Below are 57,671 nucleotides of genomic sequence, written 5' to 3'. Positions count from 1 at the left end.
GTGGGGACGTGATGTAATCTATGATTATATCGGGGATGTGCAGTTTGCCATCTCGGCACGTTCGTTCTATCAGGTGAATCCGGTGCAGACGGAAGTACTTTATGGGAAGACGGTGGAGTACGCAGGCTTGAGTGGTAAAGAGACGGTAATTGATGCCTACTGCGGCATCGGTACGATCTCTCTTTTCCTGGCGCAACATGCGGATCAGGTGTACGGGGTGGAGATTGTACCTGAAGCGATTGAAGATGCTCGCAGCAATGCGATGTTGAACGAGATGAAGAACGTCAAGTTCGAAGTTGGTGCTTCAGAGGACGTTATTCCACGCTGGAAAGAGCAAGGCATCGAAGCCGACGTCATCGTCGTCGATCCGCCGCGGAAGGGTTGCGATCCGCGTTTGCTGGATACGATTCTGGAAATGAAACCGGAGCGTGTGGTGTATGTGAGCTGTAATCCGAGTACGTTGGCACGTGATTTGAGAGTGCTGGAAGATGGCGGGTATAGAACGGTTGAGGTAACGCCGGTGGATATGTTCCCACATACGGTGCATGTAGAATCGGTAGCTTTGCTGGTGAGGGATGGTACAGATCATTGAGATTGCAGTAGTGGAGTGGATTATGGGAGTAGTACAGATGGGGTTGAAGTGTGAAACAGAGGCTTGAAAATAGTAGAGTTGACTGATTGTTGACGAAATAAATAGATTAATTGGGAGATGCCTGATTCTTGAATCGAGTAATTTCTATTATTAGGACAGGGTTCAAATCCCCTCGCCCCCACCAAATGGAAGCCCCGTCCTCGTCTGTGTTGACCACTGAGGATGGGGCTTTGTTTTGTTCGTAAATGTAGACAGCTTGTAGACAAAGGTTATGAATGGCTTGCATTATCTTGTCTTCCTGTAGATAAAATGTCTACAACAGATAACGGTTATTTATGCAGCTTGTTATAAATCTCAGCCGGAACTTGTGACAGGGGTGAAAAGTGCAGTCTGTCAACTTTACACAATGTCCGTTTCCTTTCGTTCCTCCCGGAGCGCAGCTTTATGAGGTTACCATGAGAAAGTCCATTATTGACGAAGTATTTCCCACGGAGCTGCTAAAGCCGGTGAATGAGTACCCACCGCCAATGGGAATCGTTCGTCCTGGCAGCTGCCAAACTTTAATGGGTAGGTCGCCTTTAGCCTATTTTACCTTACGGAAACATGCGTCACTAAAATTGATAAGGGCATTGTTCTAATTTCTTGGGCATGACTTGTCCCACTATAGTCATAATCGTATGTTCAGTAAGTATTTTGACCGATTTTTTCCTTAGCGTAGTCACACAGGTTATCGAAGTGAAGTATTTCAATACCATTAGTGCTTCTTAATTGCCTCTTATGCCAACGTGTAGTGTCGTTAAAATCGTCACGTCTACCCGCAACGACTGCGAAATGAAGACGGTATGGTTCGTAGGTCTTAAACTCGTTAGGCAGTTCCATGGTAGAATTTTTGTATTTATTGAATGTTTCTTCTAGCGTGGTGAAGTTGGCCGAAAGGTAACGTTTCCAATCGTTTACTTGTTTAATTCCTTTATTAAATGTCGCGCCCAAGTCTCCCGTTTGAACCGTTATATTTTTATACGGATTTTCTAACTCAACGAAAATAAACTCGTATCCGCCCGAGTTTTTGCCAATTATTAAATAGTCGACACGGGTATGTATTGCCTAACCAGAATTCGGGAATTACGTATACGTCATGGTGACCGAAGTCGTAACTTTTAAGTATATAAGCGATAATAAAATGCGCTTCATTATTCTTAATGTTAGCCATTAGCGTTGTTTCTGTCGCATTTGTAGCGTCTAGGTCAGCAATAAACTTTGCCAATAAATCGTTAAGCCGCGGTTCGTCTTTTAAGTCCACGGTGTCTAGATAGTGGTTAGGAAAGAAGCTTAGATAATGCCTAACCGCTTTTGGGTAGGTCAAGTAGTTAACTGCTTTTCTTAACTTGCTAGTGTTTCTCAGCTTTTCGGCGGCATCCATTTCGTCCCATGCTTTTCTTTCATCGTCAGTTAGTACGTTATAATCTCGTTGGTACAATGTCGCAGTCATGTTTATTAACTCTCACATTAGGTATTGATTCGTAATACTTCGATAAAAATGCCTTTTCCCTTCATTTCCCAACAAGTATAATGAAAAATATAGTACTTTCGTTGGGGGCGTAATATGTACGAAATTCAAATAGAGGTTGAGACGTTAAAGAACATTATGCTTTCTAAAGCGACTGGTGGAGTTGTAGATGGTAGAGAGTACCGTAGCTTAAGGGATAAGCTCGTTAAAAACGATAAGGTAAAGTCATTACTCCCTAAGTGTGTCGTTACCTGCCGTACGATTGACGAGTTTTGGGGGCATATGAAAGAGGTTGCAGGCTCTTACCAAGGTCGACGTGATTATTTACGCGACGAGTTCAACTCAATATTAGAATACCTCGAAAGCATGGCGGAAACACCGTCTGACAATATCATTCTAACTGCGTTGGACGGTAAGAACGGGGCTACATTTATTCAAGACGCATGGAGTAAAGCTCTAGAACGTCGGGATTCTGACCCCGAAGGGGCAATAACTTCCGCAAGGACGCTATTGGAATCGGTCTGTAAATTCATATTGGACGAAACAGGAGGATCATATGACGATAAAACCGACATGCCCCAGCTCTATAAAGGCGTTCATAAGGCGTTAAAACTTGCCCCCGACGACCATACGGAGGAAATATTCAAGCAAATCCTAGAGGCTTGTTCGTCAGTCGTGGGCGGGTTAGGCTCACTACGTAACAAGCTAAGTGACGCACAAGGGCGTGGCTCAAAAGCCTTAAATGTCTCAGGAACGTCCTTATAATGTAAAAAGAGACGCCCTATGTCGACGTCTCTTTACGGTTCTAACCGCTCTTATCACCGTTGATTTACGTATACCCGTTAGCGATTCTACTTGCGTGTATGAATTGGTAGCTAACAGTACTATAGCGTGGTCAATCTGTTTCTTGCCGAAACTTCTTAGGACGCCCTCAGAGTAATCATCACGCTGCCTAACGATAACCCTACGTACGTTCTACAAACATATCCCGCTCAAATTCAGCGAAGGGAAGCATTATTTTGAATAAGGCAACCTGTAGACGTATCCTCGACAAGTTCCATAAGACTTGGAACCTCCCTAGCCCCAGACCAAAGGGGGGAGAGAGGTATCAGCCGTGCGCCAAAGTGTTACAATTTGCATATATTTTTCCGTAATCTCGAAGGGGACGTTGGGAGGCAACCGAGCATGGGATGCGCTATCTCCAGATCCGTTTCTGAATCCTATGAAATACGATTTTCAGTGGCTGACAAGAGTGTTTGAATCGGTGAAACCTACTGATTGAAGAGGTGGGTTGATATGGGCTTCACTCGGGGCGAAGACGTTGGAATTGGTTCATGAGAATCTGCAAGTGGGAGAAGTACATGATGAATGGAAATTCTTACGATGGAGGCAGATTTAATCGAGAATTTATTCAAAACAAAAGGACTTGAGAAAGACAACGATCAAAGTTGAAATTGATTTGGTCGCGAAAATTCGCAAGCACAGTAATGATGTTAAATTCGTAAAGTTAGGAGAAAAACTTGAAAATCTCCGTGAGAGACACGAACAGGGGTTAATTACCAGCATTGAGTTTCTAAAGCTGTTACTAGAGCTTGCGCGGGAAGCTGCAGAAGCTGAAAAAGAAGTAGTGCCTGAGGAAGAAGTGGACAAAGGCAAAGCAGCATTGACAGAGCTCTTTGACGGGGTAAGGAATTCAAAGACACCAATTATCGTCGAGCGAATTGTTAACGATATAGATGATATCGTTAAGATTGTACGTTTCGATGGTTGGCAGGGTACGACTGCAGGAGAACAGGAAGTAAAGAAAGCTCTTCGGAGTGTTGTCTGGGTCAAGTACAAAATTAAAGACAAAGAGGTCTTTGATAAAGCTTATCTGTACATCGAGCAGTATTACTAATTCGAAGATAGAGTGTTGTTTAGCTATGACCAACCATTGTTAGGAGGTTAGAAAATTGGCAAATGGAGAAATGACAATACGAGAGCTGAAAGGTTACAATTTTTTCGTGCCTTCATATCAAAGGGGATACCGTTGGACCGAGGGTGAAGTAACAGCGCTACTTGATGATGTGTCCGAATTTTCTAACGAAGGCGATAAGATGTACTGTATTCAGCCACTTATAGTAAAGAGACGGGATGATGGTTCATTCGAAGTAGTAGACGGACAGCAACGCCTTACCACTATTTATATTTTTATGAAAATCGCTGCACAAGAAATTCGCTCTGCCGTGCCACCGTTTGAATTGAGTTACGAAACGCGTGAAAACAGCACTTCATTCTTAAAGAATTTATCGGACGACAACTACTCTGATAATTCAAACATAGACTTCTACCATATGGGACTTGCCTATAAAAATATGAATACATGGCTTGAATCTCAACCTGATAAGTCGGTTGCAATTCAAGAACTTAATACCAAAATCAGAAAGAGCGTTTTTTTTATATGGTATGAACTCCCTCAAGACAGTGACCCTATTACTATGTTCACAAAAGTGAATCTGGGTAAAATTTCACTCACTAATGGGGAGCTTATTAAAGCCTTACTCCTAAACAAAGATAACTTCGACACATCTGCAAATAAGCGCCAAACTGAGATTTCCTTAGCGTGGGACAGGATAGAGCAAGGATTACGCGATGATTCCTTTTGGTATTTCCTAAATGAAAAAGAGCAAAGCGGCACTCGTATTGATATGCTATTTGATTTGCTTGCAAAAGATTATAACAATAACACAAAAAATCCGATATCAACTAGCCAAAACTACTTTCCGTTTCTAGTATTCTCAGCAGCTTTGAAAAACGCTAAGGGAAGCGAAACTGATTTTGTCAATTACCTATGGAGTGATGTTGAAAAGTTATATGCAGAATTTCGCGATTGGTATAATGACTTAAATAAATATCATATAATCGGCTATCTAATAGCTACAGGCACAACGATTACAGAGATTTTTTCACTTACTCGCGGCAAACGAAAAAGCGAGGTTGCCACAGCTTTGCTCGCAAAGGCTAACATTAAGTATGATGACTTAGCCATACTAGCTCTTGATACAACTGCCCATAAGAGAAGAATTCGCCAGCTACTCTTGCTTTTCAACCTTGCAACACTTGTATGTAAAAGTGAAAAACAATATCGGTTCCCGTTTGATATTTATAAACGTGAAAAATGGGATATTGAGCATATCCATGCAACTGCAGATGAAACAGATGATGCAGATGACAGTTTCGGTAACCTTGCCTTGCTCGACTGTCACACAAATCGCAGTTATAAAGAAGCGCCATTCGTTGACAAACGCAAAATAATTATTGAACGTGAATCCAAGGGTCTTTTTGTGCCGCTATGTACAAAAAACGTCTTCTTGAAGGTGTATTCAAAAAATCTTGATGAAATGGATATATGGAACGAAAAAGACAAAGCGGATTATGTTTACGCTGTAACCCAAACGCTGAACTCATTCTTCAACGGGGGGGCAGGGCAGTGAGCGAAAAGACAATTCAAACCTTCTTAGAACTGCTTGATAAATATCAGGTTGAAGTTCCAATTATACAGCGAGATTACGCCCAAGGGCGACAAGATACCCATGTAAAAACCGTACGTTCAACTTTGCTCAATGACATGAGGGCTGCAATTCTGGGAGAAACACCGCCACTAGATCTTAACTTCGTGTATGGAAAAGTCGAAGGCGAAAAATTCATACCGATTGATGGGCAACAGCGGTTGACAACGCTCTTTTTGTTATACTTATTTGCTTTCCGCAATGACAGTACTAAAACACCGGTTTTAAATAAATTCAGATATGAAACCCGAATAACATCTCGAGAATTTTTGAAAGCATTGACTAATAACCGTGCTGCAATTTTTGAACCTAAAGCAAAACCATCCTCAGAGATAGAGGATTCTGAGTGGTTTGTTTCAGGTTGGATACACGACCCAACTATCCAATCTGTTCTTGTTATGCTCGACGAAATACAGGTAACATTCGGAAATGTAGAACACCTTGCTGAGAAACTATTAGATGTAGAAGTTAAACCTCTTACATTTAAATTTTTTGACATGCAGAAACTTGGCATGGAGGACAGCTTGTATATAAAACTAAATGCACGAGGAAAACCTCTGACAGAATTCGAGAATTTCAAAGCACGGTTAATCGGAAGGATGAAGAAGTTAGAACTACCATATATCAATAAGTTCGAACTTTATTTTGACACCGACTGGACGGACCTTTTTTGGGCAGAACACAAAGTTGATTTCGACCAGACGTATTATGCTTTCTTTGGTGTTTTGTTGATGAACAAAGGTATAATTCAAGACGATAAAAATTGGGCGAACAACCTGAACTATAGTAAGATTGATGCAGAAGTATATAAAAGGGCATATTATACTCTTAATTTTTTATGTAAATACCCTGACTATAAAGAAGTAAGTAATCTGATATTTAAAGCTTTGACCGAAGGGCGTACTTATTCTAATCGTGTATTGTTCCACGCTGTTACAACGTATTTGTTTAAGGCAAAGGGTATATATAACGGTTCATTGAATCAGTGGCTGAGGATAATAAAAAATCTAACGCTTAACAGCAGATTGGACGAAATCAATTTATACCGCAATGCGATCGAAAGTATTAACGCTCTCGCCGAAAATTGGAATAACTTACTTGTGTATTTTTCGGAAAATGGGAAGGTTTACGGTTTTAATCAACAACAAATAGCGGAGGAAAGAATAAAGGCACAGTTGATTATCGCCGATATGAGTTTTGCGAAAGAAATATATAAGGCAGAAGAACACCCATATTTCAGTGGACAGATTCGTTCAGCCCTATATCTTGCAAAGAATTCAGATAAAAAGTTTGAAAAAGAAAAATTCACAGAATACTGGAAGATAATGTCCGCCATGTTTGACAGTAATAAACCAAAGCATGGGCATTTATTACGCCGTGCATTACTTGCAATAGGGGATTACACACTCCCTGTAAGCCAATTTAAAACTCTGTGCGTTGATGACCCGAATGAAGCTGCAAGTACGCCCAGTTTGAAAACATTGTTCTCGAATTGTGGTAAAGTTGTTGGGCAACTGCTCGATGCACTTGATTCAAATTCCGATATTCAAGTACAATTGCGAGGAATAATTACAAAATCGGTAGTGTCTAAAAAAGATTGGCGCTACTGTTTAATTCGCTATCCAGAATTGTTTAATTGGATGAGTGTGTCTCACCTGCGATTGCGTGTGCTCCAAAACGAGATGCATCTCATACAAAACAAATGGTCAAATGGATACAACTATGCACTCTTCCTTTCGGCATTGTATGAGGAGTTGAAAAGCCGTAAGATAAAATCACAATTTGACGCTGAATTGGGGATTTATGTACAGCACTACCTATACGTTAAAGGATATACCGTAAGCTTTAGCAATGGGAAATTCACTGTTACAAACGGAACTAATAAGGTTGTGTATGAATCACAGACAGATGACCCGATTCTCGAAACGGCGGAATTTATCTCCAGGTGATTATACACTCCCTATCGACAATATACCTCGGATTAAGTGTTATCCTTAAGTTACAATAAAACTTGAGGAGGACATATAAAAAAACTCCACGACAGGTATATCTTTGTGGGTGAAGATATTATTATTTTTAGGAACATCAATTAACTCCTTTAGAGACAAAGCCACAACATTAGTACCTATTTACAAGCCTAAAAAAATGAGGTGCTTTCATCTTGCAATAACATTAAGCAGTAAGGTAGCTCTTTATGTAGCACGAGTACTAAAAGCGAGGTCATTTTATGATATTAGATAATAAATTAAAAAAACTTGAAGACTCTATTGATACGCATGTTATTGATGTTTCAAAATATGATTATTCAGAGGTTCCAGTTGTTTTAGCCTTTTATGAGCTGGAGGGATATCTGAAACTTATCATTGAATTGAATCGTGAAAGAAACGCATGCAAGTCTTATGAGGAAAAAGAACTATTTCTTAATAAGTATAAAAAAGTTTACTTATCAGAAAGATTGATGTACCGACGTATTCTAAAGAATTTGATTAATGGAACAGTTAAGATACGTTATTCAGAAACTCTTAGGGGTCAAGAAGAATATCTATTTGGAGCGCTGAACCGTTTCAAAAAGTTTGATAGACAGAAATCATTAAATGAAAATTTAAGTGAATATATGAAAGCAAAACTGAGACAAAAAATTCTTGATGTTAATCAGGAATTGTACAAGCTGCAAAATTATCCTGCTGACTATATTAATACTTTTAGCAAATTTATTGGTCCAAACCCAATCTCAAAATATCGGAAGGATATAATTGTTTATAAAGATGTGAGCATTGCAGAAACTGAATCGAATAGTTATTCTGTCTTTTATAATGAAAACACTACTGAAAATACCAAGAATGCTTTGTTAAACATACTGGCATATTTCAACGGTAGTCCCTTTTTTTATTATACTGAGAACTACAATTTCAATAGAAAACTTTTAGAACTCTATGAACAGTTTGATTTATTAGATATGCTGAGGCTTAGAGAAAAAAACTTCTTTGACAGAAATAGGAAAGAGCCGTTCTATCTTGAACTTCCGATTTTAAAACAAAAGAATGATTACAATATCGTAACCATTCAAGATTCAGAACACGAAATGATTTTTGAATTATACCATGCATCACTGAAACAATTCGAGTCACTTCCAAGATGTGTATTTCTTTACAGGGTGATTGAGTATGGTATTGTTAAGCATTATCAACCATTAATGAGACCCTCAGACTTTTCTCATGAAGAAGCCATAGAGTATTACGCTGATGAAATAATGGTTCATAGATTTAATCCTTTATTTTATGTCGATTTTGGAACGTATGAAAATGAAAATGGAACAGCGTTTGTTAGAAAAAGGAGAGCGAAATACGTTAATTTAACTACAAAATTAAAAGAAGAAATCAAAAAAATTAAGTTAGAGTGGAGCAACCATTCGTTTCTTAAAAATAAAAGTATCGGAAGTATTATCTATGGAACTGGGAGAAATGCAGTAGCCCATGGTGGGGGTGGTAGAGGGAATGCAAGGTATGACTATTCAATGAATTACAAACATATAAACGACGTGAATATATTTCTTGAACTAATAGCTAGGTATATTATTGAAAAGTTAAATCCACAATTAATGAATATGGTTGAAAGAAGAACGAATTATTACATTCAGCATAATCAATATGGAGATATTTTTGCTCAAGAGAAAGATTAAGTTGATGAATTGAAAGAAATGTGGTTGGATCTGCCCCGCCTTTTGTTTACAATGGCTCGCCTGTGCTGCTACCAGCAAGCAAGCGATCGGACGTTCCCGAGGCGGATTAACCACGAAAATTCATGTTGTAGTTGATGCCTTGGGCAATCCGATCCGCTTTGAGTTGACACCCGGACAAGCACGCGGTTCGGTAATGGGTTACGAGATGCTTTCGAAGCTGGATATAGAGAACCGAGAAATTTTAGCGGATCGGGCACATGATGCCGATGCAATTCTGGCCTTAGCAGAGGAACAAAACGCAACCACCGTCAATCCGAGCAAACGCAACCGGCGAAAGAAGCGGGCTTATGATAAGAATACGTATAAAGAACGGCATTTAATTGAATGCTTTTTTAATCGAGTAAAAAAGTATCGGCGCTTGGCAACCCGCTATGACAAGACAGCGAGCATGTTCAAGGCCTCTTTGGTGTTGATTTCGATAAGGATGTGGCTCAAATAGGTTTGCGTACAGACCCTAAAACATTACGTGTATTTTAAACGGACTTCCTGTCAGGTTTTTATTAGACGCACATAGACGGGAGCTTAAATACCAAGGTAATTTTAGGTAGCGAGAGATAGGAAGATGACTGTTCAAAATCCTTATAGTTTAATGTTTTTCGGATTTGATAACACGAATTAATTTTAGGGGATAGCAGTTCGACTCCTATCAGAGTATCCAATATTTGTTGACACCTTGTTGACGAACATCGTCAACAAACAGCCAAACCTAAACAAAATGAACAATGCGGTATGGTTAAAACCCTTATATATCAAGGGTTTTAGCCAACTAACACAGATCCCATCCAACTCCCACATGTTCCCGCATACGGTGCATGTGGAGTGCTGTGCGTTAATAGTTAGGGTGTAGTGTTTTGAAGCCACATTTACATGTTTTAATAAATAGCTACTTGCCCGAAGCTTCTAAAGCTCGGGCTATATTTGTTATAACCACAGTAATTAATTCATCGCAGCGCAAGATGAGGCTTCCGTTCGTCGGATGATGGTTTATATAATCATAGTAGAGTTGATGTTAGTCTGAAATATCCAGTTTTCCTGTTTATCCGTTTTTAATAGCTGTGTGTTGTTCATTGTTTTCTAATGCCGAGGTAAGACGTGGCAAAGGTATACCTAACTTTTGGGCTTCTCTCACAACTTCAAGTACAGCAAAACCCGCTTTACTATTGTTGTATTCAATGAAAAGTCGTGGTAAGCTGCCCTTTGCAAAAATAACTTTGTTAAACAGCGTGCCGAGAAGTGCTGGTGGAATCTTGGTCAACAATAGAGTAATCGCGTCCATCTTTGCGCCTCTTGCTTTAAGTACAGGGGTCATTTCCCGCATACTCTTACCGACATTTGCGAATGAGTCACTATGATTCAAGACTGCTGGGAAACTTCCCCGTTTTAACACCTCGGTCTCCATCGCCGCATTCATGGCATAGTGATTCCATAACCAGCTTTGCATATCCTTGATCCAATTGATTTTAAAATTGGCGCTTTCAAATAGTTCTTTGACCTTGTTGTTTATCTGTTCCGTGCCTACCCGTGGTTTTTCCAGAAATATCATTTTCAGAAAGCCGCCCTTAAGCTTATTGTCCTCAATGCCGCCTCCTGCTCCTGGGAACCCAAAGACAACATTGTTCATAGACAGGGGCAAGATTGATGATTTTAAATCCTGCCAAATATTATTGAATATTAGGATCGGGTTGTTACCAGCAGTAGTCGAAAGTATTCTTGCTGCTTCGGGAAGTTGCTCCGTATTGACACTCGCAATAATGAGATCGTAATTTGGGCTTATCTCCTCATGCAGCTTGATTTTCCAGCTTTCTTGGATGAACTGTTTTCCTCTTCGTGCTTCCCACATTTCAAGCGCGATATGACTTCCGAACGTTTCTTTTCTCCCTTTTCTAACGTAAAACTCAACGGTATGCCCTGCCTTCTCTAAAGCCCAAGCGTATTGGGTCGATATTACACCTCTACCGAAAAATAAAATTCTCATCTTAGCCTCCTAATATCCATATTCATCTTTGTTGATGATCCAACAACGTGTTGTATAATGTTATTGTATAGATTCACTATTTGGTCATCAACCATCAGATTTTTAATATCTGTCGTATAATCAATTCAACAGAAAATGGAGGTTAACAATGAATAAGCAACCTGAAATTACGGAAAAAACAAGGCAGACATTTATAAATGTATTCTGTGATTTATATTGCCGAAAACCAATCGAAAAGATATCCATTCAAGAGATTGCTAACCAATCAGGATATAATCGGAGTACATTTTATCAATACTTTACAGATATCTATGAGTTGTTGGACTGCGTTGAAGAGCGTATGTTGAAATCGATCAAGGAGGAAATGGCAGGCAGAGAGTTTTCTACACATACTATCCAAGATGCACTTCAATGCTTGGAAAATGCAGAGGAAATTACAGTTCTTAAAGCTGTATTGGGCGACTATGGTTCTGTTCATTTTGTGGAACGCTTGAAAAGGGAAATTCCCTTTGAGCGATTGATTATGGATTTTTCAACAGATGATGTCTTGGCACCATACATCATTGAGTTTTACATATCAACATTAATATCTATGTTTCGTCTTTGGATACACAGAGACAAAGATCTATCGTCGGAGGAATTGATCAAGCTGATCGATAGTCTATTTTCAAAGGGGATAACACCGTATCATATCTTTGGCACGGTCAATTCGCAACGCTCTGGAGTGTAGCGATGATGGTTAGTAAAGCTAAACATAAACAAAAGGGGTTCGAGAATGTATACATAATTCTCGAACCCCTTTTTGTCTTTGTTTCAATACCATCCCTTAATTTGTGAGTAATTCTAGAGTGAGTTCATTAATTATAGTAGTCTAAAAATCCCCATCATCCCACGAGATAATCAATATACGTGCACACCCGTACCAAGCACAGATTTGTTTTGTATGGAATTACCGGATAGATATACCTTTTGCAGATTAGGCAGCTGGCTTAGGGTCTCGATATTGGAAATGGCATTATTCTCAAGATAAAGCTCTTCTATGGCCTGCCAGTTACTCATAAATTCGAGAGAAGCCAAATTGCTGTCTTGCAGAGTGAAGGAACGCAGAGCGGACATGTTGGCAAAGTAAGGCATCATTTGGTCAACTTCATTTACAGAGGTGTTGTTTATGCTGAAATACGGCTGCTCTAAGGTTAAATGTTCAAGCACGCTGTTCTCCGCGGCGGCCGTTTGTTCAAAGTTCAGCCTGCACTCGGAGCACATCAGAGATTTGACCTGCTTCAAACGAAATAAAGCATCGCTCTCCTTATATAGTGACGAGTCGTAAATGCTTAGGGCCTCTAGGCTGGACAAGCCGTCCAGGGCGCCAAGGCCCGTTACTTCACTGACCTCCGAGAGGGAGAGTTGCTTAAGTTTCGGGAATTTTCCAAGCGCCGCCAAATTTAACTCTCCACTTCCGCCACGGAGCGTCAGGCTGGTTGCGGCGGGCGCTTTCAGCCCAGTGAGAAAGGAGCTCGGAATTTCTACTCGTTCTACTTTAGGCAGTGTCAGGGCTTCTTGCTTCTCGTAATAACCGGACAGCGTTAAATCTCGCAGCGAGGAGAGGCTGTTGATGGGTTTTACCGAGCTGAGCTGGCTTAAGGAAGCCAGACGTAATTTCGTGATGGAGGCCTTGCCAGTCAAGCGCTCCAGGCTGGAGAAGTTTACATTTTCAATATCTAGCGTTTGTAGAGCAGGCATGTTTTGCACAAAGTCGATGGACTTTACATTCGTTAAAAAGGACAAATGAAGCTCCTGAAGCTGAGTTAAGGCGTACAGCGGCTGCAGATCTGTGGCTTCACTGTAATTGATGGACAGGGAGGTCAGCCCGGTCATAGACGACAACCATCCCAGTTCATTGATATAGGTGAGCGACAGGGACTTGAGCGGCAGTTTGTTCAACAAAGAAAGATCCGTTACCGATTCATCCACATAGGTAATGGATAACGAGTTCAGATTAGGAAATTCCAGCAGCATGGCCAATTCCTGATTGCTGCGAAGCTGAGTGGAAAGCTCCGTAATTTTAGTCTTGTCGCCAAAGTAGCCCGAAAATGTACTAAAGGATTCGTTAAAAGCGCCTCCATAACTTTTTAATCCGGACATATGGGCCAAAGTGGTTTGGTCCGTCTGGGAGATTTCATAGGTATTCGTCAGGTCCAATGCCGTCAGTCCCTTAAAAGCTTCAAAATCGCGCTGATCGATCTCCTGGCTATTCAGTTTCTTGTCCTGAGTAATATAAGTGATCTTCTCGGCCTGTTCATCGCTGAATGGATCGGATAGGCTATATGTAAACATCCACTGATCATTCTCCGAATACGCTACAGTTAAATAGCGAAGACGAGCCAATTCCTCCTCTGTTGGCAGGGCAGATCCTTTATCGAAGACATCTCGCAAAAAGGAGAGCAGAACCTCGCTTTCGGGCATCTTTCGCACAGGCAGATTGGCTTCTGTTTTTGAATAGGTGGAGCTGTTGCTATAATAAAAATAAGTACCGATCGCGCCAGTTAGGACTAACATCAGTATCAGCATTAGCTTTACGGAGACAGTCTGCTTCCGCTGTGCTTTAGGGGGCGTTCCATGGTAGTGATTAATGGTCTGGTCCACATAGTAGACGTGATTTTGCTTCAATAAAAGCTCTGTTTCACAATAGGGACACTTTAAAATCTCACCCTCTTTGTATTCAATTCTTCCGTTGCAATTGGGACAGTTTAACGGGATAAACGCCACGAATGTCCCCTCCTTCATTATGATGGTCATAAGATCATGCTGAACGGTCATCTGACTTCATTATACCTTGTGAATTTACGTTTGATGAGAGAAAGAAGTTTCACATAGCGAAGGAGCAGGGGAATCCTGCTCCTTCTTGATCTTTTTAAGTATGGCTGGTGGTAGGCATTATTGGGAATAAATCATTAAGCGATCGAAGTAATCGGATGTTTAACGTGCACAGGGTAGAGATGTTCACCATGGGTTCTTACAAATAAACCTTCATTGGTGATTGTACTTTTTAGAACGATATGTTCTGTTGCATCTGGCGTGAAATGAAAGGTTACTTTCTCCGTATCTTCATCTGCAATCTTATCCAAGATATCTTTCATATTCATTTCGTTTAAGCTAACAACGTCGAAGAGCTCAATATGATTGTCTTCTTTCTGATAAATAACGATGACGTTTTCATTTTCCAAGTAATAAATATCATCACTAAAAACATTCAGGCAGTAAAACATGAATATGCCCTGGACATGATCAGTTGCAAAATGCTGCGAAACAGGTAGTCTTTCGGATGCAAATTTATGGATAAGGCGCAAATCCTCCGCGTTAGTAACATCGAGTTTCTGAAAGTTGGCAGGCTCCGATGATTTTTTTGCCGTAAAATCCATTGAAAATAGATGTTCTTCCACAGGCTTAAACCCAAACTTGGGGTAAAAATCAAGCACAGATTCATTGGCAAAAAGGTACATGTAATCGACCTTGTTCTCGTATTCCTCTAAAACCATGTTCATTAAACTCGCAGATAATCCTCTTCCTCGATAATCGGGATGTGTCATCACCGTGCCGATTTGAATCGCTTTTTTCTTCTCCCCGTGAATGATGAGCTCAAGGATGTTAACAGAAGCGTTGGCAATAACCTGGTCTCCATCTACAAATGAAAAAGGTATGTATCGTTCTCCCCAACACCCTTGTTGATACCAATTTTCAAATTTTATATCAAAAGTGTTAGCAGCAAGTTCGAAAAAACTTGTTCGAAGTGCTTCATTGTTTCTATAATCCTTCTTAAATATAAATTCCTGCAAGGTCTTTCCCCCTCAGTCCTCAAAAGTAACTATTTGTATATTAATGGGTATTATCCTTTACTTCAACTGGTTTAACAAGCATCGAATTCACGGAAACGCCGTATACCTGACACCTTTTCAATAGGCCAAGTGGTGTTAATTAAATGTGGTTTTTATGTATTTGATAGAGATTTATCATGATATTTGAACATAACAATTTCGTGACGAGTAATGAACACCGTTTCAACTTATATAGCTTCTCGATTCTATCTGCCGTGGCCTGATGAGCGGAACGAAGAGGATGTCCGTACCCGTAACAGAATTGGTATTGTTCTGTAAAAAACTAAGATTCCCCTTTAATTTGGAGTAAGATTTCTCTTCCATGAAGTGGTATTATCTGGGGTGAAAGGAGGCTGGTCACAACAATTATGTAAGCGCTTTATGTGTTTTTTTAAAAATTTGGTGTGGGGGAATGCTTCGAATGAGGAAATCATTTAAGCAGGTCGTTTCCGGGTTACTCGCAGCGGCTCTGCTTCTTCCGGGCGGCTTGATAGCTCCGACAGTTAACGCTGCAGATCTAGTGGCAACTAATTCACAAATTGTGTATCAGGAAACATTCCAGAATGGTCAAGGCAAGGCAACTCAATCAGGCGGTGCCCAGCTGGACGCTGTAACAGGTAAGCCGTTTGAAGGCAATGATGATGGAGCGGCTCTACATGTTAGCAATCGATCTAATAACTGGGATGGCGTGGACCTCGCTTTTGATGACCTTGGTTTGTCAGTTGGCAAAGAGTATTCTGTAACCGCTTCCGTATATGTCGATACTGATGCTAACCCATCTGCAGACGGGAAAGCCGTTCTGGAAATTGTAAGCAATAAGGGCGTTGATGGATCTGAGGCATACACTGGAATTAGCTCTGCTGACTTTAAAGCAGGACAAGGCATTACACTATCCGCCGATCTCTCCGTTAACAGTGTGGAGAATACGGCTCTGCGAATCAAGTCTGATGAAGCAGGTAAGGGTGTCTCTTTCTATATCGGGAATATCACGATCACCCAGACAGTAACACCTGTCGAACCCACGGTAGTCCTTAACCAAAGCTTTGAAGACGGGAATACCGGTGGATGGAGCAAACTGGGTTGGGGATCGAATGGGGACACAACGGTCGTTAACGACGTAGCCTCCGAAGGCACGAGATCTCTGAAGTTCTTCAACCGGGCCGATGAGAAGGCCGTCCCTGCCCTCGTACTTACAGGCAAGATGAAATCCGACCATAAGTATGATATTTCCCTCAAGGTTAAAATCAGTTCAGGTGAAGGCCAGTTCCATCTGGCTTCCAAGATAGATTCTGAAATATTGTCGGGAGACCAGAAGTATCCATGGCTTATAGGGAACAAACTTGTAACCGCTTCCGAATGGACACTATTTGAAACCAAAGGCTATGAAGTTCCTTCTAAAACGAATGAGGTCATCATCTACGTTGAACCATCAAACAATACGTTAACCTCCGATATCTACATTGATGAAGTCATCATCACCGATGTAACCCCTGATCAAACCGCACCAGAGATTGTAGATAAAACAGGCATCGCTGCCGATTTTGAGAATGACCTGGATGGATTCAAAGCACGGAACGGCCGTGAAACGGTAGCTCTTTCCCAAAACGATAATCATACATCTGGCGGCAAGCAAAGCTTGCTTGTGACTACTACGGCACAATATGATGCAGCCTTGGTTAATGCTGATGGCAAAATGGCAAAGAATCACGAATATGAGCTGTCTGCTTGGGTGAAAATGGCACCTGGACAAGAACCCACAACACTTCGTATAAGTGTTCAATATGCGGACAGCGGCTTTGCGAACGTATCTCCAAATGCAACCGTTACAGATCAAGAATGGGTACACTTAACGGGTAAGTATACGCTCACCACTACTCCAAGCGTACTTAATGCTTATATTGAAACAGCAAACAATGACGGCGGCAACCGTACCTTCTTCTTGGATGACTTTGCTCTAAAATATGTGGGACCTGTAACTGCCGCACCTCCGATTCAAGAAAACCTTCCTAACCTCAAGGATATTTACAAGAATGATTTTCTGATCGGGAACATTGTGAATCCGGCTACCTTTGACGAGACTCGGCTCAAGCTTCTGACGAAGCATCACAATGTCGTTACGTTTGAGAATGACATGAAGCCGGACTATGCATATGACGCGAACAGACAATTTGATTTCACTGCAGAAGATGCCCTTGTCCAAAAAGTACAGGATGCAGGCCTTGATTTGCACGGTCACGTGCTCGTATGGCATGCTCAGTCTCCTACATGGCCTCATACGGCAGCAAACGGCGAACCTTTGAGCCGTGAAGAAGCTCTGACGAACCTAAGAACACATGTTAAAACGGTCGTTGAACACTTTGGTGACCAAGTTATTTCCTGGGACGTTGTTAACGAAGCCATGAACGATAACCCGGCTAATCCGCAAGACTGGAAAAATGCATTGCGTAATTCAGGCTGGTTACAGGCCATCGGCCCTGACTTTCTTGAGGAGGCATTCCTTGCGGCAAAAGAAGTCATTGACGAGAATGGCTGGGATATCAAGCTTTATTACAATGACTACAACGATGACAACCAGAATAAATCTACAGCGATCTACAGCATGGTCAAAGAGATCAATGAGAAGTACGCCGAAGATCACCCTGGCGAGAAACTGATTGACGGCATCGGCATGCAAGCCCACTACAATTTGGGCACGAGATTGGATAATGTCAAGATGTCGCTCGAGCGTTTCATTTCCTTGGGAGTAGAAGTCAGTGTCACCGAGTTGGACATTATGGCAGGCACCAATTCTACAATCACTGAAAAAGAAGCAAAACAGCAGGCCTATCTGTATGCCCAATTGATGGATCTGTATAAGAAGAACAGCGAGCATATTCCGCGTGTCACCTTCTGGGGATTAAATGACAGCACCAGCTGGAGAGCCGAGCAGAATCCAACCTTGTTTGACAAAAATTTTCAAGCCAAAGAGGCGTTCTACGGGGTTGTTGATCCGGAGAAGTACCTGGCGGAAAATCCACCTGAAGAGCTTGAATATAAGAAATCAAGCGCGCACTATGGGACACCAGCTATTGATGGCTCCGTAGACAGTGTATGGAGCAAAGCTCCTGAATTGAAACTGGATACGAAGCAAATGGCGTGGTCCGGTGCGACAGGAACGGCAAAAGTACTGTGGGATGACGAAAATCTGTATGTGCTCGTTCAAGTCAGAGACGATCAACTGAACAAGACCAATCCAAATGTATGGGAGCAGGATTCCGTCGAGATATTCGTCGATGAAAATAACGGCAAAACGTCCAGCTTCCAGGATGATGATGGACAATACAGAGTGAACTTTGAGAACCTAGCTTCCTTTAATCCTGCGGAAATCGCTGCAGGTTTCGAATCCGAAGTCTCTGTTTCCGGTACCAACTACACCGTTGAAATGAAGATTCCGTTCAAAAAGGTGAAGCCTGCGAACAATGCTAAAATTGGCTTTGATGCACAGATCAATGATGCGAAAGACGGCAACAGAATCAGCGTGAACGCATGGAACGATCCATCCGGTCAAGGTTACCAGGATACTTCCGTATTCGGAGAATTGATGCTCACTGGCAAACCCTCTTCTGGCGGAAACAATGGCGGAGGCAACAATGGCGGAGGCAACAACGGTGGAGGCAACAACAGCGGGGGGAACAATGGTGGTAGCAGTGGCGGATCAAATTCCGGGACTACTCCGCAACCTCAACCACAGCTTCCAGGCAGCGATTCGGCGATTGTGCCGGTAATTAAAGTCGAAAATGGAACAGCCACAGCAACCATTTCAAGCGACAGCCTGAATAAAGCGATTGAAAAAGCTTCTCTAGGTGCGAATGGCAAGAAGCAGGTTACCATCGAAGTGCCGAAGCAGGCCAATGCCCAATCCTATGTGGTGCAGCTGCCGACTTCCAGCCTGCAAAGCAGCAATAATGTTGAGTTTGTGCTTAAGACGGACCATGGAACACTTCAAATTCCGTCCAACATGCTTTCTAACATTACGGAACAAGCCGGTCAAGTCTCTATCGAGATTAACAAAGTCTCGGCAGATCTTCTGAGCGCAGATGTTCGCGCTGTTGTGGGCAGCCGTCCGGTGATTGATCTAAGCGTAAAAGCTGGTGACCGTCTCCTTGCCTGGAACAATCCCGCAGCGCCAGTAACGGTATCTGTTCCGTACACGCCTGCTGCACAGGAGCTTGGGAATGCACATCAGATCGTGATTCTTTACATTGATAATCAAGGACAGGCAGCAGCCGTACCAAGCGGACACTATGATGCTAAATCTGGCTCGATGGTGTTCAAAACAACTCATTTCAGCACCTATGCTGTAGCCTACGTAACCAAGTCTTTTGCCGATGTACAGCATGTCCTGTGGGCAAAACAAGCAGTTGAAGCGATGGCTGCACGCGATATTATTAAAGGCATTTCGGATGACAGCTTCGCGCCTGCAGCTTCTATCACGAGAGCCGACTTTATCACCTTGCTTGTCCGAGCACTTGAATTAAAGGGTCCGGGTACGAACACGGCAGCCTTCAGCGATGTTCAGCCAACCGCTCACTATGCAGAGGCCGTGGCTATTGCCAAAGAACTCGGAATTGCCTCTGGATTCGAAGACAACACATTCAAACCTGGCAACAGCATTTCCCGTCAAGATATGATGGTTCTTACGGCGAAAGCCCTGAAAGCAGCGGGTAAGCAATCTGCCGGAAACGGGAATCTGGCTCCTTATGCGGATGCTGCAAGTATTTCCACTTATGCGGTGGATAGTGTAACTTCCCTCGTAGGAAGCGGAATCGTCAACGGCAAAAATGGCAAAATTGCACCAGCCGACACATTGACCCGCGCTGAAGCAGCGATGATTCTGTACCGAATCTGGAACATGTAATTGTAAATGTAAATTTAAAATTTAATTGAATAAGCTGATTAAAAAAGACTCCCCCGTATATCATCTAACGGGGGTGGTTCTTCTATTTAGACAGGCGAACCGTGGCCCAGCTATATCAGCTCTCCTTTGCTATGAATGGAAGTACTTTTTATGAATTGGCGGACCGGTACAACGTTTGATGAGATAGATGACTGAGGAGGAGATATTCAGATGACTAGAACAAGAATGTGGTTAAAGCCTATTTTGGTTACCATGGCTGTTGTACCTTGGGTATGTACAAGTGGTTTCGGTTTCCGGTCTCCTGTTTCAGCAGCGCCTATGCATCACACCAAGATTGTTGTAAATAACGCATACAAAATACCATCCCCAGAACCGGGAAAGGTCTCTTATAACCAAAACGGGCTCGATGCTAACGGAAGAATGGTGGCCCAATTCGGATCGCCAGTTATTGACGGTAATATGGATAAAGTGTGGAGCAAAGCTAAAGTGGTTGCACCTAAACATGTGTCAGACAACCTCGACACTTCGGTAGAATTTAAGGCTTTATGGGATGATCATGCACTCTATATTCTTGCAGAAGTTAAGGACAAAGACTTATCTGCACAATCTGTAACACCGTATATGCAGGATTCCGTGGAAGTATTCCTTGATGAAAACAATGACAAGACACAAGAGTATGGTGTGGACGATTTGCATTATCGGGTAAATTATGAGAAATTCCAGTCTATTGATAACGGCAAACCCGAGCGGATCTATTCATCTGCGAAAAAGGTGCAGGGCGGATATGTCATTGAAACAAGGATCGCACTTCAATCAAAACCGGAAAACGGAAAAGTGATGGGCATCGAGCTGCAGGTGAATGATGCGAAGGGATCGGAGCGAATCGGGACCATTAATGTTTTCGACTCAACAGGCACCGCCTGGAATGATACAGGGAAGTTTGGAGAGGTTTTGCTTACCGGCAAGAGCAAGGGGGATATCAGCGGTGTGAATCCTTATAATCTTTTGAATTTGGTCAAGCATACGATCGAGATGGATTTTAATCTGTATAAAAATGCAAATGTCGTACAAGAGGCCATGATGAAAGTTGTCTCCGAGCACGTTCTGGGCAATCATAAGATCACTCAAGAACAAATCGATCAACAGTATACTGCTTTGCAAAATGCAATCGCAAAATTGGAAATGACAGATGAAGCGGCAAACGAGAGATATTTCGAAGCGGTTCCCAATGAATATCGCGTGCAGAGTGAAAAACCGGGGACGATCCAGAGTGTAACGTACAAAGCACCTAATTTAGTGAACGGAATGGACGACAAGAGAGTGAATGTTTATCTTCCTTACGGATATGACTCCTCGGATAAAACGAAGAAATATAATGTTTTGTATCTGATGCACGGCGGTGGAGAGAATGTGGATACGATCTTCGGCGGGCCTGGCCAGAGTAAAGAGTTGAAGATCATCATAGATAACATGATTGCAAAAGGGGATATCGAGCCTCTTATTGTGGTAACCCCTTCCTTCTATGGCGGCACCAATGACACGGCTACATTCCACGAGGAACTGATTAATATCGTGCTTCCCTTAGTGGAAACCGAATTTAACACCTACACCGAATCGGCAAGTCGGGACAACTTAAAAGCAGCCAGAGCACACCGGGCCTTCGGCGGGTTCTCCATGGGTTCCGTAACGACCTGGTATACTTTTGTTCATGGGCTTGATTACTTCAAGTACTTTATGCCATTAAGTGGTGACAGCTGGGTCGTGGGCCAAACAGGTGGAGGCAGTAAACCGGTGGAAACGGCTGAATACCTGGCCAAGGCTGCAAAAGATGCCGGATACGGACCGAAGGATTTCTACGTATTCAGTGCTACAGGCAGTGCGGATACCGCTTACCCTAACTTGAAACCTCAGATTGATGCCATGAAGCAACTAACAAATACCTTCGTCTATTCATCGGATCTGACAAAAGGAAATTTCTACTTTATCGTAGCTGACGGCGGCACGCATGCTTGGTCTTGGGTGAACCAGTATATTTATGATATTTTACCGGATCTGTTTCAATAGGTTAATTTGAAATCTATGTGTATGAGATAACTGAATTTGGTATGAAAAGTGGACGCAAACGATTTTGCGTCCATTTCTTGTGTATGCCATATGTGGATGAGTACAACCGCATGTTGCTTTAACAAAGTAAAAAACCTCTTTCATCAATCTGCGGCAAAATGCACAACTGCACTATATAACATCTTGTTGCGAAGAGGGTCGAACGTCACTTGATGCTGAACCTGCTTCACCCGCAGCAACAGCGCTTTGTTCATTCCGATTCGTTCTTCGATCGCTCGTTCCAGTTCCCGGAAGTCATAAGCCTGCAGGCATTCGACTTTGTCTTTGATAATATCGAGTGAAATTTCCATGTTTGTTTCAGGCCTCCTCCATGTCACGATTTGCAGGTACAAAAGCCTGCCGAGCTTTTATTGTAGAGGAGCTTGTCCGGTTCGGCAAGAGCAAACGAAGCGATCCTTTAAAACGATGGAGGCGGTCTGATTTCTATACTGGGGGGCCAAAACGAGAAGGTAAAGTTATGCTTCAAATAATCACGAATAAACCCGTGCTGAAAATCAACTAAAGACGTGGTAAAATTGGTGGAGTGATCAATGGAGAAAAGGTATAAGTGAAGAAGAAGTAAAGACATCAAAATTTAAATTGCAACGAATCTGCTAATGTAAATGATACGATTGCAGATGTATGGCTTACGATTTTTTACTATTAATGAGGACAAAGATTGTCCTGCTATATATAGAGGAGTTTCTAATATGAAAGAAAATTTTTGGCGTGAATTACCACGACCATTTTTTATACTGGCACCGATGGAAGATGTAACGGATGTTGTGTTTCGCCATGTTGTGAGTGCAGCGGGCAGACCGGATGTGTTTTTTACGGAGTTTGCGAATACGGAGAGTTATTGTCACCCGGAGGGGAACAAAAGTGTACGTGGGCGTTTGACATTTACGGAAGATGAACAGCCCATGGTGGCCCATATTTGGGGAGATAAGCCGGAATTCTTCCGTGAGATGAGTATTGGTATGGCGAAGGAAGGCTTTAAAGGTATCGATATTAATATGGGGTGTCCTGTAGCGAATGTCGCTGAGAATGGAAAAGGAAGCGGTCTGATCTGCCGTCCTGCGCTTGCAGCGGAGATCATTCAGGCGGCCAAAGCCGGTGGCTTGCCTGTCAGTGTCAAAACTCGCCTCGGGTTCACCGAGGTGGACGAATGGCGCGACTGGTTGACTCATATTTTGCAGCAGGACATTGTGAACCTGTCCATTCATCTGCGTACAAGAGAGGAAATGAGCAAGGTCGATGCGCACTGGGAGCTGATCCCGGAGATCAAGAAACTTCGGGATGAGATTGCACCGAATACGCTGTTAACCATTAATGGAGACATTCCTGACCGTGCGACCGGACTCAAACTCGCCGAGCAGTATGGAGTGGATGGTGTTATGATTGGACGAGGCATTTTCCAGAATCCGTTTGCTTTTGAAAAAGAGCCAAGGGAGCATACCACAGAGGAGTTCCTTCATTTGCTGCGACTGCACCTGGACCTGCATGATCAATATTCAGAGCTTGAACCGCGTTCGTTCAGCCCGCTGGCCCGCTTTTTCAAAATCTACGTCCGTGGATTCCGCGGGGCAAGTGAGCTGAGAAATAGCTTGATGAACGCCAAAACAACGACTAGAGTAAGGGAATTGCTCGATGAATTTGGTAGCAAGGATTATGATGGGGCAGAGGAAAATAAATAGAATACAGGAGGTCACATGTCCTGGAGTAAATTGAAGCAGCAACTGGAGAGTTTCCTTAGTCCCACGTTAGTTGGAACCGTCGAATACCGGGCAACCAGCTACCGTTATTTACCTGATAAATCAGGCAATTGTTATATTACTGTAGATAAAAAGAATGTACTCAACATGAGTGATACAACAACCCCAATCCGATGGTATCAGACGGAGCAGGAGATCAAGAACGACCCGGAGATCATGATTCCTGTGAGCCATGAAGAGATTGAAGCCGTCAGAAAAGAAACCAAAGGGACCGTTCCAGAGGATCGTCTTCAAGTCATAGCAAGAAGCAGAAAAAGCTCAGGACATGCAAAAGAGCTCCTTTCTGCGCAGGCCGTATTAAGTAAATCCAATTTTACCGTTGCAGCGACTACGTTTTTATCTACTTCGATAGAGGATAATCTGGAGAGCAACGATATCTTGTTGAATATTCTGGCTTTGATAGACAGACGAGTTGGCAAAAAGCGAATTCTAAATATGTCTGAGCAGATCAAGTTAAAGCATCCAGCTGTGCAGTATTTTTATGAGTTGCGACGTAGAACGTTGTGAAAATTAATTAATTTCAATGACAGGCACCCTGTATCAAGGGTGTCCTAATGAACATTAGCTTAATAAGAGAATAGATGATTAGTAGACTTCAACCTGTACATGTAGGAAAGTCTACTTTTTTTATTCGATTTTTTTCTGCTATAGCTTTTAACTATAACTAGTTATGGTATTTAAGTATCTCAGTCAACCTCGTTCTGCATGATATGATAATGGTATACAACGAGGGGGTTTTTGACATGACCGATAAGTTCCAGATCGTAGGTAGTTTGTTGCGTCCTGAAGAGCTGCTGACATATAAAACGCAAATTGAACATCGTGATGATATCCAGTATCCATTCTATGAAAGCTTTGAAGGTTATGAGAAATGCGAGACTGAGGCCATCAAACAAGTGGTGAAAAAGGAAATCGAGCATGACCTGTCGATCATTACAGATGGCGAGTTCTCCAAATCGATGTGGCATCTGGATTTTGTGTGGGGCTTTGGTGGAGTTGAGCGTTATATCGCAGACCATGGCTATTTTTTCCGTGACGTGGATGGCTCTTCAAAATATGAAACACGTAAAGATATTGGCCTGCGCATAACTGGCGAATTGAGCGGTAAAAATCATCATTTCATTCAACTGTTCAAACAGCTGCAAGACACGGCGGGTGACCAGCAAACGAAACTTTGCGTTCCGTCGCCATCCCATATTTTTGGTGAACTCTCCTGGTCGGATAATATCGGCGGTACGGACGCTGTGTATCAGAACAATCAGGAGCTCAAAGCGGGTCTTGTGAAGGCATATAAGGAATTTGTGGAGGAATTCGCTGCGGTAGGCGGTAAAATCCTGCAATTCGATGATTGCTTGTGGGAGCTGTTTGCAGACGACAACCCGAACTCTCCGTTTACCGGGGAGCATATTAAGCAAGAGGAAGTGCAGGGTCTCGCCACCGAATTTATTGATATTAATAACACGGTGATTGACTTTGGTCATAGCCTGGGCTTGAAAATGTGGACACACAACTGCCGCGGCAACTATGATTCCCGCAACATGGGCGGCGGATCTTACGCGAAAATCGCTAACCTGTTCCTGAAGCAATTGAAATATGATCGTTTCTTCCTGGAATGGGACGATGATCGTGCGGGTTCTATCGAAGCCTTGGAGGTTTTCAAAGACAGACCGGAAACGGAAATCGTATTAGGGCTGTTGTCATCGAAGACCAATACACTTGATGATGAAGAGCGCGTAATCCGTTTGCTTGACGAAGCCTCCAAAATTATCGATAAGGATCGTCTGCTGCTTTCGCACCAATGCGGCTTTGCATCCTGCGATGGCGGTAACGAACTAAGCGAAGCTGAGCAATGGGCCAAAATCGTTCAAGGTCAGAAAATTGCCAACCAATACTGGGGCAGCACCGTCTAGAATTCAGGTTGAATGTGTTGTGACCGTATAAACGCATTGCCTATTCAAGAGTGTTCTGTACGATAATAAAACGGCGACTTTTCCTCTGGAATCCGTCCAGGGAGAAGCCGCCGTATTTGTTTGGTGTTGGAACGTACGTATGGATATGTTCTCATTGCTATAATTTTTTTGAACTAATGATGAGGCTTGATTCATTATTTCTGCTGTTCACGCTGTGCCAGCCATTCCTTTTTTAACAAAGCATATTGATACGTATTCTCGTATTTCGGTGTGCCGTCCTCATTTTTGACAAATGAAATGAACTCCAAAAAAAGACCTTCCCGGCGCATGCCCAGCTTCTCACATAGCCTCTGGGAACGGAAGTTGTCATCCTCGACATAGGCGTACAGTCTTCTTATTCCCTGTTCCACAAAGAGATGCTCGATGAAAGCACTGGCGCTCTCACTGGCGTACCCTTTCCCTTCAAATCTTCCATTAAAATTCCAACCAATACTGTACGTATCAGAATTCGAATCCTTATCCGAATCCCGATCTTCCCTCATGCCAAACAGCTCACCGATCAGTTCGTTACTGTCTTTCAGGCAGACCGCGATGTAGGAATCGTCACTGCTTCTTTTTGCAACCTCAGCCGCCGCGTCTTCCAACGTTGAAATCCGATGATCCATAAAGCAGTTCACTCTTGGATTTGCTGTGTATTCCAACAGTCCTGATGCGTCCGCTACGGTGAAATTTCGCAGGATTAATCGATTGGTTTCAAGGGTTTGCATGAGATATACCTCCGGTTTTCATATCAATAGATTGGCTTTGTTCATGTTGAATCTCTTTTTATTCTATCAGGCTCACTATTCTTTACTATAGGAGGGGATAGCCTTGGGTCTAGCTTTGGTTCTGTCTGACCGGGAAAACAATCCCACCAATTTCTCCCTATACATATAACCGAGCACGAACCCGATCACAGCGATAACAGAAATCATAATGGCGATCGTGTATTGTTGCATATGAATTGTGGAGCCCACAGCGGCTGATGCGATGATCCACGGCAGACAACACTTATTATTTTTCTTTTGCAGCAGCCGTGAAATATAAGCGCGACCGATAAAACGCGTGAAATAAAAGGCGATCGCTGAGCCTAATATCAAACCTACAGTGGTATACAACGAACCAATGGCTGTACCGTAAATATATCCGCCTGCGACTTGTACAACTTCTCCTGGAATAGGCGCAACCACGATCTGAAGAATATGGAATAAAATAAACATGACTGGGCCCCAATGACCTGTTGAATGAATATACGCTCTGAAGTTGTCCATGGACGACATGGTTTTAATAATGGCAGGAGAATAATAGACCAGTAGACCAATGGACATTATGATTAACAGACCCAACAATATGTTAATCATTACTTTTTTTGAAGGTTGTGGCATAGCTGACGACCCCTTTGTGTAATGACCTCTACATATTTAAAGTATAAATCGAAATTATTAAGAGATACCTACATAACTTCTGAAGAATTCTGAAGTCGATTGGATTTGCTGGTAGTCGCTAATAGCGCATATTATACTGAAATTAGACGAAGGGATCAGATGAGCAAGAAAATCCTAATTGCTGATGATAACAGTGAAATTCGTGAAATTGTAAGGATTTTGTTGGAGAGCGAGAATTATGAAGTGATTGAAGCGATAGATGGTCAAGATGCGATTGATAAAGTGAACGAAGAGACGGATCTCATTATTTTGGATATGATGATGCCCAACAAATCGGGGCTGAAGGCGTGTCTGGAGATTCGTGAAAAAACAAGTGCACCGATCCTGTTTCTTACGGCGAAAACGCAGGATTCGGACAAACAATTGGCCTTTTCCTCAGGCAGTGATGACTTTTTGTCCAAACCCTTCTCCTATACAGAACTCGTTTCGAGGGTGAAGGCTTTACTGCGGAGGTATTATGTTTATCGGGGCAAGGAGAAGACAGAAGAAGCGGACCAAATTATCATTAAGGATCTTAAGGTCCATCAGGATGCAAAAAACGTATTTATTGGCGAGAAGGAAATCTCGTTGACGGATATTGAATATCAGATTCTACTGTTGCTGGCTAAGAAACGACGAAAGGTATTTTCCGCGGAAAATATCTATGAGAGTGTATGGAAACAACCCTACTTTTATACGTGTAATAACACGGTGATGGTTCATATTCGTAATTTGAGAAGTAAGCTGGAAGATGATCCGCAGAACCCTAAATATGTGAAGACCGTTTGGGGGAAGGGGTACAAAATTGAATAGATTGCTCATCGGTAAAAAACTGAAGCTCAAACTGGTTCTCGCCATAGTTATTTCTTTGATGTTCTCCATCTGTGTGTTCATTGTGTTACAAGTTGTTGGCGAGACTGTATTGGATAGTTATTTAAGCAAATCCACTTTTGTAGAGAATCGGCAGCGAGATGCACTGAATCGATTCGAAACCTTCGTGAGTAACCAGAACGTGTCAACCCGTGATCATGAGCAATTGTCTGCTTGGATAAGTCATGAGCGCTACTTAAATCTGTATATTTTTGCAAAAGACCAATTGATATTTTCCTCCAACACGGAGATTGATCCTGCCATTAATGAAGAGCTGTTAACTCAATTTGTGCCATCGAAAATACCGGTTACCACCATTCATTTCGCTGATCAGGATGCCCAAATCTATCTGGTTGGTTTCTATGAATATCAATACTACAACCTCATTCTGATTCTTGGTGTGTTCTTCGCGCTCATTATATTCATTATTTCCTTCCTGCTGATGATTAACAAAAAGACCTCGTATATTGGTTTGCTGGAACGTGAGATCAAAATACTGGAAGGTGGAAATCTGGATTACAGCATCACGGTGTCGGGGAAGGATGAACTGTCTTCGCTTGCCTTAAGTATTGATGAGATGAGAAAATCATTTGTGGAGCGACTCAGCAGCGAGGAGAGAGTGAGAATGGCCAACCGCGAGTTGATCACAGCGATATCTCATGACTTGCGTACTCCGCTTACGATTCTGCTGGGATATATGGACATCATAGAGCTTAACAAGTTTAAGACACAGGATGATCTGTTGCAGTATATCCATAACAGCCGAGAGAAAGCATATCAGATCAAAGCGCTGTCGGACAAACTGTTTGAGTATTTCACGGTATCCTCTGCTGCGGAAGAAGAGGAAGTGGAATTTGAAATGTATGAGGGCAGAGCGCTTATAGATCAACTCATTGATGAGCAGTTGGTGGTCTTGGATCATGTCGATGTCCAGGTTCAGCCGGATGCTGATCATCCTAAATTTTTGCTGGAGATCAATCTGGTGGCTATACGGCGTGTATTTGACAATATATTTTCCAATATTAAGAAATACGCGGATACCTCATATCCTGTTCTTATCAAGGTAGCTTTGCAGCAACAAACGGTCTTGATTGAAAAAAACCTGTAGATAAAAAGAAAGACAGCAACGAGATCGGGCTGATGAGTTGTCAGAAAATCATAGAGCAGCATAGCGGCACGCTGAGGATATCGCAGGAAGGAGGTACCTTTTCACTGCAAATCGTGCTGCCCGTCATCCAAACAGAGAAGACTCACGTTAAGACGTAATGAAAATGAACCAACCACCGTTGGACAAGGAACGAGTGTTCATGGAGCTGGACTCGCTGGGATACTCTGACAGGATGAAGCGGATAGCGCTTCTGTGACATCTGACTTTATAACATTCCACCATGCATGCAACAACCTATTGAAGGGAGAAATATAGATGACAACAAGCCCAATGGATGAGAGGAAGTTATCGCCAGAACAACGCAAGGGACTGCTCAACACCTTGAAAGCCCGTTTTGAAAAAAACATGAACCGTCATCCAGGTATGGAATGGGCCAGCCTGGAAGCCAAATTTGAGGCTCAACCTGAAAAACTGTGGTCACTCCATGAAATGGAGAGGACTGGCGGCGAACCGGATGTTGTGCATTATGACAGCAAGGCAGACGAATATACTTTTGTGGATTGTTCAGCGGAAAGTCCCAAGGGACGGAGAAGTGTCTGTTATGACCGTGAAGCGCTGGAGTCAAGGAAAGAGCATAAACCACAGAATAGTGCGGTTGGAATGGCAGAGGACATGGGCATTGAGCTTTTAACAGAAGAGCAGTACCGGGAGCTGCAGAAGCTGGAAAACTATGATTTGAAATCGTCGAGTTGGGTGACAACACCTGCTAATATTAGAAAACGGGGCGGGGCCATTTTTTGCGATCGTCGCTATGATACGGTGTTTGTCTACCACAATGGAGCAGAATCTTACTATGGTGCAAGAGGATTTCGCGGATCGTTAAAGGTCTAAATTATTAAGCCCACTAAACCTAAATAATATCACCTATGTTTTAAGCTCAAGTGGTATGGCGACTTGAGCTTTTTTGTTTTGGGCATGGATACGTATACGAATAAAGCAGTAGTACTCTATAGAAATTTTATACAATCGAAGTACCTGTAAGGTATCCTGTTCGGATATACTGAGTGTATAATTTTGGTAGTTCATAATACATAGACTAATTGAGGGGTTCAACACATGAATAGTGAATATAAAGATAGAATGGATAGAGTGATCCAATATATTAGGCAAAATAGTCATCAAAAGCTCAACCTCGATATGTTGGCTGACGTTTCAGGTTTTTCAAAATATCATTTCACAAGAATATTCACATCGTTGGAAGGTGTGTCTCCAATAGCATTTGTAAATCGAGAGCGTTTACAGAAGTCTGTATATCTTTTGGGTGAAAACAATAGAACCATATTAGAGATATCTAATTATTGCGGCTTTGAATCGGTATCCGCCTTCAATGCTCTCTTTAAGAAGCACTATGGTAAGACCCCAAGTGAAGTTCGAAATAACATCAGAAAACATAGCAATTATCCCTTACATTTTAGCAAGAAGCAAGAAGAGTTATCTCCGTTGGATGATTACAATGGAAATGGAAGAAATCATCTTTTAAGGAGGGCTTGGGGGAAAATGATAACCATCAAGGAACTTCCAGATTATGAAGTGGCGTATGTCAGACATGTGGGGAGTTATTTGCATACTCATGTGGCATGGGAGAAGTTGGGGCGCTGGGCAAGCGAGCAAGGAATTACTCCGACTGATCATTATTATATTGGGGTGTCTTTGGATGATGGAAATTTCGTCGAAGAATGGGCTTGCCGATACGATGCTTGTGTAACATTGCCCCCTGGATTTGAGAAGTTTCAACATCAGGGGCAAGTAGAATTTAGAACGCTATCTGGTGGAATGTACGCTGTATATCCATTCTACGACACCATTGATCAATTCGTTCTCGCCTATGAAAATGTATTTGGCTTATGGTTGCCGAATAGTGAGTATGATGCCGATGACAGACCAAGCCTTGAGTACTGCATGAATGATCCGGCGAAGGATGAGCAAGGGAAATGCAAAATCGATTTATGTATTCCGATCAAGAAGATATAGGGATGTGACAGAATGAATTTGGATGCAGTTTATGATCAACTTCCGATCCTAAAATCAGATGAACTGGTGTTGAAAAAGATTGAAGATCAGCATGTTAACGAAGTTTATGAAATCTATGATAATGTCAATGTGTTTGAATACTGCGGTATCATACCCAAACACAATAAAGAGACTGTGAAGAAGATGATTGGGCATTTCGAGAGAGATTATCATAAGAGATCAAGGGTGAAGTGGGGGATATTTGCCAGTAATGAACCCGATCGGTTGCTTGGCATTATTGAAGCCGTCGATTTCAACCTGAAAGTGAATATGGTGACGATTGGTTACTTTTTAGCAGAATCTCAATGGGGGAAGGGAATTGCGACCCAAGCGGTAGGGATGTTGCTCGAATTTTTGTTTATGAAGGTTAACGTTAATAGGATTCAGGCCGAAGTGATGCCTGCAAATGAACATTCGAAAAAGGTGTTATTAAAAAACGGTTTCATCCATGAGGGAACGCTTAGACAAGCTACCTTATGGTCAGGTAAAGGAATTGTCGACTTGGAAATTTACGGTATGCTAAGAAAAGACTATGCAATCACATCATCAATACTCAATGGTGGGGAAGACGCGCAAACAGGCGAATGAAAAAATGGCTCAACCATCACACTGTAAAAAGAGCCATGCGTCAGCATGGCCCATACATATATTATGAAAGGACAGGCTCATTTCTTAAACAGCATGTACATTCTGCTTCTTGAAATATTGATCCATTAGAAACGCGAGCATCGGTTCAGGATCTGCCTTCTGTAATTGAGACTGATCCCCGAATTCCATGAGATACGGCTGAGCAGTGGTGCAAGGAATCCAATGAGGCATCAGATTTCCGGTGGTATCTGGGCCGTTCGGGTCACCGGTAGCAATAAAATTGGACAAATAATTGCACATCTGGCGGGCCAGATCATAATGTTTACCCACGAAAGGGCGCCAGCATTTGGCGAGTGTTTCGAAGAAAAACCACAGATCGACAGAGTGGAAGGTACCAGGCTGGTCCCAGCCGGGAATCTCGGCGTCGAAGTTGTAATAGTAGAGCGGCGTTTCAGATGGATGACCGCTATTCGCACGGATGGCGAGCAAGATGGCATGCTGGATCATGCGGACAGAAGCTTGTTGCAGGGCATGCTCGAATTGACCGGTATCGGCCTCGCATAGCTGCAAAAAGACAGGAGCATCCTCGCCGAAAAGCTCTACAGCCATCTGCTTCAGTTCATCCAGATTGTCTGCAGCGGGACGGGTCCAAAATTCGGAAGAGGTATGCCCCAGCATCACGGGGATCGGCTCGCGTTCCTGCTGAATAAAGCGGGTAAATGGATCACCTGCGCAGAATTGATCGTCGATGACGGTTCCCCAAAAGCCTTTGTATTCCAGGGCTTTGTCACGCAGATATTCGGCATCCAGTTGTCTGGCCTCAGCCAGAGAGGATACGCCAAGGAAGCGGAAAAATTCAACGCCTTCCTGCTCTGCATCCCGCAGTGTGGTGCGGACCGCAGGCACGCGGACCTTCGGGTACAGCTCGGTAGCGATGCCGCTCATGATGACGGCTCGCTGGAACAAGCCTTTATTTTGTGGAGAGGTCATCTGGCTGAGCACACTGCCTCCGCCTGCCGACTGCCCACCAATCGTGATCTGGTCAGGATCACCGCCAAAGGCGGCAATGTTGCGTTTGACCCACTGGGTACCTGCTTGCTGATCGAGATGTCCGAAGTTGGCCGGTGCATGTGGAGATTCGGCACTGATCTCGGGGTGACACAGGAAGCCGAAGGCATTCAGGCGATAGTTAATTGTGACGACGACAATGCCTCTGCGGGCAATTCGCTCGCCATCAAATTCCATTTCGGCAGTGTTCCCGACCTGAAGGCCTCCCCCAAAATACCAGACAAAGACAGGCAGTTTCTCATCTGTTCGTTTGGCGGGTGTCCAGACGTTCAGATACAGACAATCCTCGTCCATAGGCAGATCCGGATCAACGGCCCATTCGCGGGTATAGATGTTGTTATCGTCTATGACCGTTTTGGCTTGCATGGAGGTGGGGGCAAAGTCAAAAGCTTTCAGAGTGCCATTCCAGTTGGTCTGCGGCTGTGGAGCGCGCCAGCGATTCTCACCTACAGGAGGTGCGGCAAAAGGGATTCCCTTAAAGCTGGTAATACGCGGGTCCGCTGCGGGCAGTCCTTGCACTTGTCCGTGTTCTACCGTTACCATTCTAAGCAACACAACATTCTCCTCTCTGGATTTAGCGTATATCAATCATGCCGATCAAAGACGTGTGGATGCGCTTACAATTATGTGGGGCGCATTGCCCTCTATTTCCATAATAAGCAACTTGCAGCGATGTTTCCAGTACCAAACGATAGTAAATAGGTACACCGAACGCCAGAACAGGGCGTCTTCAGAAATGGGGGAATCAAGGTTGAATCCGATTTGGCAAGAGAGCAGCAGAGCCAGTCATTTATATTTTATCAGCGGCGGTCACAAGCCAGCTAACCTTCACCAATGGGGACCAGGAGTACGTGACGTTTATGCGCTGCACTATATTATTCGCGGCCAAGGGACGCTGGAGACGGGCGGCGACGTTTTTCGGCTGGGTGCGGGGGAAAGCTTCATCATTTTCCCGCAAAAAGAGATCTACTATTACCCGGACGCGTACGATCCGTGGGAGTATGTCTGGGTGGAGTTCAGCGGAGCTGACGCCGGGCGTTTGCTGGAACTGACGCAGCTTTCAGAGGTACAACCCGTGGTGACGAAGGCGCCGGAGACGCTGCAGCCCTTTTTTCATCTGGCGTGGAACGCGGGCGTATCGGCCTGCGAAATGCTGCGGGCGGATGCTCGTTTACGTCTGCTGCTCTCCTATTACATGGAATATTATCCGAAGGAGCCGCAGGTGGACACCAAGGATTATGTCTGGCTGGCCAGAAAGTACATTGAGCAGAATTATTGGAAGCCAGCCTTGACCGTCACGGAAATCGTAAAGGCAGTCAATCTGGAGCGCAGCTATTTGTTTCGACGGTTTAAGGGAGCTACCGGCAAGTCTGTGTTGGAGTATATTACATCGTGCCGAATCCGGCGTGCCTGTGAACTGCTGAAGACGTCGGGCTTGCCCATTCAATCGGTGGCTTACTCGGTAGGCTACAATGATCCGTTATATTTCTCCAAAGTATTCAAGAAAGCAACATCACTTACGCCATCAGCGTACTTGATGCTGCATGCGGAACCAACAGAGCTTCAGCGGAACAGAGCGCAGTTGCCGGATTCCCGAAAATAACGAATCAGCCTCTCAATAGGCTCTCGCCCGCAATTCAGCTTCTTGCCAAGGCAGTCGATGCACGAAAATTGCTGGGCAGAGCGGGATACCAGCTTCAGGTAGATAGCCACATCGTCCGCCGCAAGAGGAACCTGACAGGACTGGCACAGGCGGTTGCTGACCATCTACTTCACCAGCTTGGCCCAGACAATGAGGCAATCATGTGCTGCAACAACGGGAGCGAAGCGTTCGCGGAACACGCCCAGTTCCTTATGCTCCCAGCAGTCGTACATTGACAAGGCATAACCGGCAGCGTAAGGCAGACCCATATCCCAAAATTGCAAAGACAATTCCCGCTGGCTATCACTCAGATTGAAGAAACCGATGGCCAGATCGCCGTCTGTCAGCACTTTCACGAGCATAAATACATCGTCTGTGTGAAACCATTGTGGCTCCGGTTTAATACGGTAAGCTCCGCGTGCCTCCATATCCTGATTGATGGCGATCAGGTCGGGGTTCAGCAGAATATCCTTCGTGACTTGGTTAGCCTTACGCACGTCACATCCAATCATCAATGGTGAACCCATCATGGACCAAAGCGAGAAGTGAGTTTTATACTCAATGTCGTTGCATCCGCCGATACTGCCAATATAATCATTGTTGCTTCCACCGTACATACCCACAATCAGCATATCCATGTCGTTATGGCAGAAAGAGCCGGTGTAGCTTTGCTTCCCGAGTTGGGACAGGGCAAGCTCTTTTACTGAATCCCAATTGTCGCGGATATCGCCGGTAGAGCGGTACATATGAGCCCCCGATTCCCGAATCCAATCGTATACATCGTCGGCTCCCCAGTTGCAGGCGGAGAACAGGATATCGCGTCCGCAGTTTTTGAGCGCGAGGCTCATCCGTTTGTACAGCAGCTCGCCTGAGATATGGCGCGGCTTGAAGCAGTAATCATACTTCAAATAATCAACGCCCCATTCGGCAAAAAGGGCAGCATCCTGGAATTCATGCTCAAAGCTGCCTGGATACCCGGCACAAGTATGTGTGCCAACGCATGAATACATACCGAACTTCAGTCCTTTGCCATGAATATAGTCGGCGAGCGCTCTCATTCCGCTTGGGAATTTCTCGGGATCTGCTACGAGATTGCCGCTTGCGTCCCGTTCTTTCAGGCTCCAGCAATCATCGATTACGATGTACTCGTAGCCGGCGGCCAGATAACCTTCCGATACGAACACATCAGCGACATCCCGAATTAACTGTTCGTTAATATCCCACGTAAAGGTATTCCACGAATTCCAGCCCAGGGCGGGGGCAAAGCCTAACACTTGATTGTTACTCATGATCTCGCATCCTTCCTCTTCTCGGTATCGTTAGTAGAACTAAACTGAACTTAAACGATGAGTACCCTTTCCAGCCATAGCTAGACGTTGCTTGGACATGGACAAATGATGCTCTACTCGTGGAAGCAGCCTTCCCGATTAGACAAGTGGCAGATATTTAGAATGTTGTCGGAATAAGCATAAGAAAGGAGAAATGTCCGCCTGCGAAGAAGTTATATTCTTTTAGGTGTCTTGTGCGAATTCTTTCTGAGCTATCCATTTGTTGGCCCAGGATGTGTACGGTCATCCGTCCTCTAACAGAATGAGGGATAAGGAGTGAGCAGATGATTTATTTAAGCAATTTCAAACTGTCTTCGGAAATTTCCAGCAATCCCAATATATATCCTGATCATGTATTCAAGCATATGTCAGGGGAAGCCCTTTTTTTTGATCGAGTTACGGTGCTCTATGGCAGCAACGGTTCTGGCAAATCCACCTTGCTGAACGTAATCGCCAACAAGTTGGGAATCTCGGGTTCTGAACGAATGACAACTTATGGACATAACGCCTATGTGCAGCGTTTTCTGGATATGAGCCATTATGAACTTGGGCGTGATGAACAGGAGCGTGTCATCCGGCAACTGCCGGAAGGGAGCCTATACATCAAGTCAGAGGACATTTTGTATGAAATTAAGAAAATTCAGCAAGCAAATGCGCTCCGCGAAGCACTGTTGTATGAACAGATTCAGCAAGGAATGAGCAAAGCCGAGACAGAAGAGTTAGAGCATTCCTATGCTTTTAAGAAAAAACTGGATAACATTCAGTTTTCTCAGGAAAAATACTCTAATGGGGAAACTTCCATGCAGTTTTTCGAAGAGTACCTGCTTCCGGGCCAATTATATTTATTGGATGAACCAGAAACGTCGCTTTCTCCTGCTAACCAAATCAGGCTGGCAGAGCAAATCAATGAGTTGGCGCGTTATTTTGATAGTCAATTTATTATTTCGACGCACTCGCCCTTTGTTTTGGGGACGCTTCATGCTAAAATTTACAATCTCGACGGAACGATTTTGCAAACGGCAGAATGGTTCGAACTGGACAATGTGCGATTTTTCCACCAGTTTTTCGACAAACATAAGCGTCTGTTTGATTAGGCATAAAAAATTAATAGGGTTAAGGGGTGTTGGGAATTGAATCTGGATGAAGTAATGCAAGAGCTGGAGGCACTGGGCAAAGAACGAACAAAGAAAATATATATGTCCAATGGCGCACATGAACCGCTTTTTGGGGTGGCAACCGGAGCGATGAAACCCATGGCGAAGAAAATTAAAAAGGATCAACCTTTGGCTGAGCAGCTTTACGCTACGGGGAATTATGATGCAATGTACTTTGCTGGCGTAATTGCCGATCCCCAAGCGATGACGGAAGCTGATTTTGACCGTTGGATCGACGCTGCTTATTTTTACATGATCTCTGATTTTATCGTTGCCGTCACGTTGGCAGAGACGGATATTGCTCAAGAAGTTTCGGATAAGTGGATCGCGAGCGGAGATGAGCTGAAAATGTCAGCAGGATGGAGCTGCTACTGTTGGTTGCTTGGTAGCCGACCGGATAGCGAATTCTCCGAAAATAAAATGATGGAGATGCTCGAACGGGTGAAAAAGACGATTCACGAATCTCCGGAACGAACGAAATATTCGATGAACAACTTCCTGTACACCATCGCGACATCCTATCAACCGCTGCACGATCAGGCAGTGGAGACAGCTAAGGCCGTGGGACCTGTTGAAGTCGACAAGGACAAACCTAAGAGCAAGTTCCTGCAAGCTTCCGAAAATATTCAAAAGGCAGTGGATAAAGGGCGAACGGGGTTCAAGCGTAAATATGTAAGATGCTGATGCTTTCGCCTTATCGTCAGTTTTGGCATAGTGAACATGTGAATAACATGGCTATGCTTTGGATTGAAATCCACAATCACCATGTTATAATAAGGACAGAAACAGCTTATAATGCAAAGAGAGCCGTGCGCTAACACGACTCTCCGATGCAATAGCCGCTTTTAAGGGCGGTGGGCTTAACAAGCAGGGTACCGACTAAATAGACCGCATCCCTTAGCCAGAGGGCGGTCTATTTGTCTTTATTGGACAGCAGCGCTACAAGCAGCAAACCGAAGGTAAGCATTAGCATAATTGTTTCAAATACTGTCACAAGGCATCACCTCCCTCCCGGGAGATTAGCCGACAGCCCATATAAGCCTTTCCATTGCTCTGTGAGTATACCATATTTTTCTTGGAGCTAATAGATGACAATAATTCGTTTTCATAAAAGTCTTGGCGTGATCATTACCCAATACAGTGAATGTGAAAATAGCGTTACGGTGGCTAGTATGAAGAATTATTTAGTTGAAAACAAATAAGAGAAAACACGCCATTTATAGGCGTGTTTTTATGTTTACCCCTGCATACTTCTAAGCATTTCTTTGGCTTGCAGCCTGCCCGCCGCGAGGAAGCTGTCGCTTAGTTCAGGATCACTAACAGACCGCGCAAGAACAAGCGAGCCAACCATGGTACTGAACAGTGCACGACCTTTGGACACATCCATATCTGCCAGATTGGAGATAAAAGCAATCATCCGCTCCAGTTCATGAGTGAACACCTGCCGAACCTCTTCGGAGGAGCGGGAGATTTCGCCAGAAAGTGCAGGAAAAATGCAGCTCATTTCTGTTTTGTCGCGGTGATAGGGACTGAGATAATAATCGATGACTGTATTGATTTTGGGATTCTGCTCTTCCTGATCAGCGACTTTCTGAAGAAGTGCGATGGTATCACTGATGGCATATTCACAGGCTTCGGCGACCAACTGTTCCTTGTTGTCAAAGTGTGAGTAGAACCCTCCATGAGTCAATCCGGCTCCCTTCATAATGAACGGTACACTGACGTCCTGAATACCATTGGTGCGAAAAGCCCGAGCCGCACTCTCAACAATTTTACCTCGTACTTTTATTTTATGGCCTTTGGGATAGGGCATTATCATTCACTCCATAATTTTATGATTCTGCTTTTTAAAATATTATAGTCATCATAATAAAGCCTGTCAATTTGGCGACTGAATATCTGTTGCTTTACAAAAGGGCCAAATACGGTTGTTGACGGTCTTAAAATATGATGGTTATAATATATTATGATCATCATATTTTAAACAGCTTCAAATCGGGAGGAATCAGGAATGAGTAAACTTGAATCTGTAGATACGTTAGTTATTGGATCAGGTCCGGGAGGATATGTGGCGGCGCTTCGTTCTTCACAACTGGGGATGAAGACGGCAATCGTCGAACGTCAACAGCTCGGCGGGGTCTGCACGCATGTGGGTTGCATACCATCCAAAGCATTAATTGCGGAATCACACCGCTATGATTTGTTCAGACAGTTCAATCAAGCTGACGCGGCAGCGACATTTAAGATTGCTCAGCATTTTAAGCAGGGGGTTGTGAATAAACAGGCAGGTGGCGTCCACTATTTGTTAAAGACTGCGAATGTGACCATTCTCGAAGGCGAGGCCAGTCTGGTGGATGAGCACACAGCGCTGATCCAGCAAGCTGGACAGGAGCAAAGCATTTCTTTTGAAAATCTCATACTAGCAACGGGGTCTCGTCCGATTGAGCTGCCAGCATTTCCAGTTGGAGGTCGTATCTTGTCTTCCACAGAAGCACTGTCTTTGGGGGAGGTTCCGAGTAGTCTGATTGTGATCGGCGGAGGTTATATTGGTGTGGAGCTTGGACAGATGTATGCCAAATTCGGAACCAAGGTAACGATTCTGGAGGGAGGCGCACAAGTATTGCCCGGATTCGAGGCGGAACTTGCAGCCCCGGTAGTTAAACAATTAAAGGCGGACGGCATCCACATCGTAACCGGAGCGATTGCCGAAAAGGTGGAGCACAATGCGGATTCCATTACACTGCATTATTCAAAAAATCAGGAGCAGCAACAAGTTACAGCAGAATATGTATTGGTCACAATCGGCAGGAAACCCAATACAGACGGCCAGTTAGGACTGGAACGCATAGGTTTGCCCGTAACGAACAAAGGACTGGTTGAGACGGATGAACAGTGCAGAACGGTTATCCCTCACATTTATGCCATTGGAGATATAACAGCAGGTCCGGCACTCGCTCACAAGGCATCTTACGAAGCGAAAGTAGCAGCAGAGGCCATTGCAGGCCTTACCTCCAAAGTGGATTACAAGGTGATCCCGCTTGTTGTCTTTTCTGATCCAGAGCTATCCAGTGTTGGAGTGAGTGAGACGGAAGCCAAAGCACAGGCCATTCCGATGGTTATTGGAAAATCTTCTTTTGGGATCAACGGAAGAGCATTGGCGTTAAGGGAAACCGAAGGTTTTGTGAAAATAGTGGCTAACCCGACTTCAGGAATTGTCATTGGCGCGCAAATCGTTGGCGTGGAGGCATCCACACTGATATCGGAGCTCGCACTTGCAATTGAAATGGGCGCAACCGTAGAGGATCTGGCCATGACGATTCACCCTCATCCCACTTTGGGAGAAGTGATCATGGAGGCAGCCGAGAACGCGGTCACCAAAATGAAAAAGCAAAAATAGTCAGCAAATTTAACCATACACGAGGATTGGGAATGGGAGAGATAAAAGAATGAAGATAAAAGCAGGTTTGTATATCGGAATTGCGATGGTGCTCATTGTTGGAGGTTCACTTCTGGCTGTTAAAGGGAAGGATGCTGTAAGTCAGGCTGAGAGCAGGAAACAAGGCATACTTGAGGCAGAACAAACGACTTTATTTTATCAGAATAGTCCTGGGGCAATTGTAGAGGCAGGTGCTTCTGCAGGTGACTCCGTGAAAGAGGGAGAGGTGCTTTTCAAAGTGAAATCAGCTGGGGAAGGAGAAGTGGATGTACTCGCGCCGTATGATGGTTTGGTTGACCGAGTTACTGTAAAGCAGGGAGATCAAGTGCAAGCAGGAGTGCCGCTGGCGGTTCTGCAAAAGAATAATTACTATACGGACCTCTACATCCAGGAAAGTGAAGTTCAAAAGCTTGAAGTGAATCAAAGCATTGATGTTCATTTTCCGTATTTGGATCAGCCAGCACAGTTGAGTGGGGTTGTTACTTCCATCTCATCTGCCCCACAATTCGCGAGCTTGCGCATGTCACGGGAAAAAGGGCAAGCTGATCTAAGTATGTTTCTGGTCCGAATATCGATGGATTCGAATGCTGATCTGCTTCCCGGGATGACGGCAGAGGTGAAACTTGATGAAATCACTGATTGACGAGTGGAAGTACGTCGTAGGAAGTAAGTATATACGGCTAATTTTTATTGGGCCAATGATTGCAGCCTTATTTTTCGGCTTAATGTTCTCGCAGAATCAACTCAGTAAATCACCAGTTGTGGTCATTGATGAGGATCATAGCGAATATTCACGGCAGTTGATCTCCAAAATAAATGCCTCACCATATATGAGCGTCAAAAGTGTGTATGCGAGCCGAATGAGTCCGGAAACATTGCTTGCCAATGAGCAGGCTGTTGCGGTCATTATGCTCCCCAATCATTTGGGAATGCGTCAACAACAAGGGAAATCGACGAATATCGGCATATTGATGGATAACACCATGCCCTCGGGGCTAACCGGAATCCGGACCGCAATTCAGGAGATCATCCAGACAGAAAATATGACCCTTTCCATAACACGTCTGATCCAGAAAGGGATGGATGCCGAAACAGCTAAAGGAATCGTGTCACCGTTATCCCTTCAGCAGCGTATGCTGTTTAATCCAACCTCCAGTTATGTCGGTTTTATGGTGCTAGGATTTGTGAATATCGTAGTATTGATGATTACGACAAGCGCAGCGGGCTCGATTGCACCTCGGCTTCGTCAGGAAGGAAAACTGTTTGCAAACGGAAAGTCACCTTTCCAGCTATGGATTCGGTCTGTACCTTACGCAGTGTTAAGTTCACTTTCGCTGCTCTTATCCTATGGATTGTTAAAGCAGGTGGGAGGAATGCGATTTGAAGCGGAGCCTTATCTTTTTATTATCCCACTGGTTATTTATTCCTTCGCCTTGTCACTCATGGGTATGTTGATTGGATACACAGCCAAAGACATATCCAAAGTCAGCCTACGAACCAGCTTTGTATTGTATCCCTCCTTTCTGGCTACGGGAATTCAACTAACGCCGCTGGCATTTCCAGTACCATTCCAAATTTTCGCATGGGCTTTACCGATGAACTGGCTTAACCGCCTGATTCGCGGGATGGCTTTTCGGGACGGAGCGATTACAGCCTACAGTCAGGAGTTGGGGGCATTGCTTATTATTATTGGCGTTGTGTCCTTGTTCATGGGGTTACTGTTTTTGCGTGAAGGGAAGAAAGTGTCTCCCAGCCGTGAACCCCTATTGAATGCAGATGTGTTGCCAAGCAGCAGTTAATTGAAAAGATAAGCAATGAAACGAGAACAGACGCACAGGAAACATTCCTGATGCGTCTTTCTTTTTAGTTACCGCAGATGACATATAACGATAAAGGTCCTTTTATATAAGTTCAATTAACATTTTCACGATAACGGAGAGGACAGAAATAACCTGAAGAAGCGAAGCGTTCGCCTTTATCCCCGGATTTTACCATTAAAAAAATCAAAAAAATCTGGGGATAACAGTGATCGGAAGGTTGTTCTGTCATCGGCGGAGTACCCGTGGAAATATTCTTTAGTTGAACTTATATAGCGAAGGTTTTTTATATCGTTTATACTTGTAAGGCCAATTTACTTGAGGAGTTGTCTAACGAATCATGAATAAAAAAGAAGTCGCGCATATACGTAAACAGTTTAAGATGGATCATGATTTACTGAATATTTACGATATTCTCAACGTGTATATTACGAAAGAAACGAACGAGATCTATCATTGGGAGCGCCATCCGTTTGAGCTGGTGGACAGAGAGAAACAGGAACTGTACATGGGCAATTTCAAAAAATTGCTGACGGGTGAGCTGGATCAGAAATTGTTTGAGTTGAAGTTCCAGGAGCAAGCAGAAGAGCCGGCTCAGGTGATGCTGCACCAAGCACTGGTAACAGGAGATCCGGAGGAATGGCAGGACCTGATGCTCCTGCTGGTGGAAAGAATGTTGGCGGATGCCAAGTATGAACGGGATATGGTGGTCACGTTCGTTCGTGGACAGTATTATCTGCCGACTAAGGCTAGAAACGAAGCTACGGAAGAGAGCGAGAAAAACGAAGTGTTCGCACATCCATTCATTCTGTGCAGTGTGAATTCGACGGAGAAGCAGCGGAAAACGCTCTTGTTTGACTACGTGGAGAGAGAATTTAAGTACAATGTGATTGTAGATCCGGTTGTCAAATTAAGCACACCGGAGCAGGGTTTCCTGTACCCCAGCGTGACGGACAACTATTCCGATGTGAATCGTGTTCTATATTGCACAGGGAAATCCAATTTCCCGGACCCTCATTTTGTTGAAAATGTATTGAATGGAGAACGATCAGTTACAGCACTGGAAGAACGGGCGATCTTCGAAGATATCGTGAAGGAAGTGGCCGGTGAACAGCTCGACTCCGCCACCATTGCACATGTGTACGAGGAGATCAACCGGGTCATCGAAATTAACGAAGAGTCACATGAGGAAGAACCTCCGAAGCTCGATTATAAAGATCTGGAACGTGTGCTGACTGCAAGCGGTGTAGAGGACCTGACGTCGGAGAAAGTGGAACGTGCTTTTGAAACCATCGTCGACAACAAGAATTATGAAATGAAAGCAACCAGTGTTATGCCGAAGTTTACGTCCAAGTCCATTAAGATTGAAACCAAAGTTGCTACGATTTCGGTTAGCCCCCAAGACCTGAGATATGTGAAACAAGTGAATTTCCAAGGCAGACGGTGTATCATGATTGAAGTGGACGAAGATGTCGTGATTGAAGGGTTCACGCTTACGACAGAGGTACTGTAGACTCGTTTATCAATCCCTTTATTCGTGTTGAATTAATGAATAATAATCCAAGGAACGTAAGAAGACGCTCGAGACTCGCTCCCGAAGCGTCTTTAATTTGCCTATAAACTCTATCGCAGATATCCCTTCCCTACACCCACCCCGTAAACTCCAAAATGGAGGCTTTGGCAGATTGCACTTCGGACTGTGCGCCTTTGCGCCATTCTTTCGGCGATTTCCCCATAAGTTTGGAGAAGCAGCGATTGAAGCTGGAAATGGACTGAAAACCGACTTGTTCGGAGATTGAAAGAATGGAAGCGTCCGTGCTTTTTAATTGTTTGCAGGCTTCTTCAATTCGGGTGCTGTTTAGGAAATCCAGGGGTGCGGTTCCCATGATGTCATGGAATTTTCTTCGAAAATGAGTGGTGCTTAGGTGGCACAAATCAGCGAGAAAATCGATGGTGATGGGCGACATATAGTTTTTGGTGATATACTCCAGAACCGGAGAAATAACAAGATCACCTTTTAGATTATGCTGCGTTTCTTGGTCTGCCAAGGGTTCATGCCGGGAATGGGTTCGCAGGAGTTCGATATAAAGGGATAGCAATAAGCCATAGGCACTTTCCTGATATAAAGGATTTTTCTGCTTTAATTCCTCTACAACGGATGTCGCAAGGGTATAAATCTTCGGATGTTCCTTCCTGTTTAGAATGCAGTTCAATCCCTTAATGGTCCTCAAATTGGGCTCGAAATTACTGTAGGCACTGCTCTTAAACGATTGTTGAAAGAGGTCCTCGGGCGAGAAAAAGAGATAAGACCATAAGCTGGCTTCATTGGGTGAACTATACGTTGTATGAGGAAGATATCTGGGGATAAAGGTCACGTCACCGGCTTTAAAAGGTACCGATTCACCTTTGATCTCCATCATGCCGCTATCCGAATGGCAAATACCAATCTCCAGATGGTTGTGGAAATGAAGATGTTCACTTTTGATATCGGAGATTTTCCAACGTTCACCGCTTAACAGCAGAATTGGAAAATGGATCGGCAAGCTATAGTGGCGGTATTCAATAATGGGCTGCTTTTTTCTGGGCACATTCGATAACTCCCATTCATAAATGATTGAAATTGCGCAGTTTTGTTGCGAATATGCTTAGATTGACACTATTTTACTGCGTACAATGGAATAAGTAAAGCGTTTTCAAACTATGGACGGGCAGCTCTCAAGCACATTTGGGGGCGTGTGCGCTACGAGAGGGGAACCACCGATGCTTCAAGTGAAATATGACAGGGAAGAAATTTTAAACGTTATGGATAACGTTACGAAAAAAACACTGGCGATGGATTTGACGTGGGATTGGCCTTGCGGTGTGGCATATTATGGTGTATCCAGAGCTTATCAAACGACAGGAAATCAAGAGTATTTGGACAGGCTTGTCCAATGGGCGGATGAATATATCGAGCTGGGCTTGCCGGACTGGACCGTAAATACATGTGCCATGGGCCATATGCTGATTACTTTATATGAAGGAACAGGGAACCAAAAATACTGGGATATTGTAATGAGCAAGGTGGATTATCTACAAAATCATGCGCTTCGATTCGGAGATAACGTGCTTCAGCATACAGTATCCATTGCCAATGATTTTCCCGAGCAGGCATGGGCGGATACCTTGTTTATGGCCGCATTTTTCCTGCTCCGTGTAGGAAGCAAATTAAAAGATCAGGACATGATCCAGGATGCCCTGAATCAATATTACTGGCATATCAAATACCTGCAAGATCCGAGCAGCGGCCTCTGGTACCACGGCTACAATAACGTTAACAAGGACCACATGTCCGGATTATATTGGGGAAGAGCGAACGCTTGGGGCGCTTACACCATGTCGCAAGTAAAACCACAGTTGAAGGACTGGTATCTATATCCACAGTGCATGGACGTGGAGTGCTCACTGCGGGATCAACTGGCAGCTCTGAAGCTCGTGCAGACAGAGAATGGCTTGTGGCGGACAGTTCTGGATGACGAGCAGTCGTATGAAGAAGTGTCGGCTTCCGCTGGTATTGCAGCAGCCATGATCAATAACGGTAATCCGCTGCATACCAAATACGTTCAAAAGGCATTGGAAGGTATCCTAAACAACATTAGCGAAGACGGGCGTGTACTAGGTGTATCGGGTGGTACAGCGGTGATGAAGGATCGGGAAGGATATCGCAATATTCCAAAAGACTGGATTCAGGGCTGGGGTCAGGGCCTGGCGCTCGCTTTCCTGTCCGACATGTTGAAATAGGGAGGGAACCAAGTTGTCCAAACCAATCAAAGGCTCCTTTACACTACCCGGCGAATCCGGTTATGAGGCACTGACTTTGGAACTTGCCGAACGGTGGGGTGCCGATGTCATTCGTGACAGTGATGGCACACAATTATCCGATGAGATTATTAATGCGGGATATGGCATTTATTCGACTATCTGTATTATCCGGGATCATAATGAGTGGGCATCCCAAAATCGAGATAAGCTCCAGCAATGTTTTCTTATTACGAATCCGAAGGTAGCTGTACAAGATTATGTATCGTTCTATCTGATGGAGGATTTTTTTGCTGAGCAATTCAAGGTGAATGATTCCAAAGAAGCGTTTAAGTATTGGCAGGTCTTTGACCGGACAACCGGGGAGGAAGTGCCAAGAGGACAGTGGAATTATGAGAGGGAATCCGGCCATGTGGTCATTACTGGCATCGTTCCTTGGCATAAATACACGGTAAGCTTCATGGCCTATCGGATCTGGGAAGAGATTTCGATGTACAATCACACCACGAACCACTGGGACAAAGAGCATTTGATGCAAATTGATCCGATCTATTCAGAAACGCAGACATATCTGCTGGATTGGATGGAGGACTGGTGTCAGCAGCATCAGGAAACAACGGTGGTTCGTTTTACCTCATTGTTTTATAATTTCGCCTGGATCTGGGGCAGCAACGAGCGTAATCGCCATCTCTTCTCGGATTGGGGCTCATACGATTTCACGGTAAGTTCGAGAGCGTTGGATCTGTTTGCTCAAAAATATGGGTATTCACTCTCGGCTGAGGATTTTGTGAATGGCGGCAAATATCGGGTCACTCATATGCCTGCGGATCAGCGCAAGCTGGACTGGATGGCATTTATCAATGATTTTGTGATCGAATTTGGGAAGAAGTTAATTGATATCGTGCATAACCACGGCAAGCTGGCGTATGTCTTCTATGATGACAGCTGGGTTGGCATGGAGCCTTACAATGACCGCTTTCAGGAGTTTGGATTCGATGGGATGATTAAATGTGTGTTCTCCGGTTATGAGGCAAGGATGTGTTCAGGTGTTAACGTGGATACCCATGAGATTCGTCTGCATCCCTACTTGTTTCCGGTGGGTTTAGGCGGACTTCCTACCTTTAAGGAGGGAGGAGACCCCACGCTGGATGCCAAAAAGTATTGGATCAATATCAGACGCGCTTTGCTCAGAGAGCCGATTGACCGGATTGGATTGGGTGGATATCTGCATCTGGTTGAACCTTACCCGGACTTTTGCGATTATATCGAGAAGATTGCGGACGAGTTCAGGGAAATAAAAGAGCTGCATCATGAAGGCAAGCCCTATCAGATTAAGACGAGGGTAGCGGTTCTGCATAGCTGGGGCAAATTAAGATCGTGGACATTGTCCGGTCATTTCCATGAAACGGTTATGCATGACTTGATTCATGTTAATGAAGCCTTTTCAGGCTTACCGGTTGAAGTGCAGTTCATTGATTTTGAAGATATCCGACAGGGCGTACTGCAGCATATAGATGTCGTGATCAATGCCGGCTCTGCCGGTTCAGCTTGGAGCGGCGGAGAACATTGGAATGACCACCAATGTGTGGACCTGCTGACCAAATGGGTGTATGAGGGCGGTGCCTTTATTGGCATCAACCAGCCATCGGCGGTAGAAGGGTACGACAGCTTTTTCAGAATGGGACATGTTCTTGGGGTGGATGAGGATACTGGCGCTAGGGTGGTTCATGGGAAATGGACATATGAGACTCGTGATGAGCATGGTTTGTTGCCAGAAGGGGCAAGAATAACGCCGAAACGAAACATATATCTTACCGATGGAACAGCTGCTGTGGTGGATGAAACGGATGGTATGATCACATTGTCTGCACATGATTTTGGTAAAGGAAAAGGAATCTACCTGCCTTCATTCGAATTCAGTTGGGAGAATACCAGATTGCTGCTGAATCTGATTCGCTTTGCAGGTCATGAATTCCATGATTCGAAGTACATCACGGGTAACTTATTTACAGAGTGTACTTATTATCCGGAGAGTAAAATATTGGTCGTCATTAACAATAGTGATCAAGTTCAAACGACGACGATTGATACCGAGTATGGGAAACTTACTGTGGAATTAGATCCGTATGACACCAAGATCACCTATATTGGCTTGATAAAATCGGTATAGAAACATAAAAAGCAAGCAATAAGACGTTCGGGACTAATACCTGTAGCGTCTTATTCTGCATGCTGTAATTCACAGCCGATCCCTTAAATATGGACCGGCTATGGTAGTAATCAGAATCTAAATGATGTTCTTTATAACTAATTCTCCAGTCAATCCACTTATTGCAGCTGCCAGAGGGTTGGTGTTGCCGAAGGGATCCAATCCACTTGAGACGTGTGTGTAAGGAGGCATTTGTACGTCAGGTTATTGTAGCTCACGATTGTGCCTACTGTGTATTGCGTATTGGCTGCCCATGCAGGTGCAGTAGCAGCTGCGGCTGTTTTACCGCTGATTGTGCTAGCCGCAGATTGGTTGCCTGCTGCATCAACAGCATAAACCGAGAAGTTGTAGGTTGTGTTCGCTTCAAGATTGGTTACCGTATAAGACGTTGCCGTCCCGGATGTCGTTGTAACCAAAGTAGAGCCGTTATAAATTTTGTACCCTGTCACTCCTACATTATCCGTGGATGCCGTCCACATCAGTTGAATGCTGGAGGCGGTTGGTGTTCCCATCACATGCAGCCCGCCTGGAGATGTGGGTGCGGTAGTGTCGTTTGCAGGAGGTGCAGTTGTGGTAACGCTTACACTATTACTGGCTGCAGATTCATTGCCTGCTGCGTCGACTGCTTTGACCGTAAAGGTATAAGCCGTGCTTGCTGTAAGCCCTGTTACGGTATAGCTTGTAGTTGTGCCGGATACATTGCCTATTAAGGTAGTCCCGTTGTAAATTTTATATCCCGTTACGCCTACATTATCTGACGAAGCCTTCCACGATAAGGGTGTACTGGTCGCAGCAGTTGCAGTTGCTACAAGTGAAGTTGGAGGTGTCGGTGCCACATGATCAACCGGGTTCGTCCCGGAGAAGTTTACGTCGATGACGTTATAGAAGGCGTTGGGAGTATCCGCAACCTCCCAGACTGCTAGAATGACATGATAACCGCTACGTTCGGGAACGTTGCATGAGTTGGTGTAGCTAAATGGTGGTTGGCTTCCATTATAGGGAACTGAACAGAACGGTGTCAGGTCAAACGAATCACGGGATAGAGGTGCATTCGGATTCCAGTTCGTTTTCGTAATATAATATTTCCAGCTTGCCGTTGAATGGTTCGCTGTCAGCTTCCAAGTAAACGTATTACTGCCACTAGACATATTCACTTTTGACCAACGTGTAGCGGATTGCTCATCGAGCTTAGGGAAGACGCCATTAGCGCTTGCAATATGGCCATCCGTAGGTCCTGCAGCAGGGAAGCCCTTAGGCGCTTCAAGGCTTTGGGGTTCATAGACGATACTGCCGCAATCTTGATTGACTCCCGAAGCACACAGTGCAGCTCGGCTCGCTGGCCCTTCTACGTAACCATGGGACAACGCCTTTGGACTGTTGAACAGCATGCTTACCGTTGTAAGCACCAGCAGACCGCAAATCAATACTAGCTTGGAAGACGGTACAATGAATCTGAACATTCGATAGCCTCCTGTATCATTTTTTTATATAAACTCAAGGAAGAGCTTATATCGTAATTAAGGAAGTGCTATACCATATATGGATATTGTTTAACAAAGAAATCGATATACGGGAATTTCTAAAGTTATTGTAAAGGACGCACATTTGCCGAACAAGGATAAATTTGATAGATCATCCAGTTATTCAAGAGTTAGGCAGGTACACAAAAAGGCCTTTGTCGGAGAGATCATCTCTCCACAAAAGCCTGAACAGGGTAAAGAACAACGTGATTCATTTTAGGATAAACAAAGGTATTATGGTCAATGCCCTGGTCGGTAAACCGTTTGTCGAGCTTCATGTTGTCGGAAAATAAATCTTCATGGGTTCCGATGAAATATACTTAAGGTCAAGGCTGGAAAGAGATTATTGCGTATAAAAGAGGCGGGATAAATTCAGCTAAACATTTGCCCGATTGAATATATATTCTGGAAAATAAATTAAAAATATACTATGTTATAGATTAATAGATGAAAGGATCATTTATTTGTAACTATTGCGGCTTAGTGATAATTATATCAAACAGAAGGAGCATACATATGTTCAATCAACTGACTGCTTTACGTTCAGTGCTCAATCCTAAATATCTGGAGCTTGCATTGAGTGATCAATACGACATCGGATCGTGGGAAGAATGTTTATTTTGGCTGAGAGGGTTAAATGATACCTACCGGGTAACTACATCTACTGGCATGTATATTCTGCGAGTCTACCGTACTGAAATTACGGAGGCTGATGTTCAGTACGAACTCTCCCTGTTATCTCAATTAAAGGGCATTCTAGGTTCATCTGTACATACCGATATTGGAGAATACATCGAGAAGAAAGATCATACTGGATATACGGTGTTGCAGGCCGCGGAAGGCAAGCGGTTTGCTGTAATGTTTCGGTATATTGAGGGTATGGAGAACAACCTTGAAGATGAACAGTCTTGTTACGCTTTTGGTCAGTCTGCGGCTGAGCTGCATAAAGCGATGGACCAAGTCGTATTGGAGCAGCCGCGATATGAGTTGGATACGAAGTTTCTCATTGACGAGCCTCTGGAACGAATCATCAACTACATCGGTGGAAAAAATGAAGCATCATCATTCCTACATACGTTTGCCACAACGTTAAAAGAACGCATCGGTGCCGCTTCCAGACAAGACCTGGACTTTGGTTTGTGCCATGGCGATATGCATGGGAACAATAACGCTTTTCAACAGGGCAGTCAGTTCATCCATTATGACTTTGAGTGGGCGGCTAATGGTTGGCGTGCCTACGATCTGGCGCAGGTGAAGGCTCGAAAGAGACAGTCTGGTGAGCAAAAAGAAGCGTTATGGAATGCGCTCATGGCAGGATATCGTTCCGTTAGAAGCTTCTCTACCCAAGAGGAACAGGCCGTTGATCTCTTTATTGTTGCTCGCCGATTCTGGGTGATGGGTCTGGATGTTGCTTTTATCGAGAGTGATATGGGTGCGCTGGATTACGGTTCGGATTGGCTCAATAGTTTCGTGAAAGAGTTCCGGGATACGGGGATTGTTCAGCAGTGATGACTTACAGCAATGATATACTCCAATGAAGAAGGCCTTCTGGATGTTTCCAGAGGGCCTGTTTTATTTTGTAAGATGCATTTCATGACCTTCACTTAGTTCGATGAAGTCGAAGCTACGACGGCAGCCGATGTTGCAGCAGCGGCCATGGCGGCCTGTTGGGCAATGATAATGTTCGTGATGCTAGTGGAGACCGTCGTGGTCAGGACGCCGTTTCGAAGATCCTCCACATATTGCACTGCCGCCAGCGAGGACGAGAGCAGCAGCAACTCCTGTTTGTTGATTGACCAGGCACCAAAGCCCTTCTGTGTACGCAACCACTCATACGTTTCCTCAACTTGTTCTACCAGCGTATCTCTGTCAGCGGGCAGTAGAGAGAGGATCCCCAGAGCCGGCAGGGTGTACATTTTGTCTAATCGTATTCCCCGTCTGCGGAATGCCTCATTTAACGCTATCACATGAGTGCCCGCCTCCGGATTATCATCGCCTAGGACCAGCACCTGTGTTAATGCCTGCACACTATTGCCTGGTGAGAACTCAGGTTTTAATTCTGCATAGAGCTGCTCCATACGAGTCACACCGAATTCCACGTCGAGATCGGAAAGGGCCAGCATGGCAGCGAAAATATAGTCGTCCTGTCCGGTAAGAAAGCGGTGTTGGGCTTTCATGTGATCATAAAATGCTTTGGCTCGTTCGACCATATGCTCGAATTGGTCAGGCGCCGCGTGAGCTGCAATCTGATAGGCGGCAATAACCAGAAAATCGGACGTACGAAATTTTATTTTTTTCATCAGATCATAGATAAGGAGGGTGTCATCCAGTTTCTTTTCCTGATCTGTTGTAAGCGAGAGCAAGGTGGCAACGCTGATCGCCGAATTTCCCCTGAAGGCCGAGAAGAGATTGGTATTTTGCTTAATCAATTCATGACTATTACGGATGGCCTCCCCATCGGCTTGTTTATTTTCCGCTGCATAGAGTAGGGCTGCCAGACGGTGCATCATCACATTTTGCCACTTGAATGATTTCTTGATGATCTGAGTGTTGGTGACGAATAATTCGACTCGTGCAGCATGTTGCTCTTGCATAAGCAGACCTCCCGAATGATTGGACTTTTCTGAAATTACAATAATAAAGCTAACAAATGGATGGCCCCAATAATCCCCATGGGGTAAATGAATGATCTGGAAAATGAATTCTTAAATTCATTACGAGGGTGTTTTTCGAAAAATAGGTGTAGTACCGCATGAATGATGAAAAATATATCGAGCACCCAGAACGTAATCGTTTGATATGAGCTGAAAAGCAGTGCGAGTATGACGGTGTAGAGTGGTAGGTGAACACATGTGAAGTATTTATAGGCTTTTTCATCTTCCATATCTTTCAGCACGATAAACAATTTCCACTCAGATCGTCTAATGGCGTCCATTTCGTGCAGTAGAAATAAAGATAAATTAAACAAAAATAAGACTAGTAAAAAGTCAGGCATACCCCTTCTCCCTTTCTAAACAACCTTCCCCTATGTTACTAAACCCAATTCTATTTGGCAAAATATGAAAAAAATATTCACGCTCCGTTCATACGTTCCTGATATGCTCTCGAAAGAAAGCCGAGGAACAGCGATCAAACAAAATATGCGGAGTGGTGGAGGTTGGTTATGTCATCATCGATAAGGAAAATGGTTTGCAAAATGATGTTACTGGTATTGTTGGGTACTACGCTAGGGGCAACTTGGTTAGGGATTAAAGCTCCCTTATCAGCAGAGGCTTATTCCTCCGGATTGGGTTCTGGTACACAAGAGAAGAGAGTCGCTGTTAATCTGGATGACAAAGACCAGCTAGCAGCTTTCATTGATGGGATTATGGATGTGCAAATGGGTTCTTTACAGATTCCGGGCGCAGTCATTTCAATTGTGAAGGATGGAAAGGTTCTGCTCTCCAAAGGGTACGGACATTCGAACATCAAAGAAAATAAACCCGTTGATCCCGAGACCAGCCTGTTTCGGATTGCGTCGACCACAAAGCTGTTTACATGGACCGCTGTGATGCAGCTGGTTGAGGCGGGAAAGCTTGATCTGGACACTGACGTGAACACCTATCTGAAAACGGTGAAAATACCACCAACCTATGCGGAACCAATTACGCTACGTCATCTCTTGACCCATACGGCAGGCTTTGAAGAAGGTGGTGTCGGATATCAGATTACCACTGATCTAGAGAAGCTCCCCGTCTCCATTGAAGAAACAATGGCAAACCATATGCCAGCGAGGGTCATGCCGCCAGGCGCGATGCTGGCCTATTCCAACTATGGGGCCTCACTCGCGGGACTTATCGTCGAAGAAGTTAGCGGCATTGCTTATAATGATTATATACAGAACAATATATTTGATCCGCTGAGCATGAAGTATGCTACGGTGGAGGAGCCTGTTCCGGCATCGTTGAAGCCTTATGCCGTACTTGGATATGCCCGAGCCAATGGCGAGTATGTAACCAAGCCCCCTACGTTTGAAGGTGGCTTCCGACCAGCAGGATCAGGCAGTGTCTCGGCGAATGATATGGCTCATTTCATGATTGCCCATCTACAGGACGGGCGATATGAGGATAAGCAAATTCTCAAGCCGGAAACCGCCAGGCTCATGCATTCCCCGGCATTCCAGTTTGACGAACGTTTACCCGCCATGGACTTGGGCTTTTATGAGCTGAATATGAATGGACTGCGTGTGATCTCTCATGGAGGTGCCGACGAGCTGTTTAATACAGCGCTCTATCTTGTACCAGACCAACAAGTCGGCATATTTGTTTCCTATAGTGGAGGTGACGGTGGAACGGCAGCAGGAGGATTGGCGCAAGCCTTCTTTGATCGTTACTATCCTGCCCATATGACGAAGCAGCCTGCTGCAACCTCTATTGAACTGGGGGAGCCTTTGGAGAAATATGCAGGTTCCTATCAATTTACACGTCGTAATCACACGAAGATCGATACGTTTTTCAGTTTTCTGACTCAGATCAATATTGAAGTTTCAGATAATCGGTTGTCAATTGGAAGTGGTGCAGATCAGCAAGTATACACTCCGATTGGAGTGAATCTATTCCAAGAAGTCGGCGGGAAGCATCAGATGGGATTCCGTACGGATACAGAGGGCAAGGTCACGTATCTGTTTCTGGATATGCTCAACCCCATGCCACTGGAGCCAACCCCGTTAATCAATCAATCGAAGTTTTGGCTTCCGCTGCTCGGTATAACTGCCGTTCTGTTCATTACCGTACTACTGGGAGCTGTTTATCGCAGACGCCAAATCAAAGCGATGCCAAGGGCGCAGAAATGGGCAGTCCAGCTGACGGTAGTTACGTCCGTGTGGTCATTGGTGACCTTGGGAGCCACACTTTTGGTGATGAACATCGATCTGATCGATCGACTCAGTCATATTCCACTATCTCTACGTCTTTATCTGTTCATGCCTCTGATTCTTGTGGGATGGAGTGTGGCAATCGTAACGATGAACGTTCTGGCATGGAAAAACAAATATTGGACGTTACCTAAGCGTGTGTACTATACGTTCGTAACTCTAGCAGCAGTAACCTTATGTTTATTTTTCTATCATTGGAATCTGTTGGGCTGGCATTTTGGATGAACCCTTCACCCAGGTGGAAGAGGATAAGAAATCTATTGGAGGCATGCATTTCATATGACCCAAATCCTTGTCGTGGACGACGATGTGCATATTCGTGAGCTGATAACCTTGTTTTTGCGGAATGAGGGATTTGAGATCGTGGTGGCTAAAGACGGTGCAGAAGCATTGGATATTGTTGAGAAATCCCCAATTGATCTGGTTATTCTCGATATTATGATGCCAAAATTGGATGGATGGGAGCTATGCCGGGAGATTCGGCGCATGAATCTGAATATGCCGCTCTTGATGGTTACGGTCAAAGGGGAATCGGCTCAGAAAGTAAAGGGATTCCAGCTTGGAACAGATGATTATCTGACGAAGCCCTTTGACCCGCTGGAGCTTGTGATGAGAGTGAAAGCATTGCTGAAACGTTATCTTATTGTTTCTTCCCAGACCATTCAATTGGGGGGCATTATGCTGAATCGCCGCAGCTTTCAAGTGATTCGAGGGGAAGAGACGCTCAATCTGCCTCTAAAGGAGTTCGAATTGCTGTTCATGCTGGCGAATCAGCCTGGGCAGATTTTTACCCGGGAACAGTTAATTACGAAAATCTGGGGGAGCGACTATGAAGGGGATGACCGGACGGTTGACGTTCACATTAAGCGTTTAAGGGAAAAATTCGCTGACGATGCACACCATTTTCAGATTGAAACGGCCCGAAGTCTGGGTTACCGGTTAGTGATCACATGATCAAGACCTTATACGTTCGCATCATTTTCACATTTCTGGTTGTCATTATCTTCAGTCTGCTGTCGTCTTTCCTCATAGGGCTCTTTCTGTTCAAAAAAGAAGTAAACCATATTGGTCAGAATGACATGATTGCAGCAGGTGAGGAAATGATACGTCTCTATGAACAAACACACCCGGAGGACCGGGAGGCATTCATTAAAAGTATGGTGAAGATATCCACCTATCCCATTCACCTATATGACGTTTCCGGCAACGTAACATACTATGATCTGGACAATACGGAGACCGTTCAAATTGCACCAGAGGTGGTTCAAATGGTATTGCAGGGTCAGGTCTATCGTTCTCCGGCTGAGGTGGATCAGACGTTTATCGGTCTTCCTTTCCCATTTGAAGGGGAGCCTCAAGCCGTGTTTATGCAATTTTCCCCGCAGAACGAAAATATCATTAATCGGATGGTCTTCCTGATATTATTACTCGCACTGTTTATCGGAAGCCTATGTATTTTTATTGCTGCAAGGTACTTGGTGAGACCGATTCAGGTATTGACTCGTGCAACCAAGCAGCTGGCAAAGGGTGATTTTGACGTGGAAATCCAAACGAAACGTGTGGACGAAATGGGAGCTTTGACACACAGTTTTAATGAGATGGCGAGTGAGCTCAAACAGTTGGAACAGATGAGACAGGATTTTGTTTCCAATGTATCTCATGAGATTCAAACCCCGCTGACCTCTATTTCCGGATTTGCCATGGCGATGAAAAATAGTAGTCTAGTAGCTGAGGCTGATCGTAATTATTATCTGGATATCATTATAACGGAGAGTGGGCGGCTATCCAGACTTAGCGATAATCTGCTGGAGCTTGCATCTCTGGACTCCGATCATCATCCGTTCGAGGCGGCTACCTATAATCTTGATGAGCAAATCCGGCAAATTATCGTTACCTGCGAGCCGCAGTGGTCCACCAAAAATATTCAGGTTCATCTGGAGTTGGCAGAACCGATTCAAGTTACAGCAGATCGGGATCAGCTCAATCAGGTTTGGATGAATCTGCTGGGGAACAGCATCAAGTTTACGCCAGCAGGTGGGCATATTCATATACGGACGCATCAGGTAGAGAACAAAATTCTCATCACGATAACGGATACGGGCATTGGAATAGCGCCAGAGCAGCTGGATTATGTGTTTGATCGGTTTTATAAAACAGATCTGTCGCGAAATCGCAGCATCAGCGGTAACGGTCTGGGCCTTGCGATCGTCAAAAAAATTGTAATGATCCATCACGGAACGGTTGAAATTCAAAGCCAGGAGGGTGAGGGTACGACGGTGCTGGTTCATCTGCCTTTAGCATAGTCACTTCAAACGCGCCACGGTTGGCGTGTTTTTTTATTTTTGCTGAAGCTTTAGATCAAACAACAAAGCAGTCAGCTGGCTCCACCTTCGAAAAAGAGAAACTCTTTTACCCACAGTTTATACATCCCGCATAGTAGATTGCTAACGTGATGAAAAGGGGTGATAAGGATGAGAACAACCGAAAGAGCATATCCTGCTGACAACCAGCCTGTACTCACGAGCCATACCCTTGGATGGGATCATCTGCAGGTGTCCCGGTGGCCGAGTCCTCAGCATGCTGCCGGGTGGCTTACCGGAACGAAGCATCAGATTGCCATACATTGTTCGGCTTACTATGAGAACTATTACACCATTCATATCCTGCCTGCCGGAGAACCCGTTCTCTGTTCCTGGGGAAAGGCCTCCCTGTATTTCCTGCAGATCGAAATCCCGCCTTCCTATCTGGAGCACATCGCACGTGAATCGGG

At 44.3% G+C, this 57,671-nt stretch carries 48 protein-coding genes (2 of these 48 cut by a window edge); 32 read left to right on the top strand and 16 right to left on the bottom strand.

Annotated elements, in window-relative coordinates:
• Positions 1-592 carry the 3' end of a 23S rRNA (uracil(1939)-C(5))-methyltransferase RlmD gene (gene rlmD, locus BMY78_RS29870; RefSeq protein ID WP_090904931.1) on the top strand. It extends 1,058 nt beyond the left edge of the window, so the window shows 592 of its 1,650 coding nt (coding positions 1,059-1,650); the start codon falls outside the window, past its left edge; it ends in the stop codon at positions 590-592.
• A 681-nt stretch (positions 593-1,273) separates the two neighbouring features.
• Here rlmD and BMY78_RS29860 read toward each other — a convergent pair.
• Positions 1,274-1,636, bottom strand: a complete 363-nt coding sequence (locus BMY78_RS29860; protein WP_256222526.1) for a Shedu anti-phage system protein SduA domain-containing protein — start codon at positions 1,634-1,636, stop codon at positions 1,274-1,276.
• The gene (locus BMY78_RS29855) at positions 1,626-2,081 is read right to left on the bottom strand and encodes a hypothetical protein (RefSeq protein WP_090904857.1); all 456 of its coding nucleotides are present in this window, start codon (positions 2,079-2,081) and stop codon (positions 1,626-1,628) included. The genes BMY78_RS29860 and BMY78_RS29855 overlap by 11 nt, the downstream gene beginning before the upstream one ends.
• Before the next feature lie 114 nt (positions 2,082-2,195).
• Between BMY78_RS29855 and BMY78_RS29850 the strand changes: the two genes are divergently transcribed.
• From BMY78_RS29850 to BMY78_RS29825, 6 genes are all read left to right on the top strand, one after another.
• A complete protein-coding gene (locus BMY78_RS29850) occupies positions 2,196-2,864 on the top strand; it encodes an abortive infection family protein (protein WP_090904856.1) in 669 nt (222 codons plus the stop codon).
• 661 nt (positions 2,865-3,525) lie between these two features.
• Positions 3,526-3,996 carry a hypothetical protein gene (locus tag BMY78_RS29845; RefSeq protein WP_218152293.1) on the top strand — a complete coding sequence of 157 codons (471 nt, stop codon included), beginning with the start codon at positions 3,526-3,528 and terminating at the stop codon, positions 3,994-3,996.
• Positions 3,997-4,051: 55 nt separating this feature from the next.
• Complete coding sequence (locus tag BMY78_RS29840; RefSeq protein ID WP_090904855.1) at positions 4,052-5,572, top strand: DUF262 domain-containing protein; 1,521 nt, start codon at positions 4,052-4,054, stop codon at positions 5,570-5,572.
• Positions 5,569-7,596: a GmrSD restriction endonuclease domain-containing protein gene (locus tag BMY78_RS29835; protein WP_177185922.1), complete on the top strand. Its 2,028-nt coding sequence runs from the start codon at positions 5,569-5,571 to the stop codon at positions 7,594-7,596. Before BMY78_RS29840 ends, BMY78_RS29835 begins: the two co-directional genes overlap by 4 nt.
• A 278-nt stretch (positions 7,597-7,874) precedes the next feature.
• Positions 7,875-9,326 (top strand): hypothetical protein, encoded by a 1,452-nt coding sequence (locus BMY78_RS29830; RefSeq protein WP_090904853.1) that lies wholly within the window; start codon positions 7,875-7,877, stop codon positions 9,324-9,326.
• Positions 9,327-9,354: 28 nt separating this feature from the next.
• A complete protein-coding gene (locus BMY78_RS29825) occupies positions 9,355-9,825 on the top strand; it encodes an IS5 family transposase (RefSeq protein WP_090904852.1) in 471 nt (156 codons plus the stop codon).
• Positions 9,826-10,422: 597 nt separating this feature from the next.
• Here BMY78_RS29825 and BMY78_RS29820 read toward each other — a convergent pair.
• Positions 10,423-11,361, bottom strand: a complete 939-nt coding sequence (locus BMY78_RS29820; RefSeq protein WP_090904851.1) for a ketopantoate reductase family protein — start codon at positions 11,359-11,361, stop codon at positions 10,423-10,425.
• A gap of 148 nt (positions 11,362-11,509) precedes the next feature.
• Between BMY78_RS29820 and BMY78_RS29815 the strand changes: the two genes are divergently transcribed.
• Positions 11,510-12,091: a TetR/AcrR family transcriptional regulator gene (locus BMY78_RS29815; protein ID WP_090904850.1), complete on the top strand. Its 582-nt coding sequence runs from the start codon at positions 11,510-11,512 to the stop codon at positions 12,089-12,091.
• Positions 12,092-12,261: 170 nt separating this feature from the next.
• Here BMY78_RS29815 and BMY78_RS29810 read toward each other — a convergent pair whose 3' ends face one another.
• On the bottom strand, positions 12,262-14,127 hold the full coding sequence (locus tag BMY78_RS29810; RefSeq protein ID WP_090904849.1) for a leucine-rich repeat domain-containing protein: 1,866 nt from the start codon (positions 14,125-14,127) through the stop codon (positions 12,262-12,264).
• 185 nt (positions 14,128-14,312) lie between these two features.
• Positions 14,313-15,194, bottom strand: a complete 882-nt coding sequence (locus BMY78_RS29805) for a GNAT family N-acetyltransferase (protein ID WP_090904848.1) — start codon at positions 15,192-15,194, stop codon at positions 14,313-14,315.
• Positions 15,195-15,654: 460 nt separating this feature from the next.
• Between BMY78_RS29805 and BMY78_RS29800 the strand changes: the two genes are divergently transcribed.
• Positions 15,655-20,130: an endo-1,4-beta-xylanase gene (locus BMY78_RS29800; RefSeq protein ID WP_090904847.1), complete on the top strand. Its 4,476-nt coding sequence runs from the start codon at positions 15,655-15,657 to the stop codon at positions 20,128-20,130.
• A 210-nt stretch (positions 20,131-20,340) separates the two neighbouring features.
• On the top strand, positions 20,341-22,194 hold the full coding sequence (locus tag BMY78_RS29795) for a sugar-binding protein (protein ID WP_218152292.1): 1,854 nt from the start codon (positions 20,341-20,343) through the stop codon (positions 22,192-22,194).
• Between the two features lie 143 nt (positions 22,195-22,337).
• Here BMY78_RS29795 and BMY78_RS29790 read toward each other — a convergent pair whose 3' ends face one another.
• Positions 22,338-22,544 (bottom strand): DUF2536 family protein, encoded by a 207-nt coding sequence (locus BMY78_RS29790; protein WP_090904846.1) that lies wholly within the window; start codon positions 22,542-22,544, stop codon positions 22,338-22,340.
• Between the two features lie 399 nt (positions 22,545-22,943).
• Here BMY78_RS29790 and BMY78_RS29785 point away from each other — a divergent pair, with 399 nt between their 5' ends.
• From BMY78_RS29785 to BMY78_RS29775, 3 genes are all read left to right on the top strand, one after another.
• A complete protein-coding gene (locus BMY78_RS29785) occupies positions 22,944-23,930 on the top strand; it encodes a tRNA dihydrouridine synthase (RefSeq protein WP_090904845.1) in 987 nt (328 codons plus the stop codon).
• A gap of 15 nt (positions 23,931-23,945) precedes the next feature.
• The gene (locus tag BMY78_RS29780) at positions 23,946-24,515 is read left to right on the top strand and encodes an SF0329 family protein (protein ID WP_090904844.1); all 570 of its coding nucleotides are present in this window, start codon (positions 23,946-23,948) and stop codon (positions 24,513-24,515) included.
• 236 nt (positions 24,516-24,751) lie between these two features.
• Entirely contained in the window at positions 24,752-25,918 is a 1,167-nt protein-coding gene (locus BMY78_RS29775) for a cobalamin-independent methionine synthase II family protein (RefSeq protein WP_090904843.1), read from the top strand.
• A 194-nt stretch (positions 25,919-26,112) separates the two neighbouring features.
• Here BMY78_RS29775 and BMY78_RS29770 read toward each other — a convergent pair whose 3' ends face one another.
• Together BMY78_RS29770 and BMY78_RS29765 are read right to left on the bottom strand one after the other, a co-directional pair.
• Complete coding sequence (locus BMY78_RS29770) at positions 26,113-26,685, bottom strand: GNAT family N-acetyltransferase (protein WP_090904842.1); 573 nt, start codon at positions 26,683-26,685, stop codon at positions 26,113-26,115.
• A 75-nt stretch (positions 26,686-26,760) separates the two neighbouring features.
• Entirely contained in the window at positions 26,761-27,342 is a 582-nt protein-coding gene (locus tag BMY78_RS29765) for a TVP38/TMEM64 family protein (protein WP_090904841.1), read from the bottom strand.
• Between the two features lie 159 nt (positions 27,343-27,501).
• Between BMY78_RS29765 and BMY78_RS29760 the strand changes: the two genes are divergently transcribed.
• The 5 genes from BMY78_RS29760 to BMY78_RS29740 all read left to right on the top strand — a co-directional run bounded on the left by BMY78_RS29760 (position 27,502) and on the right by BMY78_RS29740 (position 32,017).
• Entirely contained in the window at positions 27,502-28,194 is a 693-nt protein-coding gene (locus tag BMY78_RS29760) for a response regulator transcription factor (RefSeq protein ID WP_090904840.1), read from the top strand.
• Positions 28,187-29,359 carry a sensor histidine kinase gene (locus BMY78_RS29755; protein ID WP_090904839.1) on the top strand — a complete coding sequence of 391 codons (1,173 nt, stop codon included), beginning with the start codon at positions 28,187-28,189 and terminating at the stop codon, positions 29,357-29,359. Before BMY78_RS29760 ends, BMY78_RS29755 begins: the two co-directional genes overlap by 8 nt.
• Positions 29,360-29,689: 330 nt before the next feature.
• Positions 29,690-30,250 carry a DUF4256 domain-containing protein gene (locus BMY78_RS29750; RefSeq protein WP_090904927.1) on the top strand — a complete coding sequence of 187 codons (561 nt, stop codon included), beginning with the start codon at positions 29,690-29,692 and terminating at the stop codon, positions 30,248-30,250.
• A 225-nt stretch (positions 30,251-30,475) separates the two neighbouring features.
• Positions 30,476-31,390 (top strand): AraC family transcriptional regulator, encoded by a 915-nt coding sequence (locus BMY78_RS29745; RefSeq protein WP_090904838.1) that lies wholly within the window; start codon positions 30,476-30,478, stop codon positions 31,388-31,390.
• Positions 31,391-31,402: 12 nt separating this feature from the next.
• The gene (locus BMY78_RS29740; protein ID WP_090904837.1) at positions 31,403-32,017 is read left to right on the top strand and encodes a GNAT family N-acetyltransferase; all 615 of its coding nucleotides are present in this window, start codon (positions 31,403-31,405) and stop codon (positions 32,015-32,017) included.
• Between the two features lie 84 nt (positions 32,018-32,101).
• On the opposite strand, the gene BMY78_RS29735 is transcribed toward BMY78_RS29740, so the two are convergent.
• On the bottom strand, positions 32,102-33,628 hold the full coding sequence (locus BMY78_RS29735; protein ID WP_256222523.1) for a carboxylesterase/lipase family protein: 1,527 nt from the start codon (positions 33,626-33,628) through the stop codon (positions 32,102-32,104).
• 208 nt (positions 33,629-33,836) lie between these two features.
• Between BMY78_RS29735 and BMY78_RS29730 the strand changes: the two genes are divergently transcribed.
• Complete coding sequence (locus tag BMY78_RS29730; protein ID WP_090904835.1) at positions 33,837-34,688, top strand: AraC family transcriptional regulator; 852 nt, start codon at positions 33,837-33,839, stop codon at positions 34,686-34,688.
• A 164-nt stretch (positions 34,689-34,852) separates the two neighbouring features.
• On the opposite strand, the gene BMY78_RS29720 is transcribed toward BMY78_RS29730, so the two are convergent.
• Positions 34,853-36,016, bottom strand: a complete 1,164-nt coding sequence (locus BMY78_RS29720; RefSeq protein ID WP_090904833.1) for a glycoside hydrolase family 27 protein — start codon at positions 36,014-36,016, stop codon at positions 34,853-34,855.
• Between the two features lie 323 nt (positions 36,017-36,339).
• Between BMY78_RS29720 and BMY78_RS29715 the strand changes: the two genes are divergently transcribed.
• Both BMY78_RS29715 and BMY78_RS29710 read left to right on the top strand, forming a co-directional pair.
• A complete protein-coding gene (locus BMY78_RS29715) occupies positions 36,340-37,149 on the top strand; it encodes an AAA family ATPase (protein ID WP_090904832.1) in 810 nt (269 codons plus the stop codon).
• A gap of 36 nt (positions 37,150-37,185) precedes the next feature.
• Positions 37,186-37,893 (top strand): DNA alkylation repair protein, encoded by a 708-nt coding sequence (locus BMY78_RS29710; protein ID WP_090904831.1) that lies wholly within the window; start codon positions 37,186-37,188, stop codon positions 37,891-37,893.
• A gap of 229 nt (positions 37,894-38,122) precedes the next feature.
• Here the strand turns inward: BMY78_RS29710 and BMY78_RS33840 are convergent, their stop codons facing one another.
• Entirely contained in the window at positions 38,123-38,203 is an 81-nt protein-coding gene (locus BMY78_RS33840; RefSeq protein WP_371129208.1) for a putative holin-like toxin, read from the bottom strand.
• A gap of 243 nt (positions 38,204-38,446) precedes the next feature.
• On the bottom strand, positions 38,447-39,022 hold the full coding sequence (locus BMY78_RS29705; RefSeq protein ID WP_090904830.1) for a TetR/AcrR family transcriptional regulator: 576 nt from the start codon (positions 39,020-39,022) through the stop codon (positions 38,447-38,449).
• 198 nt (positions 39,023-39,220) lie between these two features.
• Between BMY78_RS29705 and lpdA the strand changes: the two genes are divergently transcribed.
• From lpdA to BMY78_RS29685, 4 genes are all read left to right on the top strand, one after another.
• Positions 39,221-40,606 carry a dihydrolipoyl dehydrogenase gene (gene lpdA, locus BMY78_RS29700; protein ID WP_090904829.1) on the top strand — a complete coding sequence of 462 codons (1,386 nt, stop codon included), beginning with the start codon at positions 39,221-39,223 and terminating at the stop codon, positions 40,604-40,606.
• 49 nt (positions 40,607-40,655) lie between these two features.
• The gene (locus BMY78_RS29695) at positions 40,656-41,288 is read left to right on the top strand and encodes a biotin/lipoyl-containing protein (RefSeq protein WP_090904828.1); all 633 of its coding nucleotides are present in this window, start codon (positions 40,656-40,658) and stop codon (positions 41,286-41,288) included.
• Positions 41,272-42,444, top strand: a complete 1,173-nt coding sequence (locus tag BMY78_RS29690) for an ABC transporter permease (protein WP_090904827.1) — start codon at positions 41,272-41,274, stop codon at positions 42,442-42,444. Before BMY78_RS29695 ends, BMY78_RS29690 begins: the two co-directional genes overlap by 17 nt.
• A 358-nt stretch (positions 42,445-42,802) precedes the next feature.
• Positions 42,803-43,975 (top strand): DUF4317 domain-containing protein, encoded by a 1,173-nt coding sequence (locus BMY78_RS29685; RefSeq protein WP_090904826.1) that lies wholly within the window; start codon positions 42,803-42,805, stop codon positions 43,973-43,975.
• A gap of 130 nt (positions 43,976-44,105) precedes the next feature.
• Here the strand turns inward: BMY78_RS29685 and BMY78_RS29680 are convergent, their stop codons facing one another.
• Positions 44,106-45,050, bottom strand: coding sequence for an AraC family transcriptional regulator (locus BMY78_RS29680; protein WP_090904825.1), 945 nt, complete (start codon positions 45,048-45,050; stop codon positions 44,106-44,108).
• Between the two features lie 172 nt (positions 45,051-45,222).
• Between BMY78_RS29680 and BMY78_RS29675 the strand changes: the two genes are divergently transcribed.
• Complete coding sequence (locus BMY78_RS29675; protein WP_090904824.1) at positions 45,223-46,242, top strand: glycoside hydrolase family 88/105 protein; 1,020 nt, start codon at positions 45,223-45,225, stop codon at positions 46,240-46,242.
• A 13-nt stretch (positions 46,243-46,255) separates the two neighbouring features.
• A complete protein-coding gene (gene gnpA, locus BMY78_RS29670; RefSeq protein ID WP_090904823.1) occupies positions 46,256-48,430 on the top strand; it encodes a 1,3-beta-galactosyl-N-acetylhexosamine phosphorylase in 2,175 nt (724 codons plus the stop codon).
• A gap of 158 nt (positions 48,431-48,588) precedes the next feature.
• Here the strand turns inward: gnpA and BMY78_RS29665 are convergent, their stop codons facing one another.
• Complete coding sequence (locus BMY78_RS29665) at positions 48,589-49,929, bottom strand: lytic polysaccharide monooxygenase (protein ID WP_090904822.1); 1,341 nt, start codon at positions 49,927-49,929, stop codon at positions 48,589-48,591.
• A gap of 576 nt (positions 49,930-50,505) precedes the next feature.
• On the opposite strand from BMY78_RS29665, the gene BMY78_RS29660 reads away from it, so the two are divergent.
• Entirely contained in the window at positions 50,506-51,498 is a 993-nt protein-coding gene (locus BMY78_RS29660) for a phosphotransferase (protein ID WP_090904821.1), read from the top strand.
• A gap of 95 nt (positions 51,499-51,593) precedes the next feature.
• Here BMY78_RS29660 and BMY78_RS29655 read toward each other — a convergent pair whose 3' ends face one another.
• Together BMY78_RS29655 and BMY78_RS33835 are read right to left on the bottom strand one after the other, a co-directional pair.
• Positions 51,594-52,583, bottom strand: a complete 990-nt coding sequence (locus BMY78_RS29655) for a DUF4003 family protein (protein WP_090904820.1) — start codon at positions 52,581-52,583, stop codon at positions 51,594-51,596.
• Between the two features lie 35 nt (positions 52,584-52,618).
• The gene (locus BMY78_RS33835; RefSeq protein ID WP_090904819.1) at positions 52,619-52,984 is read right to left on the bottom strand and encodes a DUF6713 family protein; all 366 of its coding nucleotides are present in this window, start codon (positions 52,982-52,984) and stop codon (positions 52,619-52,621) included.
• Positions 52,985-53,152: 168 nt separating this feature from the next.
• On the opposite strand from BMY78_RS33835, the gene BMY78_RS29645 reads away from it, so the two are divergent.
• The 4 genes from BMY78_RS29645 to BMY78_RS29630 form a co-directional block, all read left to right on the top strand.
• Positions 53,153-55,126 (top strand): serine hydrolase domain-containing protein, encoded by a 1,974-nt coding sequence (locus BMY78_RS29645; RefSeq protein WP_090904818.1) that lies wholly within the window; start codon positions 53,153-53,155, stop codon positions 55,124-55,126.
• A 54-nt stretch (positions 55,127-55,180) separates the two neighbouring features.
• Entirely contained in the window at positions 55,181-55,855 is a 675-nt protein-coding gene (locus BMY78_RS29640; protein ID WP_090904817.1) for a response regulator transcription factor, read from the top strand.
• Positions 55,852-57,204, top strand: a complete 1,353-nt coding sequence (locus BMY78_RS29635) for a HAMP domain-containing sensor histidine kinase (protein WP_090904816.1) — start codon at positions 55,852-55,854, stop codon at positions 57,202-57,204. Before BMY78_RS29640 ends, BMY78_RS29635 begins: the two co-directional genes overlap by 4 nt.
• A 168-nt stretch (positions 57,205-57,372) precedes the next feature.
• On the top strand, positions 57,373-57,671 hold the beginning of the coding sequence (locus BMY78_RS29630) for a helix-turn-helix domain-containing protein (protein WP_090904815.1). Its footprint extends 553 nt past the window's final position; 299 of the gene's 852 nt are visible here — the first part of the coding sequence; its start codon is at positions 57,373-57,375; its stop codon lies off the right edge, out of view.

Origin of the sequence: Paenibacillus sp. OK076, assembly GCF_900110055.1 — a bacterium.
Taxonomy (GTDB): Bacteria; Bacillota; Bacilli; order Paenibacillales; family Paenibacillaceae; genus Paenibacillus.
Note: the sequence above shows the minus strand (reverse complement) of the source record. Positions and strands in the feature narration are given on the sequence as shown.

Bases quoted from the DNA above. Each gene is read 5' to 3' on its own strand.
- BMY78_RS29800 (WP_090904847.1), top strand. From the start codon at position 15,655: ATGAGGAAATCATTTAAGCAGGTCGTTTCCGGGTTACTCGCAGCGGCT.
- BMY78_RS29740 (WP_090904837.1), top strand. From the start codon at position 31,403: ATGAATTTGGATGCAGTTTATGATCAACTTCCGATCCTAAAATCAGAT.
- BMY78_RS29640 (WP_090904817.1), top strand. From the start codon at position 55,181: ATGACCCAAATCCTTGTCGTGGACGACGATGTGCATATTCGTGAGCTG.
- BMY78_RS29780 (WP_090904844.1), top strand. From the start codon at position 23,946: ATGTCCTGGAGTAAATTGAAGCAGCAACTGGAGAGTTTCCTTAGTCCC.
- BMY78_RS29735 (WP_256222523.1), bottom strand. From the start codon at position 33,628: ATGGTAACGGTAGAACACGGACAAGTGCAAGGACTGCCCGCAGCGGAC.
- BMY78_RS29715 (WP_090904832.1), top strand. From the start codon at position 36,340: ATGATTTATTTAAGCAATTTCAAACTGTCTTCGGAAATTTCCAGCAAT.
- BMY78_RS29830 (WP_090904853.1), top strand. From the start codon at position 7,875: ATGATATTAGATAATAAATTAAAAAAACTTGAAGACTCTATTGATACG.
- BMY78_RS29760 (WP_090904840.1), top strand. From the start codon at position 27,502: ATGAGCAAGAAAATCCTAATTGCTGATGATAACAGTGAAATTCGTGAA.
- BMY78_RS29690 (WP_090904827.1), top strand. From the start codon at position 41,272: ATGAAATCACTGATTGACGAGTGGAAGTACGTCGTAGGAAGTAAGTAT.
- BMY78_RS29820 (WP_090904851.1), bottom strand. From the start codon at position 11,361: ATGAGAATTTTATTTTTCGGTAGAGGTGTAATATCGACCCAATACGCT.
- BMY78_RS29665 (WP_090904822.1), bottom strand. From the start codon at position 49,929: ATGTTCAGATTCATTGTACCGTCTTCCAAGCTAGTATTGATTTGCGGT.
- BMY78_RS29655 (WP_090904820.1), bottom strand. From the start codon at position 52,583: ATGCAAGAGCAACATGCTGCACGAGTCGAATTATTCGTCACCAACACT.
- BMY78_RS29695 (WP_090904828.1), top strand. From the start codon at position 40,656: ATGAAGATAAAAGCAGGTTTGTATATCGGAATTGCGATGGTGCTCATT.
- BMY78_RS29635 (WP_090904816.1), top strand. From the start codon at position 55,852: ATGATCAAGACCTTATACGTTCGCATCATTTTCACATTTCTGGTTGTC.
- BMY78_RS29675 (WP_090904824.1), top strand. From the start codon at position 45,223: ATGCTTCAAGTGAAATATGACAGGGAAGAAATTTTAAACGTTATGGAT.
- BMY78_RS29770 (WP_090904842.1), bottom strand. From the start codon at position 26,685: ATGCAAACCCTTGAAACCAATCGATTAATCCTGCGAAATTTCACCGTA.
- BMY78_RS29745 (WP_090904838.1), top strand. From the start codon at position 30,476: ATGAATAGTGAATATAAAGATAGAATGGATAGAGTGATCCAATATATT.
- BMY78_RS29790 (WP_090904846.1), bottom strand. From the start codon at position 22,544: ATGGAAATTTCACTCGATATTATCAAAGACAAAGTCGAATGCCTGCAG.
- BMY78_RS29645 (WP_090904818.1), top strand. From the start codon at position 53,153: ATGTCATCATCGATAAGGAAAATGGTTTGCAAAATGATGTTACTGGTA.
- BMY78_RS29750 (WP_090904927.1), top strand. From the start codon at position 29,690: ATGGATGAGAGGAAGTTATCGCCAGAACAACGCAAGGGACTGCTCAAC.
- BMY78_RS33835 (WP_090904819.1), bottom strand. From the start codon at position 52,984: ATGCCTGACTTTTTACTAGTCTTATTTTTGTTTAATTTATCTTTATTT.
- BMY78_RS29850 (WP_090904856.1), top strand. From the start codon at position 2,196: ATGTACGAAATTCAAATAGAGGTTGAGACGTTAAAGAACATTATGCTT.
- BMY78_RS29775 (WP_090904843.1), top strand. From the start codon at position 24,752: ATGACCGATAAGTTCCAGATCGTAGGTAGTTTGTTGCGTCCTGAAGAG.
- BMY78_RS29765 (WP_090904841.1), bottom strand. From the start codon at position 27,342: ATGCCACAACCTTCAAAAAAAGTAATGATTAACATATTGTTGGGTCTG.
- BMY78_RS29660 (WP_090904821.1), top strand. From the start codon at position 50,506: ATGTTCAATCAACTGACTGCTTTACGTTCAGTGCTCAATCCTAAATAT.
- BMY78_RS29815 (WP_090904850.1), top strand. From the start codon at position 11,510: ATGAATAAGCAACCTGAAATTACGGAAAAAACAAGGCAGACATTTATA.
- BMY78_RS29795 (WP_218152292.1), top strand. From the start codon at position 20,341: ATGACTAGAACAAGAATGTGGTTAAAGCCTATTTTGGTTACCATGGCT.
- BMY78_RS29685 (WP_090904826.1), top strand. From the start codon at position 42,803: ATGAATAAAAAAGAAGTCGCGCATATACGTAAACAGTTTAAGATGGAT.
- lpdA (WP_090904829.1), top strand. From the start codon at position 39,221: ATGAGTAAACTTGAATCTGTAGATACGTTAGTTATTGGATCAGGTCCG.
- BMY78_RS29855 (WP_090904857.1), bottom strand. From the start codon at position 2,081: ATGACTGCGACATTGTACCAACGAGATTATAACGTACTAACTGACGAT.
- BMY78_RS29720 (WP_090904833.1), bottom strand. From the start codon at position 36,016: ATGAGTAACAATCAAGTGTTAGGCTTTGCCCCCGCCCTGGGCTGGAAT.
- BMY78_RS29705 (WP_090904830.1), bottom strand. From the start codon at position 39,022: ATGCCCTATCCCAAAGGCCATAAAATAAAAGTACGAGGTAAAATTGTT.
- BMY78_RS29785 (WP_090904845.1), top strand. From the start codon at position 22,944: ATGAAAGAAAATTTTTGGCGTGAATTACCACGACCATTTTTTATACTG.